This is a genomic window from Bacillus sp. lyk4-R2A-2 (assembly GCF_030209735.1).
Classification (GTDB): Bacteria; Bacillota; Bacilli; order Bacillales; family Bacillaceae; genus Bacillus; species Bacillus pumilus.
On the sequence record NZ_JARVRK010000007.1, the window covers coordinates 57,672 to 115,342 of the forward strand.

The window sequence follows — 57,671 nt, forward strand, 5'->3', positions numbered from 1 at the left end:
ATGCCTAAGCACCTCATTTTTTTATTCCACTAGATTATATAATTTTTTATATATAAATACAATATATAGATTTATTTATATATCATGATGCTCACAAGATCATAAATGTGAAAATCACCATATAAAAAAAGCAGCCATTGACTGCTTTTTGCTTGTGCTCCTTTCTAATTGATTTCTTTCTGGATTCCATACAAAATGACGTCAATTCCCCATCGGAACCGTTCCATTGATACGGTATCACCTGCAAACATTTCTTCTTTTACACTATGAATGAAAGGAAAACGCGTTTTGTCTGCATCATGAAATGATTTTTTAATGTCTGAAATCTGCGAAGAGTCATGTTTCTTCCAAGAGACCTTTTCGTAAGCTACCGAAGATACGTATAACAGCAATAGGTCTACTCCCCATGCAGCGGATGTAGATTTGATCCCGCCTTCATGCAATGCAGCGAGAATACGTTCGGTCAACTGAAGAAAGTTCGTTCCTTGTGGAATGGTGGAAAGAGAAATTTCAGCAAGACCAGGTTTTTCGAATAGCAGTAGGAAATAAGTATGCAATATGTCAAATAACTGTTCTTTCCATGTGCCATTCTCTGAATCTGGGTAAACCATTTGGCCGAGACCATAATTCAATACGTAAGCACTGAGTTCTTGAAAATTGTTCACGTAGACATACAAGGATGCAGGTCCCGTATCCAATGCTTTAGCCACCTTACGCATACTCATGCCCTCTATCCCTTGCTCCTTAAGAAGCTCATAGGCCGTTTTCACAATGAGCTCACGGCTTAAGGGCTCTTTAGCCGGCCGAGACCGGCGACTTATAATACGACGATTTGAATTGTTCATACTCTCTTTATAACATGTCAAAGTAAAATAGTAAATTGAGCATCAATCACCGTTTTCTTGAAAAGAATTCATCATATCTGCAAGCTTGACCGCAGCGTCTTTTGAAAAACACAGTTTTAAACTATTCTCCGATTCATGTGCCTTTTCCGATGAATATTCGTACATCATGTCTTCGTATTCCTCAATGGCCTTTTCAATATCATGAGGATGTCGGACAATAGCAAGTGCTAGCTCCCTTGCATCAAACATCGCCATGTTTACACCCTCGCCTGCGAATGGTGACATGACATGAGCTGCATCACCGATAAGCGTTACTCCTTTATGACGGTTCCATTTAAAACCGGTAGGAAGCGTATAAATCCGTCTTGGAATGATGGCATCTTCTGCATAACGAATATACTTTTTCAGCTGATCATCCCAATCACTAAATAACTCTAATAATTGTTCTTTTGCTTCTTTCGCTTGATGAAACGGTATACCACAAGTCTCGATCCAGCTGCGTTCTACCATAAGGCTTGCATACACTTTGATTCGTCCATCTCCGTTTAACTGCCCAATTATCCCTTTGTGATCAGCTAAAGCAAACATCTTACCACGTTTATTAAATTCAGCTAAATCAGGGTGGTTCGCCTCTACGCTTAGGACATTCAATTCCAGCATCGTGAGCCCAGAGTATTCAATCTCAATATCTGTTAACAGAGGACGCACACGAGAAAATGCACCATCAGCCCCAATCAAAAGATCAACTGTCTCGACAAACCCGTTTTCAAAATGAAGCTCCGTCATGCCGTTTTCTAATGAAACGCATCTTTCTAGTTTATATCCATATTTGATGTTTGCAGCATCAATTTGATCTAACAGCAGTTCGCACAACACACCACGATCAATTTCTGGACGAGTGCCTTTTTGATCTGATTTCGTTTCTTCATCTAAATAAATTCTTCCTGATTTATCAAGTAATCGGAAATCTTCTCCTTCATAACGGGCATTCCTTTGAAATTTCTCATAAACTCCTGCTTCTTTTAAGGCTTTTTGGCCTGTTTCTTCGTGAATATCCAGTGAGCCTCCTCGTTCAAGACTCTTGTCATGCATCTCCCGTTCGTAGATAGTTGTTTGTATACCGTAATTTTGCAGAATTAAGGCGAGTGTTAGCCCCCCAGGTCCTCCTCCAATAATAGCGATTTGCTTTTGGTTCTTAGATAATGCCGTCATCGTATGCATCTCCTCTTCTTTTATGGAAATCGTTTAAAACTACATCTCATTTATATTATAACGAACATTGTTCGTAAAGAACAGTGTTCGTTTAAAATCGTTTGGTTCAAGATTGTGTTTTAATGAAAAGAAACCACTCGCCTGCTATCATATGTTACACTCCATCTAGGAATGTTAAAGGTTTCCATTGTTCAAATTCTAAGTGTAAGAGGTGTTTCTATGAATAAATTATTGGCAATGTTGATATTAGGATTGGGCTTTAGTGGTGCCGCGCTCATTCTTTCTGTCCCTTTGTTATTCAAATCCAAACTAGAACAATCTGGGCTGATGTTTGCTGCTGGATCAGCAGGCGCTTTCGCAGTTTTTGCTATCTCATGCCTAGTTCTTCGAAAACGATTCAATCGCTAAAAAACCTAAACACAATCTATCATTGGAACAATGGAGATGTGTTTAGGTTTTTGTGACTCACCTTAATATGAACTTAAAGAATGTGGTATAAGCTGACTCATATCACAAAAGGTCCATTAAAAAACATAAAGATTAACACACGAAAAAAGAGAGGTTGTTGACTGCTCTTTTTGCTTATGAATTAAATAAGTTATTCAACTTTAAACTGACTCTTTAAAAGGCTGCTATCAGCAGCTTCCCCTATCTCACTTGTTACTGGTTTTCTTGATTAAGTCTACACCTTCATATGACAGGTTTTCCACACGTACAGCCTTTTGCAGGATATAATGATCAAAAAAGGTCTTCGTATAGTCCGTCACAAGATTTCGCATCTCTAATGCATCCCTTGTGCCTCTAAGTTCCTCATCTACGCCGGTAAACACGATGTCACAGTAATCTAAATGTGCAGCACGATCAACGGAGAAATAATAGGTTTCCATGCTGTTGTTAGCGCCAATGATCGCATTCATATAATAATTCGGTTCAGAAAACAGGAGCAAAAAGGGTTTATTGAGGTCGCTGTCGAGAAGGCCGAATGCACCACTATCTAAGCCAACCCCGCAGACAAACCGGTCGTCATCCCGGCAAACAATAGCCGCTGTAGGCCCGCCATAAGAATGCCCGGCGATACCCATGCCCGTGTCGAGTAGCAGTCTGTTACGAAAGATAGACTTCCATTCTCCAGAGTCTAGTTTGTGAAGATAATCGGCTACGTACCTTACATCTTCTGCCTGTCGTTCACTATATCTTGTTAACTCGTTAATGGTTGGCAAGGTAAGGACGTTACGGCACATCTCAATAGCCGTTTCATCGTCAGGCCGCATTTTCATCTTACTAGCCAGCGCCATCATCTCTGTATCTTCAGAAAACGTCATCATGACATCCGAAAAATCCTTTGAGACATTCACCAGCTTCCCATCTTTCCGTTTATACATGGTGCTATCCTGATGGCCGATACTGACGACAACATACCCTTGGCTTGCCATGTCTGTACAGATGGCTGTCCCCCATTCTGGTGAACCACCCCCGCCGCAAACATAGAATAACACTGGATAGCGCTTTTCCTTCCCGGAAAGAGCAAGATCGTCATAACAATGAGTCTTGATATCGGTAGAGAAGAAGTTTATTTCCTTCAAATATTCAGTGACAAGTGGCTGCTCATGAAGCATCTCGTAGACTTCAGGAAACATGTACGTTGATGCAGTCTTCCCTTCGCTGCTATCAGATGGATAGTATATAAACGCGGTCAATTCTCTTTTTGAGTGATCTGATGCCGTATACTCAAAATCCATCTGGATTCGGCCGGCTATATAGCTACCGATTGGTTCTGGGAATGTGTCATACCTTTTCATTCTTTTATGCCCCTTTCATCTTGAAAATGGATATCTGTTCTTTGCTGGGTGAGTATCGTTTTGTGATATAATCTTGAGTCAAATACAAGTGATAAGAAAAATGAAATGAACTTGCTGAATGGAAATCATGATTGTAAAAAATTCTGAAGAAATGATAGGGTGATAGCGATGAGAAGACTTGAGTCTGGTATATCAATAGACAACGAATCATTTTCTGATATTGCCAGGTATGAACACGAAACAATCAGCAGAACGACAATCATCAACTCAAATGTTCGTTCTCCTTTTTTTTGGAGCTGTCACCTGGATCATCTTGTATTTGATACGTGTGATCTCACGAATGCAAGATTTTTTGCCGGTAGTACGATTGATCATTGTACTTTTAGTCGTTCCGACTTGCGTTCTGTGGGCATTGGCAAAAACGAAGCTGTCTTCACCAATTGCGTATTTTCTTCTTGCGATATGAGGGGAATGACCTTGGAGAATGCTACGTTTATCGATTGCACTTTCTCTAAATGTAGATTCAATGACCGCGTTTTACAGGCAGCGAATATCGTCAATTGTACCTTTTCTGGTAAGCTAATAGATATAACGTTTGAGGGAAATGGCAAACAAAAGCTGATCGCCGATTTTGAAAACTGCACCCTTGACGGTGTTCGTTTTACAGGCTGTGACCTGTCGGCATGTATTCCGCCAACATCCAAAAACCATCTCTATGTTGAAAAGGTATCTGCACGAGTGAAAAAGGCTTTGGAGAAGGTAAATGATGACCCTGCTCTTTCTGACGATGAACGGAAAATACTAGTGCGCAGTCTGCGCAAGCTTGAGCATATGGAACAGTATATTTTTAACATGAATCATATGGAGAAAATATATGGGGTTGCTTTTGTTGAGCGATTTTTCAGTCATCTTGGATGCCGCAAGGATCACACTTAACGTTTGCTGCATCCCTTTTCCTACTTTATCTTTATGTGGTACATCAGCTTCGAGTATATTTGAGCGGAATGAGTTCTTCGATTTTCACCTTGACCAGCTCCCCAGCCATCTCGATGATGACAAAACATGCTGGTCCGAAGTCTGAAATGAGCTCTCGGCAGATGCCGCAAGGGCTTACTACCCTAATTTTTCTATCTTCTTCATCTGAATAGGGGTGTCTCACTGCAACAATTGTATCAAAATCCTTATGTCCATTCGATAAAGCACTGCCAATCGCAATGGCTTCTGCACAAACAGTTACCCGTCCGATATAGGCTTCTATATGGACAGCCGACATTATTTCTCCTGTTTTCATGCGGATCGCTGCCCCTACATGGTGTTTATCATCTTCATAAAGACTGATAATCTTCTTTTTTGCTTCGTCTATTAATTCAAGATCTTCTTGGGATAAATCAAAAGTTTCCAACGTGTTCTCCTTCCCCTTCCATGCTCGTATCTATTATACCAAACATTAGGTAATGAACTGTTTGCCCGAAGATGAGTGGAAACAAAAATAAAGCTTATGTTTGCAGGCATAAGCTTCTTTATGCTTTTTTATAGCGTTGAATCATAAATTGGATGATTTTTGTGATGAGAGAGGTACACATGCATAGAAAAGTCATTGCGACGACCCAATACATATTCGACAAATCGAACCCCGTATAGGCAAAGATAAAAACGGTTGAAGCTGCAAATGTGATCACTAGAACGACGTAGACCCGCTTAAAGATGAAATAGCCGACAATCCCCCATATCAAAGATAACAAAGGCAATGTAAACAAGATCAGAGCCATAGGTTGAAGAAAGGAAACAATCATCATTCACTCTCCTTTACTAGCCGTCATTTATTTAAATCCAATGAAGAAGCGAACAATCATTATATTAATGGGAAATACGATCGTTGTAAACAAAAATTGGAATTTAAAGAAGTTTAATCTGTAGTGAGTTGACATTCTGGATGTATTTCAAGTTGAATTGAAAAAGGCTGCTTTCATGAAAGCAGCCCATTCACTAAACTTTCGACTATTTCAATCAAATCATTCTATATTTCTTAACGATTGATCACCTGAATGATTTTCTCTTGAGCATCTTGTGCCTCAGGGATTGGCATGACAACAAATACATGAAGCATTTCGGGATAAACAAAGGTTTTGATGTCAATTCCTTGTTCTGTTAGTTTTTCATCGAGCTTTATGGCATCTGGATATAACATATCATGTGTTCCAATGAAATGAGTAATCTTCGCAAGTCCTTTGAAGTCACCGTAAATGGGACTGATCATTGGGTCAGTTACATGTTGATCAGCTATCCAAATCTTTGCAATGGCTTCCATTCCTTCATAACCTAGAATCGGGTCCTTTTTTGCATATTCAAACATGAGAGGATTGCTTAAGCTCATGTCGACACATGCAGATAATAAAATAATATCCTTCGGCTGTGGCAGATTCTCCTTCTTTAAAAGGTGCGCCAGACCAAGTGAGATGTTTCCACCAGCTGAATCTCCCATAATCGTCAATTGATTGGCACTTCCGGCAGTTTTCAGAAGGTCTTTATATAGGTTAAGAATTTTCGGATACGTATCCTGATAGCTATAATGAGGCACTTTTGGATAAATAGGAGCGACCACTTTCGCACCTAGTGATTGCGCCATTTTATCCATGAACCACCAGTGGACATTCAAAGGCTGATTTGTCCATGCACCGCCATGTAGATAGAGAATGACTTTTTGATTTTGTGATGCTTGTTCATTTAATGTGAAAACTTGCATGCCTTCGAATGTTTGCTCTTGTACCTCACTCATTAACTTCACATCATCTCCAATGGCATAAGGCTGCGTATTTTCAATTCCTTTTTGCTCAAGAAATTTTTTTGTGTGCTCGATACTAGAAAAACTCTCTTTATTACTTTGCGAAGCGAATAATGTTTCAAATTGAATACTTTCGTCAGAACGTTCACCTTGATAAATTTCTACACTCATTTTTTTCTCTCCTTTCACTCAATATGAGGATTGATCATCCTGGTTTGGTACACGAAATGATTCCAGGTAGACTTGTACTTTTTTTTCAGGAGTTTTTAATAAGTTAGATAAAAGGTCTTGAATGAGACGAAGGCTTTTGATTTTCCTTTCAATTTCTTCATGTTTAAGATGGACAATTTTTCTTAGCGTATCAAGTTCTATGTCTTGACTTAGCATGTCCATGATTTCAGCTATTTCCTTTAATGAATAACCCAATGTTTTCGCATCTTTGATCAATTGAATCTTCACAACATAGTCTTCTGTATAGAATCTGTAACCGTTTGAACGTCGTCTTGGAGCAGGTAATATGTTGTGCTCTTCATAGTAACGAATTGCGGCAGGACTTATTCCTGTTTTTTTGGCAAGTTCTCCTCTAGTCATCAACTCCATCGTTACTCCTTTGTCATTATTTTGTCTTACTATATATATATTATAAAGGTTGAACTATACTTCAAGGTCAAGGTGAAACATTTATTGGCTTGCTATGACATGATTTGGGTTTCTTTTCGGTAAACAAATAAAACACCATCGCACCCGGCAAATAAAGGCGGGCGCAATGATGTTTTCATCATTCAATCTGGATTATGATAAATCTTCTCCATTTGTTGCAATCACATTTTTGTACCAGTAGAAGGAATCTTTTCGGTAACGATTTAATGTACCATTCCCTCTGTCGTCTTGATCCACATAGATCAAACCATAGCGTTTACTCATTTGAGATGTTCCGCAGCTAATTAAGTCGATGCATCCCCAAGGCGTATACCCCATTAAGTCGACACCTTCTTTGACTGCTTCTTTCATTTGTTCAATATGTTTTTTCAAGTAATCAATTCGATAATCGTCGTGTATTTCTCCGTCTGGTGTCAATGTATCTCTTGCGCCAAGTCCATTTTCACATACAAATAAAGGCTTTTGGTATCTGTCATACAGCTTGATTAATGAAATGCGGAGTCCCATCGGATCAATTGGCCAATCCCATTGTGATAGCTCCAAATGCTCATTTTTGATTGGACTATCAAATGTACCCGCTAACTCAGCCGCATCTTCTCGCGCTTCTGCAACGTGGGACATATAGTAGCTGATTGCCACAAAATCAACAATGCCCTCTTTCAAAATTTGTTCATCCTGCTCTTTGATATCCAGCTTGATGTCGTTGTCTGCAAAGTATTTTACCATGTATGTTGGATATTCTCCTCTAGCTTGAACATCTGGATAGAACATATTCAATTGGTTCGATTTTACCGCTTGCAGCTGGTCCTCTGGCTTTGTTGTTTTTGCATAGGCTTCAATTTGGTTAATCATACAGCCAATTTGTGCATGAGGAATGATTTCTTTTGCAGCCTTCACTGTGAGAGCGCTGGCGATAAATTGATGATGTGACGCTTGATACGCAGCCTGTAATTTATGGTCTACTAGGTCCTCTAAAATTCCAGCACCGGTGTAAAGGCTGTTGAGGTTCATATTCATTTCATTGAATGTAATCCAATACTTCACTTTATCTTTATATCTTTCTAAAATGGCGCGGGCATATTTTTCAAACAACGGCACAAGCTCTCTACTCATCCATCCATTATATTTCTCTGTTAAAGTAATCGGCATTTCATAGTGAGACATCGTGACTAACGGTTCAATTCCATATTTCGCACATTCATCAAATACTTGATCATAAAAAGCCAATCCTTCTTCGTTCGGCTTTTCCTCTAAACCAGTTGGGAAGATTCTTGCCCATGATATAGACAAGCGAAACACTTTAAAGCCCATTTCTGCAAATAGTGCAATATCCTCTTCATATCGATGGTAAAAATCGATTCCGCGTCTTTTCGGGAAATCAAATTCATCAGGTTGTTCCTTGTATCTTTTTAATTCAGCTGAACTAACATCGAAAGTAAAGTTGTTCACTTTTCCTTTTTCATAAGGATCTTTATATGCAGCAAAGTCTGACGTCGATAAGCCCTTGCCACCTTCTAAGTACGCGCCTTCTATTTGATTGGCAGCAGTTGCGCCACCCCATAAAAAATCATCTGAAAATCCTTTTTTTACATTCTTCATTTCAATCATCCCTTCTCTTTATATTAGTGAATAAGCATTAAGAGCTTATTTTGACCTGCGGTGACATGAGCGTCACCTGTATGAATCACATCAAGGTATTGCGTTGAATTTGTGACGATAATAGGTGTCACTACATCTAAATGGTTTGATTGAATTCCTTCTATATCAAACGATAATAAATGATCCCCGGTCTTCATCTCATCGCCCTCTTTTACTAGTACATCAAAGAATTGGCCATTTAGGCTGACGGTATCAATCCCCACGTGGATCAATAATTCAATTCCATCATCTGAAACGAGTCCGATGGCATGTTTAGTAGGCGTAACAGTCACTACTTTTCCTGAGAACGGTGCTTGTACCACCCCCTTATCAGGCAAAATTGCGACTCCCTTCCCCATCATTTCACTTGAGAACACTGAATCATTCACTTCAGATAAAGGAATGACCTTTCCACTCATAGGTGCTTGAACTTCGAATGGGCTTGTTTGCTTAGACATTTGTTGATTCTCTGTACTCACAGTGTGATTTGGCTTTTCTGCTGCTTGCTCGTGAACGGCTGTGACAGACTCCTTAAATCCAAGGAAAATGGTGACGAGAAGTGACACGATGAAGCTCAAGGCGATTCCAATCAGAGCCAGCTGGAAATTATTCGTCCCTTTCATAATGTAAGTGGGCAGTGAGGTGATGCCTGGAATCGAAAAGGCTGTCGTTTTAACTGAAAATAAACCGTAAAAACATCCACCGACTGCGCCGCCAATTAATGAAGCATAAAAAGGTTTTTTTAGTCTAAGTGTGACTCCATAAATGGCTGGTTCTGTGATACCGAAGAAACTAGGAAGCAATGTTGAAAGTGCTAAAGACCTTGTTTCTACCCGCTTGGTGCGGATGATGACACCTAACACAGCGCCTGCTTGTGCCATATTCGCAATGAAATTCATCGGAAGCAGCATGATATCGTAACCCACTTTTTCAAAGCTGGCTAACGTGCTTGGGAAGAATGCGTAATGCATCCCAGTTAACACAATGAGTGGCATCAAGCCGCCCATTAATAAACCGGCAATCGGACCAGCGAAATTGAACAAAGAAGTGAAAAAGATTTCTAAATACTGCCCGGAAACGTTTCCAATAGGAGCTATAAAAGCCAGTGTAAGAGGAGCCGTGATCATCAGGCTCAGTACCGGTGTAAATACGATACTTAAGGATTTTGGGATCGCTTTTGTTATCCACTTATCGACAAAGCTTAGTAATAGCACACCTAAAATAATTGGTAATACGGAAGATGTGTAATTATTTAGTGGAATACTTAACCCTAAAAAGCTTAACGGGTCTGCTCCTTTTGCTGCACCTTCGATCATCGTTGGATATAGTAAAATTCCTGCTAATGCGAGCGCGAGAGATTCTCTTGTTTTAAACTTCTTCGCTGCCGAATAAGCAATGAGGAAAGGTAAAAAGTAAAAGACAGCATTTGAAAAGATTTGAAGCACTTGATAGGTAGCGCTTGTTTCCGTCAGCCAGCCTAAGCTAACAAGCAGTGCCATGATCCCTTTGATCAATCCACTCCCAACAATCGCTGGCAAAATAGGTGTGAAAATCCCGCTGATCACATCGAATACGACTTCAATTGGATTCATCTTTGACGTGTTTTTAACAGGAGCAGATTCATTGCTGCTATGACCAACCAGATGATCAATTTCCTCATAGACCTCTGCTACCTTTGCTCCAATAATGACTTGGAATTGTCCACTTTGAAATTGTGCACCTAAAACCCCATCTAATGTTTTCAGCTCATCTACTTTTACTTGGCTTTCATCGTTGAGATTAAATCTTAGTCTCGTGATACAATGCCAACTTTGAGATATATTTTCGGTTCCACCGATTAAATTCACAATTTCTTGAGCCAATTCTTTGTTTTCCATGCCTTCACCCCTTCATTTTCACAAAAAAAACCTAAACAAAATCCGCCATGAGAAAAGATCATTCTTCTTCATGGAGATTTGTTTAGGTTAATGCTTTTTCATAACACGCCTAAAAGAAATCAGTTATTTTTTTGGTGTTCCTTTGTGATTCTTTCAATATGGATGACTAAAAAAACAAGTTCGTCTTCTGTCACTTTCCAATTGAATTCTCGTTTTAACATTTCTTTGATAATCAATCCGCAGGCATAACTCTTCATATAACGATCCTGAATTAATTCTTTTAACGAGTCATCCATCTGCTGCGGTGGTTGATTGGTTTCCTGCCTCACAATAAAATATCTCAAGTGTGTGATAAACCTCGAATAATTAATGGATGATTTATCCAATATCATCTCGAAAATATTTTGAATAATTTTGACGATTTCCTTCGTGAGGTGAGTCATCTTAATGGTGTCTCCCATAGACTGACCATCTATTTGAGCGTTTACAAAATGCAGGGCAATGAGTGAAGCTTCAGTATCTTCAAAAGAAATGCCCATCATTTTTTGAATAATTGTCAGTGCTTTTTTCCCGATTTGATATTCTTGAAAATAGAGATGTGGAATTTCCCACACAATGGGGTTTTCATACGCCATTTTTTCTTCGTGCCTTTGAATAGCAAAGGTAAGATGATCCGATAGCGAAAAGAGCACGCTGGAACCTAACTTCTTATTCAACATCTCTTCGCCCACACGAATGATTTTTTCAGTTAATAAAAGGATATCAGTTGGGATAGCGGCAAGTTGAGATTCTAATGGAGACGTCTGATCAGAATAAAATGTCTTACTGACAGCGCTCTCATCAAGAGTATCACCTTTCTTCTTTTTAAAACCTATTCCTGTTCCAAAAACAACGACTTCATTTTGAGCATCTGTTAGAGCTAATACGATATTATTATTTAAAACTTTAACGACGGTGAACATCCTCATCCCACCTTACCTAAAATGCTAAAAAAAGCATAAAAAAACACCAAAATCTCAGCAAACAACGTACAAAATGTACAAACTGTTTACCTGACTTGGTGGTGCCTGATCATATCAGTGACACTCCTGCATCGGTTACGACTTTATTTTAAACAGAGGGATGACCAAAGTCAACTATTTTTTCTGAAAAAATAGATTGAAATACCTATAATCATTTTATCTTTCATTGATCATTTTACGGTTTAACATTTTTAAGGTTGCTGTAAGGTTCGGATTAATACAAGTTAAGGTTGAGGTTGTACAATGGGGTTGTAAGGAAGTGAGGGATGAGTCAAATGGTCCCCTCTTCTAAATCAATCATAGAGGTGAAAAGGTTTGAGAGAAAATAAAATTTTGTCTTCATTATGTTACTTCAGTATCTTTTTTGCACCGTTTCTGTTTCCAATTATCGTCTATTTCTTAGGAAAGGACGAAGTGAAATATCATGCGAAAAAATCGCTTTGGACGCATTTAATTCCTTATTTGATTTTTGGCATCGGTATTGCCGGTTCAGGGTTACTTGGCATGAACGATATCAGTCATGCTGGTCCGTTCTTAATTGCAACGTATGCTGTGACATTCCTTGTCGCGATCTACTTCTTCATTTGGAACATTGTGAAAGGCATTAAAGTGTTTTCAGAATAATAGTTGAAAAAAACGGTTCTGTGATTGAGCAGAACCGTTTTTTTGTATGTCCGTTCATGCGGGTAATTGGATATCAATCGTTGTTCCTTCCCCAATCATACTTTGTATCGTAATATCCCCGCCGTGTTTTTTGATAATATCCTTTGCAATCGCCATTCCAAGACCAGAGCCTGCATGTGTCCCTCCTGTATTTGTCCCTCTATAGTAGCGGTCAAACACTTTTTCTAGCTCTGCCTCTTCGATTCCTTTGCCGTTGTCTTGAATCGTAATGTGGGTGTTTTCTTTTTGTTCAAGCTGTACAATGATTTTCACATCAGCATCATTGTGAACAAGGGCATTTAAAATGAGATTGGTGACCGCTCTTCGTATGAGGATCGTATCAATATTCAGCATAAGCTTGTCTACATTCGTTTGCAGCTCAATGGTCTGATCTGCATATCTCGAATCGTTGAGGATATCAATTAACGTTTCACGCAGCAACGGTACAATGTTCACCAGCTCTTTATGCAGCATCACGTCGTTATTTTTCAGCCTTGTTGTTAAATTGAGATCCTCCATGACATCTTTGATGTACAGTGATTTATTCTCTATGATGCTGGCATAATGTTTGATGTCTTGATCTGAAAGAGGATAATTTGGATCTTTCATGATTTCTGCATAGCCTTGAATGGAGGATAATGGTGTTTTAATATCATGAGAAATATGGCTGATCCACTCTTCCCGCATTTGCTCTAATTTGTCTTTTTCTTTTTGGCTTGAAGCGAGCTGTTCTGATAAGTGATTGACATTATAGAAGACATCTTTATATATCCCCTTAGTTGGCAGCTTCGTCGTATAATCTCCGTTTGCGAGCCGCTGGATGCCATAAATGGCACGGCCGAGCGGTTTGATGAGCTGCCGGCTGAATAAGTATCCAATGACTAAGGCAATGATGGCATCAATCGATAATAAAATCATCGTCCCGATATTGAATTGCGATATTAAGTCTTTCGTATTGAACGAAAATAAATATTTTCCGATGGAAGGGTCCTTAAATCCGATAAAGTAGCTGTATTCCTTACCCTTTCCATTTTTCCCCCCAGCATAGATAGTCGACATCAATTGCTTATCTTTATATTTATGTAAGTTTACGATTTCTATAGGTGTGTATTTGCTCTTTAAGCCTTTAGGTGCTTGTGCATGATAAACATCTTGTCCATTTTCGTCTAATATTTGAATCCATGCATTTTGTTGTTTTAAGGCTTGCTGTCCTTCTTTGCTCACAGTGATATCTTGATTGGACAAGGTGATGTATTGTTCAAATGTTCTTGTGAAGGTTTCCGGCGTATTTTCTTCGTTTTGCTGGCTGCTTGCTTGTAGTACAAGCCAAATCATGAATCCAAATAAGTTAATAAAGACCGTGATAATGGTCACGATAATGACAGAGACCATATATCTGCCTGTTAATCGCCATTTCATCTTTACGCATCCTTTACAACGAATTTATAGCCAAGTCCTTTAACCGTTACGAGAAATTCTGGTGTAGATGGGGAATTTTCTATTTTCTCCCGAAGTCTTCGTATATGAACCATCACCGTATTATCAGAACCGAAGAAATCCTCTCCCCAAACCGTTTGATAAAGCGTTTCTTTACTGATCACGCGATTCGGGTGCTGCAAGAAATAGGTCATCAGCATAAGTTCTTTCGGAGTGAGCTCAATCGCCGCTCCGTTTTTCGTCAGTTCGGCTTGCTGCTCGTTTAACTCAAATGGCCCTTTTTTGATGATGGGTTCTGCTTGAGAAGGCTGTAAGTATGACGACCGTCTAAGCTGGGCTTTTACCCGGTAGGCGACTTCTTTTGGACTGAACGGCTTTGTAATATAATCATCACCGCCAATGGCAAGTCCTACAATTTTGTCTGATTCCTCTCCCTTTGCTGATAAAAAGATAATCGGAACATGCGAGACGTCTCTGATTTGTTTGCAAATATCGTAGCCTTCACCGTCTGGTAGCATAATATCCAGTATGACGAGATCGGGTTGTTCTTGATGGAATTGCGAGAGCCCATCACGGGCAGTTGAAGCTGTTATCACCCGGTCAATGCCTTCTCTTGTTAATACGGTATGGATTAATTCCAAGATTTCTTTTTCGTCATCTATAATCAATACTTTGCTTTGAAGCTTTGGCATTATGATCACTCTCCTGAAGTCATTGTTATTATTATACCCAAAGTGGAGACGTCGTGAAAAATCAACTTTCTATTTACACAGAAAAAGCCAATTTTCTTTGTTAATGAGAAAATTGGCTTTTGGTGTTTTTTAGCGTTTGACCACAAATGTTGTCACACTTTGAGCAGGGAGATGAGCCCAAAATTGATTTCCTGATATGTTTAAGTCAGTTCCAGGCTGAAGGTTACTGTTGCTGCTCGTGATCCATCTTGACGCTTGTGAAGCAGTTCCGTTTTGCATGACAAAGTGTTGATTGACTCCTGTATTGTTTTTGTTAATCGCGACAATGACGACCTGATTGTTTCCTTTATAGGCTGAGACGAAAACATTCGGTTCAGGGCTTTTCGTTGCATCAATTCTGACGTACCCTGGACGCACAAACTTGGAGAAATGCGCCATGTTGTATCCGCGCTTGCTAATCATTCCATCTTCTTTCATAGGACCGTATGATCTCCGGATGTACCACCACACATACGCCTGAAAGTCCCCTTCCACCATTGAATGGTGAATATGCTCTGATACCCCTAATGCCTCAGGCCAGCGGTCCGCTGAATTGTTATCACTATTCGGGTAGTAGACCTCTGTCATCCACAGCTCTTTTCCCCCTCCTTTTTGTTTGAAAAGAGGATACGGAAGCTGGCTGATTTGGGTTCCGTACAGATGGGCACCGAGAATGTCCATATTACTAAGCGCCTGCGGATCGTTTAAGATAGGATCTGAGATATTTTTAAGGTATTGAAAGGATTCTGGTGCAATCACACGTGCATTTATGGAGCCGGCATTTTCTCTCATGAATCGCAGGATTTCCTGAGGTGTCCACCATGTCCATTCATGTGCATAATCAGGCTCGTTTTGTACGGAAATGGCATAGAGATTGACGCCATTATTTTTCATGTATGTCACAAAATCATTCAAATGCTGAGCATATGCGGCGTATTGATTGTATCTCAGCCGCTTTGCAGACGCACCATTACGGTTGAAAGTCTCTACCATATGGCTTGGAGGATTCCAAGGCGAAGCGATCACCAAAGCGCCATGCTCTATCGCTCTTTTAGCGGTGGCGACTTCTCTGTGCCAATTATTTCTGTTCTCGTCTACATAAATCCGTAAAATGGAGAATCCTAACTGATTCTGTCCATTGCCAAAGGCGGTTTCCCTTTGAGGTCCGGTCAAATCACCAATCCAGGCCGGGTGGTTCATTCCGCCAAAGCCGCGGATCACTTGTCTTTCCGCGTTGACATTAATATTCGCATCTGCCGCTGACACCTCAGTTACCCCAGGCCCTAAAAACATGACAGACAACATAGTGAAGCAGACCAATAAAGTGCAAATTGGTTTTTTGATTATGGACATCAAATTTTCCCACTCTCCCATCAACCATTAATCGATGCCGTAGCATCAGATTTTGTTTACCTTTGAGTAAACTGCCAGGAATCAAATTGGAATAGGTTGGCACCATTTCCTTTGAAGACAAAAAATACGTTGTGTACTCCCGTTGCCCCGTTTACTGCCGCTTCTATTTCTCGCCAGTTTCCGCCTGTGGAAGGGACATTGAGTGTTCCAGCAATTCTACCGTCTGGACTGCCGAGACGTACTTCAATTTGTCCGCCTGAAGCGGCTGCTACATTGGCTTTAAAGGTTCTGGCACCTCTCGATCCGAAATCGACATTACTGACAGCCACCCAATCGCCGTTTTGAATGTTTGTGACGTGCTGGTTATTGGCTGGCCCACCAGGTGCTGAGGAGGCCTCTGTTAAAATGCGCCCATTCCAAGCGAATGTTTCAGCTTCTACCCGTTGATAAGGATTTAAGTTGGAAAGCTGTTTAACGCCTTCAAAATTGGCTGCGACCTCTCGAAGGGAGCCGTCAGCATTATGCACAAGCTTATTAATGTGGGGAGATCTGTAGCCTTTCCCTGCTCCGTATAAGGCAGAGCTCACCGTTTGTGTGTGATACACGACATACCACTCGTTTTTAAAATTGAACACAGCATGATGGTTGTTACCGCCGCCACCGAAAAATGCACCCGGATTTTTCAAGAAGTGTCCTTTATACGTAAAGGGACCCATAGGACTTGAGCTCGTCATATAGCCGATCTCGCCTGGTGGTTTATCTGCTGGGTGAGAGCCGCCAAAATTGATGCAATAGGAATAGTAATAGGTACCGTTATACTTATGCATCCCTGAATCTTCAAACATGAAAGGAGCATCAATGGTTGATGCACTACCGACCACACTTGTCATGTCAGGCCCTAGCTTCAGAACTCTTGCTGTTTTAGGATTGGCCCATTGTCCCTGCGTTGGATTTGAACCGCCTGGAACGCCTCCACCAGCATATAGATAACCGGTCCCGTCATCATCTACAAATACGGCTGGATCAAACAGCCATACAACACCTGACATCCCTGGTGTATTTGGCGTGACGAGCGCTTTTCCGATAGGATCTTTCCAGGGACCAATCGGGCTGTCCGCTGTCAGGACGCCAATCCCTCCACCGCTGTTAGCAAAATAAAGGAAAAATTTATCCTTCCCATTGATCTTCTTCACCGCAGCGGCTGGAGCCCAAGATGCGCCTGCCCATTTGGCAATCCCTTTCCCGCCATTGGCCCCATTGGCACCTGCTACTGGAATCGCTCCGTGATCTGTCCAGTTCACCATATCCGCCGAAGAGATGACAAAAACCCTATTCAAATTTGCAAAAGAATTGTCCTTAATCGTTCCATTGCTGTGATACTCATAGTCATCGCTCGACATATAAATGTACACTCTTCCGTTATAGGTGAGCGCAAACGGATCTGCCCCCAGGTGATGGTCTATGAGCGGATTTGCATTTCCTACTCGTTTTGCAATGGGGGTACTTGCTGCACTCGCATCATATACGGGTATACAGCTCAGTACCAAAGCAAGAATCAAAAAACCTACACCGCACTTCATCCTCTTTCTCATCGTGTCATTTTCCTCCTGTTTTCATCTTCCTAATCTTGGGGTTTACGCCCAATTTCAAATTATGTTGATAGACGCTGATGAAGAATGAATACAAAGGATGATTTCTTGGGAGAATCGCTGCTAAAACAACGATGAAAACCCTTACTTTTTGACTAGGAGACAACAAAAAAATGCAGTTCTCCTTTTGGAACTGCATTTTCTTAGCTTATTCATGATTGTTGATCACATATAACGCGCGGTCACCATTTTCTTTCTTGTGTAAAACTCTACTCCGTCTGTTCCATTCGCGTGCAAGTCCCCGTAGAAAGAATCCTTCCAGCCGGAAAACGGGAAAAATGCCATTGGTGCGGGAACACCGATATTGACGCCGAGCATCCCTGCGTCGATGTTTTCGCGAAATTCTCTGATGCTTGATGCACTGTCTGTGTACAGGCAGGCACCGTTCGCAAATTTTGATTGATTGGAAAGGTCGATTGCTTCTGTTAGTGAAGAGACACGAACAATGGATAAGACTGGGGCGAAAATCTCGTCCTGCCAAATTTTCATTTGATTTGTCACATGGTCAAAGATCGTTGGTCCAACGAAATACCCTTTTCCATTTGTTTCGTGATCTTTCCTGCCATCACGAATGAGACTTGCGCCTTCTTCAATCCCTGACTGGATGTATTGAAGCGTTCGTTCTTTATGTTCCTTTCGAATGACTGGACCAAGAAAGACCTCTTCATTTATTCCATTTCCAATGACGAGCTCGTTCGATTCATCAACTAATTTTTGAATGAGCTCATCTGCCACTTCTTCTTCCACTGCGACAACGGCCACAGCCATGCAGCGCTCTCCTGCTGATCCAAAGGCAGCACCAATGATTTGTTTCGTTGTCGCGTCTAAATCTGCATCTTTGAGAACAATGGAGTGATTTTTTGCTCCTGCAAGTGCTTGGACACGTTTGCCATGCTCTGTGCCTTTTTTATAGACGTATTCTGCGACTGGCTGAGAGCCGACAAATGAAATGGCTTTGACCTTTTGGTGTTCAAGCAGACCATTGACGACATCGTGAGCCCCATTGACAATGTTGAGAACACCTTTTGGAAGACCTGCTTCTTCAAATAGCTCGGCTAAACGCGCGGCAAGAATCGGCGTGCGCTCTGAAGGTTTTAAAACAAACGTATTTCCGCACGCAATGGCAAGCGGGAACATCCAGCAAGGGACCATCATCGGAAAGTTAAATGGTGTAATCCCCCCGATGACGCCTATTGGATAGCGGTACATGCCGGATTCGAGTCCAGATGCGATATCTGGTAATTGTTTTCCCATCATTAAGGTTGGTGCACCAGCGGCAAATTCGACACATTCAATCCCGCGCTGCACTTCTCCTTTTGCTTCTGTTATGCTTTTTCCGTTTTCAATCGTGACGAGTTCAGCCAGCTCATCCCATTTTTCAACGAGCAACTGCTGATATTTAAATAAAATGCGGGCACGGCGGGGAACGGGGGTTTTCGACCAAGTGATAAATGCTTGTTGTGCTGCCTGTACCGCACGTTCGACATCTTTTTTTGTTGATAGCGGCACTTCTGCGATGATCTCGCCAGTAGCTGGGTTATATACTGCCTCTGTTTGACTAGTTTCTGCCTCAATCCATTGTCCGCCAATATAATTTTTCAACATTTGTACATCTGTTTTGGTCATGTTCCCTCTCTCCTTTTTATGAAAAAATGTCATGCTTATAGGATGTGTTTGGTTGTCATTGTCTCATCTAATGGGCGCCCATCTGTATACACTCTTTGTCAAATATTATTGTCGTTTTGGTTTACGTTGTGATAAAAGCTTGCTCTAACGTGTGAAAGGTTGTCGCCCATTCATTTGTTTGTGAGAAATGATTCCGGAATGTGATTCATTCATGGTGTATTTTTGATTAACTGTTGGTTAACTTTAGAAAAATCATAATATTAAAAACGGTTTCAGTCAATCCTCTTTTTGCAGCATAAAAAAACCTGATGCGCGTAGCATCAGGTAGAGGCTGGTTTATTTCTGTAAGTTGGTTGATGCGGCATATTGATTCGGTTCTGCAAAATGCGGAAGCATCTCACCATGTGCTTCAATGAGTTCATCGCATAATTTGATGATGTCATCAATCGATAGTTCAGCGCTTGTGTGTGGATCAAGTAATGCCGCTTGATAAATGTGCTCTTTTTTGCCGCTGATTGCTGCTTCGATTGTCATGAGCTGTGAGTTGATATTGGTCCGGTTCAGTCCAGCCAATTGTTCAGGGATCTCTCCGACATAGCATGGCATGATACCGCTCCGATCTGCAACACACGGCACTTCGACACACGCTTTTTCAGGCAGGTTGTGAATGAGGCCTCCTGTGTTCAGCACATTCCCGCCAAATTTAAAGGGAATGTTCGTTTCGATCGCTTCAATGATACGGGGACCATATTCTTTTGAGCGAGTATGTGTGATCTGTGTATTGCCCACAAGGTCATGCTTCATGGTATTCCAGTTGTTGATTTGTTCCTCGCAGCGTCTCGGGTATTCATCGAGCGGAATGTTATATTGACCGATCAGTTCTGGATAGCGAGATTTGATAAAATAAGGGTGGTATTCGGCATTGTGCTCTGAGGATTCAGTGACATAGTACCCGAATTTATCCATCAGCTCAAAACGTACCATATCATGATGCCGCGATTGCTGCTTTTCTTTTGCTCTTTTTTTGATGTCTGGATACAAGTCTTTTCCGTCTCGTTTCACTTCTAATAACCATGCCATATGATTAATGCCGGCAATTTTTTCTTCAATGCCTTCATGATCCATTTCAAGTGATTCAAATAGATCCTTTGTACACACCTGCACACTATGACAAAGACCCACTGTTTGAACCTGTGTATAGCGCAGCATCGCACCTGTCAGTGTGGCCATTGGATTTGTGTAATTTAACAATAAAGCATTTGGGCAAACCTCTTCCATCTCCTTTGCAAAATCAAGCATCACAGGAATTGTTCGAAGGAAGCGGAAGATGCCGCCGATGCCAACCGTATCCGCAATCGTTTGTCTTAACCCATATTTTTTCGGAATCTCAAAATCAATCACCGTGCTTGGCCGGTAGCCTCCAACCTGGATGGCATTGATCACATATTTCGCATCCTTTAAGGCTTCTTTTCGGTTGTGATAGGACTTAATGGCCACATGTGCACCGTAGTTCTCTTTTAAATGGCGGAGCATCGTTTCGGATTCTTTCAGCCGGTTGTGGTCGATATCATATAAAGCGAATTCAAAACCGCTTAGTGCAGGGACGAACAAACAATCTCCTAATATATTTTTAGCAAACACGGTACTCCCTGCACCGATAAATGTAATTTTAGACATAGACGACTCTCCTTTTCGCATCCATATTGAACTACCCTTTGACAGAGCCTTGTGAAAGCCCTGCGATAAAATATTTTTGCAACAGTAAAAACATCGTCACCATCGGCAGCATTGCAATGAGCGCAGCAGCACCAACGAGCTGAAGCTGATGTTGATTTTGACCAAAAAAATGGGATAAGGCGACTGTGAGTGTATGCATCTCTTTATCTTGCAAAAAGAAGATGGCAAATTGATAGTCGTTCCAAATATACACACAGGCAATGATTAAAACAGAAGCGGTAATGGGTTTCAGAAGCGGAAAAACGACGGTGAAAAAAACTCTAAGTGTCCCCGCTCCATCAATACGGGCTGCTTCTTCAAGCTCCTTTGGAATGGTTGACCGGATAAAGCCTGCGTATAAGAAAATCGTTAGCGGCAAAAAAGCAGCGACATTATTTAAAATAGCGATTTGATAGGTGTTCATCATCCCGATTTGAACGACCATTTTATAGAGAGGGACAAGGGCTGTGAGTGGTGGAATGACCATAATGGCGATGAATAAAACATAAACTGCTTGATTTAGCTTTGTGCTTCTCCTTGCGAGCGGATAGGCTGCAAGGGAGCCAAGAAAGATGAGGCATACAGCAGAGCTGAACGTAATGATCACGGTATTCAAAAAGGATTGGCCAAGCTGAGCCTCTGTCCATGCCGTGCGAAAGTTTTCAAGATGAAGCGCTTTAGGAAACAGCCATTTTGAACTAAAATCTCCTATCCCCTTTAATGATGTCGTCACCAAGATATAAAATGGAATGAGATGAAGCAATGTCACCAAAAGGGCGAGGAAGGTGTACCATCTCTTCTTACGTTTAAAGGCATTTTCCATCACACCTCGGTCTCCTTTCGTTTGAAATACATCAACGCTGCGACACTAATGACAAGGATGATGACCGCCATGAAGACCCCTTGCGTTGCTGCATAGCCTGCATCCTGACGTTTGAAATACAGATCATACATAAAGGTCGACATTGATTGTGAGGAATCTCCTGGTCCGCCGCCAGTAAGCGCCACAATGACATCAAAGAGCTTGAGCCCGCCAATGACATTTAGCACAACATTAATGGTGATAGACGGTATAAGGAGAGGCAATGTAATTCGCCTGAATTGCTGGAGGCTGGATGCACCGTCTAATTGTGCGGCTTCATAATAATCCTTAGGAATGCTTTGCAGTCCTGCTAAATAAATGATCATCGCGATCCCGACGAATTGATAGGTGTTGACGAGCACAATGATCCATGTGTTTAGTTGCGGATTGCCAAGCGCATTCATTTGATCAAATCCAAAAAGCGTCACCACATCGTTTAAGGCACCGCCTTGGTAAGCAAACACAAAATACCAAATATAGCCCATCGCAATCGGACTAATCATGACAGGTAAATAGACAACTGTTCTTGCGATCGCTCTCATTTTTAAGCTTTGATTTAATAAAAGAGCATATCCAAGTCCGATGATATTTTGTAAGATGGTGCTCCCGATGCCGTATAGAAGTGTATTTTTAACAACAAGCCATGTCGTTGGGTCCTGAAGCAGACGCTTATATTGATCCAGCCCAATCCATTCATAAGTTTGTGAGAACCCATTCCAATTCGTAAAAGATAGCTGAATTCCGTTCAAAAAAGGATAAATGATAAAGGTACTGACAACGAGAACAGCTGGCAAGTACATCCACCAAAGGGATGAATTCTGGCTTTTTTTCATTTTCTGTTTTGGTAAAGAGGTGAATGCGGCTGGCTGCTGTGCTTTTGTGATGTCATTCATTGGCTTCACTCCTGTTTCAGCATGAGCCTGCTATTGTTTTTTCAGACGCTTATATTCTTCTTCCATCTTCTTCGATAATTGTTCTGGTGTAATGGAGCCTGCTAATAATTCTTGACCCGATGTTGCCATGACAGCCCACATGCCGCTTGGTAAGTATTTTCGATCGAAATACGGTTCAATCTTCACCTGTTCGTATTGATCGTAAAACGTAGAGTAATAGTTTTTCGCTTTCACTTGCGTTAAGGCTGCTTCAGAGGATGTGCCTTCTGCGATCTTTTTCGCATTTTCAGGCTTTGCGAGAAAATCAATGAATTGTTTTGCTTCTTTTAGATGCTTGGAGTCTTTCCATGCAGCGACCGTAAACCGTTCTCCTCCAATCCAGCTTTGCTTATCTCCTTCATGAATAGATGGAACTGGCATCGTCCCTACTTTGACCGATGGATTGAGTTCAGATGCTTCAGGTCCTAATGAGCCTCCGACAAAGGTGAAGGCTATTTTGTTTTGTGCCATCAGTTCAGGTGCTTGAGATAGTTTTGCTGTGAGGACATCTTTGTTTAAAAGATCTTGATCCTTCAGCTCCTTCATGAACTGTGCAAGCGGTGTATAGAGAGACCAATCAAATGATCCGTTTTCAAGGTCTTTTCCGTATCGGTGGTTTGGACTGGTGATCAATAAAGGTGTGGCGAGTTCATCAAAGACTTGGGCGATATTTGAGTTGTCTCCTCCTGGTATCCAGAGCGGCACAACCTCTCCTTTGCTCTTTTCCTTCACTGTCAGCAAAGCGGATTTTAGCTCATCAAGTGTTCTAGGGATTTCAATGTCATAGTCCTTTAGTAGATTGGCATTAAAGCTAAGCCCGTCTTTTGCTTGATTCAGCGGATACGCGTATACTTTGCCATCTTGGTCCTTTAAAATTTGATCGAGTGAAGGATCAAGCTGTTTCACCCAATCCATTTCTTTTAAATCAGCCACATACTCGCTGTAGCGCAGTTTTGCCCAGCCATGTGTGTCAAACAGATCCGGCATATCGTTTGCCCCCATTTTGACACGAATCGTATCTTCATAGCTGTTGCCTGGGAAGTTGGCATCGATTCGAAGATGTGGATGCTCTTTTTCAAACTCACGAATCACTTCTTCAAACGCTTTTCTTTCCCCGCTGTTGCTCATCGTCGAAAAGAGAGTTAAGGTGACCTTTCCGTTTGCTTCAGACGTACCGTTATTGCTGCAAGCAGACAAAAAAATGGTCAAGACAAAGGCCGCAGTGAGCAGCATGATTTTTTTATTCATGGTTTCCTCCTTTTGATCACTGAAAATTCAGACGATAATCGGTAGAATTCATGCAGTTGCGGAAACAAAAGAAGTCTATTATACTGGAATTCTATTCTTTTCAAAGAGATAAGAGAGCATCCAGGTAGGCTGCCTTGTTCTTCGCATGATCTGGCCATCATGCGAAGCAGCTTGCTTTCTGCTTTTTTGTCTCTTTTTTGTTTGCTGAAATCTCGGGTTCACCCCCTTTCATGGATGAGGCATGTGCTGCCTCTTTCGATGAGTTTTGTTGGCACGACGACTTTTAGAGGAAGCTTTCTGCCGTTTATTCTCTCAAGCAAAAGCTTCAAACCAACTTCCCCCATTTCTTCTGTATATACTTTGACGGTTGTAAGTGGCGGGCTTGAAAATGAAGCTGCTTCAATGTCATTAAACCCAACAATGGATACATCTAAAGGAACACGTAGACCTGCTTCATTGAGCGCGCGCATTGCACCGATCGCCATTGAATCACTTCCGATAAAAAAGGCTTGTGGCAGGTTTCCATTTGTTATGGCTTGCTTCATGAGCGAATAGCCTTCTTGCATGGAGTATTCCCCAATATGGATGTCATCCAGATGAAGACCACCTGCTTCTTGCATTCTCTTCATAAACGTCGTTTGTCTTTCGTCCTCAATCACAGCATTCCCTTCGAAATAATGCTCACGCTCCTTTCCACCAATATAGCCTAGATGTGTATAGCCAAGCGATTGCAAATGGTGAATTGCTCGATCTGCCGCTCTGACAAAATCAACATGTACACAATCATACAAATCCTCATCCGCATAATGATTGATAAAAACAATGTGTTCCATTCGATTAGTCATTTTTTCAACCGTATCAGGACTGATTCGTCCAATGACGATCAAACCGTCAATATCTTTTAGCATCGCACCTTTATCCATGCTTCTCAGGCGAAAGGTATGAAGGGTAGACAGCCCTTGTTTGGCATATTCTTTTTCAATTCCTTTTCGAATCGATGAAAAAAAGGGATCATTTAATTCTTCGTCAATGGATTGAGCGACTACGATACCGATGACTGGGGATTCAGATGGGCTTTTTTCCTCTGCTTGATCGGCTTTTCTTGCTCTCACGGGGGTATAGTTTAGCTTCTTTGCAATGTCGAGGATGTTTTGTCTTGTTGCGTGAGAAACGGCAAGGGTTTGATCGCCATTTAACACACGGGATACAGTAGAAACGGACACTTTTGCATCATGAGCAATATCTTTGAGTGTGGTCATAGGCAAACTCCTCTTGGTTTTTGACTAAATATTTACTAAAGATATTTGAAGAATACCACGTTGGTAAAGCGCTTTCAAGTGTGGATTTGTGATTTTTTATTTTATTTTTGAGTATGTTTTGGTTGGATACAAAAGTTTAGTAAAATTGCGTAAAAAAAGAGGATTGTTTCATCCTCTTTTACTCACGTGATTCAATTGAGGCTGTTTCTTTTGAAAACAATTGCTTCATTGTCTCCCAAGCCGTGTCGAGTTGCTGGTGAAGGCCGAATAAACCTGAGTTTCCGATAATATAGATCTCGTTTCCCGCCTCAGCAAGCTGCCGGAACGTGTGCTCATTACAAGAGCCGTCTACTTCAATTGAAAATGAGTATCCTCTCTTCTCTTTTACCGCTTTCACCTGTTTAATTTTCTGAAGCATTTCTTTAATAAAAGGCTGACCTGCAAAGCCTGTATCAATCGTCATGATCGTCACTCGGTCTATTAAATGTAGATAGGAATCTAATGCTTCAATTGGTGTGGCCGGATTTAAGACAAATCCGACCTCACAGTCTCTTTGATGAATCTGCCGAATGATCCTAAAAACGTCTCTTTGCACGACCTCTGGGTGTAAGCAGATCATGCTTGCCCCTGCATCAATGCAGGCATCGATTAAAAATTCTTGGGGGGATTCTGCCATAAGATGCACATCAATGGGTCGATCTGTTAGTTTTCGAAGCTGTTCTATGAAAAAGGGTGATAAGGTGATATTTTTCACGTAATGACCATCCATGACATCGACATGATATCGATCTGCCCTTGGGTTGAGAATATGAATTTGTTCGCGGAAGTGCGTTAAATCCATGCACATCAGTGAAGGTGAAAAAATGGCTGTCATTCCCAGGTCCCTCCTTTTTACAGTTGAAATAAAAGCTTGATCAATCCAATCAAGATTCCGATGATACCAAAGTCTGTATCTCCAAAAGTTGTCCCTTCAAAACCAAGGGTTCCTAACACAGGTAATAAACAAGCAGGTAAAAAAGAAAGAAGCAATCCATTTGCAAATGCCCCAGCGACAGCCCCTCTCACGCCTCCTGTTGCATTGCCATACACTCCTGCTGTAGCGCCGCAAAAAAAGTGCGGGACAAGACCAGGAACGATGACAGTTAAACCAAACAAAGGTAAAAGAAAAATGGATACAATGCCTCCTGCAAAGCTGCATAAAAAACCGATAATGACTGCATTTGGAGCAAATGGAAAAACGGTTGGTGCGTCAAGTGCCGGTTTTGCCCCTTTCACAAAACGATCGGCAATCCCTTTGAAAGCAGGCACGATTTCACCGATTGCCATCCGAACCCCGGCTAAAATAATGTACACACCAGCAGCAAAGGTTATCGCCTGGATGAGAATGAAGACGGCGAAGTTCGTGCCCCCACTCATTTGTTCTATAAAGGGAATCCCAGCAAACGGTGCAATCGCAAAGAAGAGCAAAGCCATCGTGATTGAAATGGCCACAGATGTATCTCGTAGAAAGCCGAGTGATTTAGGCACTTGAATGGTTTCTGTTGATCTCTCTGGACGACCGATCCATTTTCCGATCATTCCCGCTGTAAAATAACCGAAGGTACTGAAGTGTCCAAGCGCAAGATCATCGCTTCCAGTGACTTTCCTTGTGAATGGCTGAAGAATAGCGGGTGCAATGACCATAGCGGTCCCTAATATAATTGAACCGATAGTGACAAGAAGCGCTCCTTGCATTCCTGCTGTCGAAAGAACGACTGCGAGCATTGCAGCCATATACAAGGTATGGTGTCCTGTTAAAAAGACGTATTTAAAGGGGGTGAATTTTGCCAATAATAAATTGACCAGCATGCCAAAAATCATAATGAGAGCCGTCTGTGTCCCGAATTCCTTTTGGGCAATGGCCGCCATGGCATCTGTATTTGGGACAACCCCTTGAATGTGAAATGCTGCTTCAAACATTTTCCGAAAAACGCCAAGTGAATCAGATACGACTGTGGCGCCCGCTCCTAATATTAAAAAACCCATCGTTGTTTTTAAGGTGCCTGACACGGTATCGGCAGCTGATTTTTTCTGCAAAAGTAAACCAGCTAGTGCAAACAAACCGATGAGAATGGCTGGTGTGCCCAATATATCATTCATGATCAGTTCTATCATGATGTGAATCCCCCTTTTTCGTGGCTTAAATGTGTTTACGAAGGATGTCTTTAATAGCTTCCTGGTCTAACAAGTTATTTAATCCAGCGACCTTTCTTGTGCCGTCATCCAGCTGATCGATAATGTCTGTTGCTCCGATATATAGATCAGCCAGTTCATTTTTACTTGTGCTGAGATCGGTATGGTCCACTTCAGCTACAAGCCCTAACTCTTCTAATGCTTTTTTGACATTCATTTCTACGATAAAGCTGCTTCCTAATCCGTTTCCGCACACAACAAGAATTTTTTTCATTCTCTTTTTCCTCCTTTATCGTTGTGAAAATTGATCAACTAGTTTTTGCACCGATGCTAATTCATTTGCTTCAATCAGTTGTTTCCTCCGTTTTTCATCACTTAACAGCATGGTCAGCTGTTTGAGCGCTTTCAGGTGGGTCATACTGTCAATGGCTGCTAGCACAATGATGAGACGAACCTGTTTTTTTTCATCCTGAGAGAAAAAAACGGGCCGTTCGAATGACATGAGTGACATGCTTAATTCGTTCACGCCGTCCTCTGGTCTAGCATGCGGAATGGCTACTTGTGGCGCGATCACAATATAAGGTCCATTTTGATGAACGGACTGAATCATGGCCTCCACATAACCTTTCTGAATGGCATTTTGATCGAGTAAAGGCTGCGCTGCTTTTGTGATGGCCTCTTGCCATGTTTCTGCTGTTTGCTGGAGATGAATGGTTTTTTCTGTTAATAAATCGTTTAACACTGGTTTCCACCCTTTCTGATGGGATACATATGCGGGATGCAGTAGCGCTTTAAGATCACGAAGCAGTGCATTTTCATTTTGTACGATGGTATGTTGTTGAATGATGTTGAATAAAGCGTTCACATTTTTCTCATCAAACCTAGTTTCTGCACCTTCTCCATATTGAAGTAAGGTTTTTTTCTCATAGGCAGTAAGGATGGGATGAACGAGATGAACTGGCTTTCCTTTAAACGAAATAGGTGTTGTTGACACAACAAAGTCGACATCAATCGATGACAGCTGTTCATATGAGCGCTTTGATAATAGATCACGTACATCGATATAACCGATTAATTCGATAAGCTGTGTTTTCAGCATATGACTTGTGCCAATTCCTTCGCCGCAAACAATGTATACAGAACGCCGCACAATTGGCGAAATCCCTTCTCTTCTCATCCAACCACCAAAATGCATCGCCACGTAAGCAATTTCATGATCACTTATCTTGGAGCAGGTCGCCTTTTCTAAATGGCATACGACCTTTTGAGTGATGTCAAACACCTCTGGCTGTGTTTTTTTAATAGATTCTGTTAATTCATTGTTGATATCGATGTGATAGATGAGTCTGTAATAGGCAGGGATGAGATGCATGGTTAAGTTTTGCTCCAAGGCTTCGTAATCTTGAAAGGAGATACATGCATACCGCTGAAAATCAACAATCATTTGTCTGGCAATGGTGCGAATGAGATGCTCTTCTGGCTTTTGACTTGATGGAAGCTTTTGTTTCTTGGCGCTGAGCCATAGAGTGCTAAGAAAATAGATTTCATCATCATGAACTTGAAGGCCGGTTTCTCTTTGAATTCGTGCCATGAAACGAATAGCCGCCAAGCATTCATCTGTTTCCTGCAATGTACGCTTTTCTTCGTTTGAAAGGTGTAAAGCACGTCCTAGCTTCATCCGCTTAAAGTAGAAAAAGAGATCCAAAGAGAGCTGATCCAGCATGTCATCTGCAAACTCGAGCTTAAGCTCTTGTTCTGACTGCTCGAGGAGATGCTTTAACCTGTTATATGAAATGGGCCCCTTTAACCAAAAAGATGGAAACGCTTTTTCGTTTTTTATCATGGTGCGAATGGAATGAATATAAGGTTTCAGCGCCAATCGAATCATTCTTTCTTCTCCTGAAATCAAATAGCCGCAGGCTGCCTGATAGTGAAGCGTGAGCTGCTGCTTTGAAAGTGCTTCTTTTAGCTGTTTCATATCTTCAAGCAATGTATTTCGGCTCACTTTGGTCAGCTTCATAAAATCATCAATTTTTAGACGTTTCTCACTGCATGCAATGGATAAGAGCAGGATCGCCCTTCTTTCCTTTACACATGGTTCATAATCAGAACCAACGAGAATGGTGTTCGCTTTTTGAATAATGACTTCTTTTTCATGTGTGAGTAAGTAGTAGCCAAGTTGATCTTTTCGCTGAACGCCACTAAGCTCATGAGTTTTCAGCCAGCTATTCATTCGTTTGATTTCAGAGTAGACGGTTCGAGTAGAGACATTCAGTCGGTTCTGTAAATCTTCAATTGATAAATAAGATGTCGTGTGAATCAGCATCGATAATAAAGTCGTACCCCTTTTGGTTAAGTGCAGTTCGAATTCCTCCCTTCTTCCCTTTGGTTATAAGTCTAATCAACTCCCCTGCGTCAAAGAAGTCCAAATGTCTTCAGCAAATGCTGTGCAGCTTTTTGGGTGTTCTTTTGCTATAAGAAAAAGCACACCCGCTTGAGTGTGCTTTGAGACTTGTATACAAAGGCTAAATTTATCCTTTGGTCTTCTTTTATGTAATAGAAAACCTTTGTAATGAGGTTAGGAATCTTCTGAAAAATTTTGAGCCTTTTATTACTTCATTTTCACTTTTTCTTTCATTTTCTCTATTATTTTATTAAGCCACTGTAGCGGGTATAATGAGATCTCTGGAAAATTGATTTCTACATTATTAACGATAAAGCTTTCTTTTTCCTGTAAATTTAAAGTACTATTCAAAAAATCCTGACAATCCTTTATAGTAGACAGCAGACATTCTTCGCTAGCTAAATGAATAAACTCATTTAACGCTTCTTCTGGTGAATGAATATTCTGATGAAATGTCCCACCTAAAAAATCTTCTAACTCCTCTAAATAACTGTAGCTTTCATTCATTGAATCACCTCTACAATGTATTATAATTAAAATCACCAATTATATTAGACAAGTGAAACCTTGATTCCATTAAAATCAAAGTAGTGGTGATGGTTATTCTATTTATTGTTAACTCAGTTGCCACAATAGAAACTCGACTTTTTCTATTAATTCGCCTTTTTGGTTCGTTTCAAATGATGTGACTGGATTTTCCCAATTAAAGTCTTCTACTACATCCAAACCATAAACCCCTTCCGGATCAGCTTCCGGATACCATCCAACATCTAGCAGTATATTTTTCTTAATATTCTTGATTTGCAATAAATCTTCTGTGGAATTTAACCATTTATCTTGTTCATCTTTATTTAGTAATGCCGGATCTAACTCTGTTAAAGAATTGTAACTAATTTCCCAGCCTGAAGGTATTCTAATTGGCTGAAGTTTATATTTAGGAAGTTTTTTCTCAATTTTCATTTTAAATACTTACGCTCCTGATGATCTTGGTTTAGCTATTTTTAAATACTCTTGTAATCGATTACCTGCTATTGGATGACCATGAAAAACCCCACTTGAAGTTAGTTCCGCTCTAACCCAAGACGTTTTTTAAGAAACTCACTTTTCTCTGATCAAATAGAAGCTGTTTTTGTATCTATATTCCTATTTAAGACTAATATGTTATACCCTTTCTTCTTAAACTAACGCACCTGTTAGCATAACAGAAAATTATTATTTTATTTTTTTTAGCATTTTAAAATTAGCCAACTTAACCCCCTTTTTTTCCACAGTTTGTGAACAAACAATTTTGTAACCTAGATGTTCAAAAAATGGTTTAGCTGTAATACTTGCTTCGGTATCAATTTCTAAAAGATTTACTTTCTTTGCCTCAGTTTCGAGCATATCAACTAAAGCTGAGGCTATACCTTGTCCTTGATAATCTTTATGAACGAATAGTCTATCTAAGTACCCGGTATGCGTTAAATCGCTAAAACCAACAACTTTATCATTAACTTTAGCAACAAATGTTATATTTTGACCCAATGATTCCTTCCAAGAATTAATTTTAAATTCTTTTTCATCTCTTGGTGCCCAAGCATCCAATTGTACTTGGGAATAATCTTTTGAATTTACGGAATGAACTGTTTCATAAAACAATGAAACAATCTCTTTTGTATCAGTTTCCTTAAACTTTATAATCTCCACTTTCTGTTATACCTCCCCTTATTAGGATAAGCATCCTATGTTGTTATTCTCAATGAGAACTTCTTGCACCCTCATAACACATCTCTCTTATATTAACGCTCGTTCTAAAGACCTCACTACGCCTCCCGCTGTGGGCTACGTCCTCCACCAAAAACAAACTTATGTTCCAATGTGTTGTATACATACTATACAATATTTTCAACATCTAATTAACGAATATAATATGCATAAGAAAAGAAGATATATGCTCAGATATTGAACATAGTAACCTCTTATTAGTTTAGTCTATTTAACGCAACAGTGTGCTCTCTTACGATTTAGACTTAAGCAATTGCAACTCTTGATCCATAATATCTGCTGCTTCGGTAATAAATTGAATGATTAAGTCTAATTCTTCTCGTTTGTATTCGTTTGTGAGCAGTTTTGTTGATGCCGATAAGGATTGGAAGAGTTCTTTTACCTGTGATTTCCCTGCTGTTAATGGAACGATGATGACTCTTCGTTTGTCTTTTGGGTCCTTTTCTCTTTTGGCGTAGCCCGCTTTTTCAAGGCGGTCAATCAGAGCTGTGACCGCACCTGAGCTAAGACCTGTTTTTTCACTTAATTCTCCTGCTGTGAGAGGACCGAGTTCGTTTAATAAATCGGCTGATTTGAGGTCTGTTGGGAAAAGGCCAAGCGATTGTGCGGCCGCTTGGTGGAATAAAACCGTTCGTGTGGCGAGGCGCCTCATTGTATGGATGATCAGGTCTGCTCTGTCTTCTGCGTCGTTCTTTATTGACAACTTGTTCTCCTCCCTTTAAAATCAATTTATCTTGATCATCAAGATAAATGTTCTCTTACTTTATATTTAAGTTGATCATAGCAAAAATAAGGAGAGAACGTAAGCAGGAGGTAAATGAAATGAATCATGTGGATAAAGGCAAGGCATCCACTCGCTTAGTTGTCATCGGTTTGCTGTTAGGAATTTTTATGGCGGCGATGGACAATACCATTGTTGCAACAGCAATGGGAAGCATCGTAGCAGATTTGGGCAGTTTTGATAAATTTGCTTGGGTGACGGCTTCTTATATGGTGGCAGTAATGGCTGGAATGCCGATTTACGGAAAGCTTTCTGATATGTATGGTCGAAAGCGTTTTTTTCTGTTTGGACTTATTTTCTTTTTAATTGGATCTGCGCTGTGCGGTATCGCACAAACGATGGATCAGCTCATTATTTACCGAGCCATTCAAGGGCTTGGAGGCGGTGCCCTTCTTCCGATCGCGTTTACGATCATCTTTGATATCTTCCCGCCTGAAAAACGCGGGAAAATGTCCGGTATGTTTGGTGCAGTGTTTGGTTTATCGAGTGTACTAGGACCACTATTAGGAGCTATTATCACAGATTCAATCGGCTGGCATTGGGTTTTCTATATTAACGTGCCAATTGGTATTGTTAGTGTGTTCTTGATCGCCAGATACTATCATGAATCCCTAGAACATCGCAAGCAGAAAATTGACTGGTCAGGTGCTATTACACTTGTCGTGGCGGTTGTCAGCTTGATGTTCGCTCTTGAGCTTGGCGGTAAATCCTATGCATGGGATTCAGTGCAAATCCTCACACTTTTTGCCGTGTTTGTTGTGTTTGGTACCATCTTCTTTATTGTTGAGCGTAAAGCGGAGGAACCGATTATTTCATTTTGGATGTTTAAAAATCGTTTATTTGCGACATCTCAAATTTTGGCGTTTTTATATGGCGGAACATTTATTATTCTTGCCGTCTTCATTCCTATTTTCGTCCAGGCGGTGTACGGTGAATCAGCGACAAGTGCAGGATTCATTTTAACACCGATGATGATAGGGTCTGTCATTGGCAGTATGATTGGCGGAACGATGCAGACGAAAGTGCCTTTCAGACGTCTTATGGCGATCTCTGTCATTTCATTTTTCGCGGGGATGCTGCTGCTTGCCAATATGTCACCAGATACAGCTAGACTGTGGCTCACAATCTTTATGATGATATCAGGTTTTGGTGTCGGCTTCAGCTTCTCCCTTCTGCCGTCAGCTTCAATGAATGATCTTGCCCCTCGTTACCGAGGCAGTGCAAACTCGACCAATTCATTTATGAGATCACTTGGGATGACACTTGGTGTCACGATTTTTGGGACGATTCAAACCAATGTCCTATCGAATCGCTTAGCAGATGCCTTTAGCGGAATGAAAGGAGCCCCTTCTCAAATAGGCGATCCACAGGCCATTTTCCAAGAAGGTGCCCGTTCACAAATTCCGCCTGATATTTTAAATAAAGTCATCGATGCGATGTCACAAAGTATCACGTACGTATTTTTGATTGCGTTATTTCCTATTGCCCTTGCAGCGATTACGGTCCTGTTTATGGGAAATGCACGGGTGCGCACATCAAATGAAATGAAAGAAAGCGAATAATGTGAAAAAGCAGAGCTTAAGCGGCTCTGCTTTTTTGTTTCACTGATATAGAGGATGGGCTTTGCCCTCACTGCCAACGATCCGTATTTTCGATGTGACCATATCTTTTGCTGCTTGTTTAGCTTTTTGTAAATACATCCGTGGATCTAAGCTTTCCGGTTCGTTTGAGAAATGATCACGAATGGCTTCAGAGTACGCATTTTTTAATTCAGTTGAGACATTGACCTTTGCCATACCAAGTGCCACACATCGTCTGACGTCTTCATCCGGTACAGCGGAACCCCCGTGCAGCACAAGGGGAACATCGACCAGTGATGCAATTTGTTCAATGCGGTCAAAATCAATATCCGGAACCCCTTTATAAATGCCATGTGCGGTACCAATTGCAGGTGCTAAAGTTGGTACCCCAGTTTCTTCTACAAATTGACGGCATTCTGATGGAATGGCTTTTTCAGCATCCTTTTCATCGACAACGATATCATCCTCTACGCCGCCCACCTTGCCTAGTTCAGCTTCAACGTTCACCCCTACTTTTAATGCGAGGTCCACCACTTCTTTTGTGCGGCGAACATTTTCTTCATATGAATGCATCGATGCATCGATCATGACGGATGTATATCCCGCACGAATACAGGTGAGAATCACATCAAAGTCCGTACAGTGATCGAGGTGCAGGCCGATCGGGATTTGATATTGATCAGCCGCCGCTTTGACTGTATCTGCAATCGCTTTTGCTCCAAGAGATTGAACGGTTCCAACCGTTGTTTGCAAAATGACAGGTGACTTTAATTCTGCGGCCGTTTCGAGCACCCAATAAATACTGTCAAAGGAATGTACATTGAATGCAACGATTCCGTATTTTTCTTTTTTCGCAGTCTCAAGCATCGGTGTTGTGGATAGTAAAGGCATGATCAAACATCCTCTCTCGTTAAAATATCTGTTTCTAATACAGTTAGCATCTCTTCATTTGTTCTTGTTTCCAGTAGCTTTTGTCGTTTCGCTTCATCCATTAATCCTCGTGAAAGGGCAGAAAGAGCCTTTAGATGAGTGGTCCCTGCTTCACTTTTGGGGATCAGTAAGGATAAGAAGAAAAAGCATGGCTTCCCATCAAAAGCGTCCCATTCAATGCCTGTTTCCGTGCGGACGATCACGAGTGCTGGTTTTGTGATGGCGTCTGTTTGTGTATGCGGAATCGCAAATCCATCTTGAAATCCAGTTGTGCTCAGTGCTTCTCTTTCCGCTAAGCCTTTTTTAACATCCTCTGGTGATGTACAAATACCTGCTTTGTAGGCAATATCAGCAATGGCTGCGAAAACGCCAGCCTGTGACGACGCGGTTTCATGAAGATTCATATAAATATGTTCCATCATTTCTCTTCCTCCCTATTAAACTGCGGGTTTGTCTATTTTTTTACGATAAAGTCCGTATAGAATGGCACCTACAAATGATCCGATCAGTATGGATAGTACCCACTGGAATGCGCCTGTGACGACTGGAAGGACAAGGAACCCGCCATGCGGAGCTGGAACCTGTACGCCAAATAGATATGTCAAGATAGCAGAGATGGCGGAGCCAAACATGATAATTGGCAGGACAACGATCGGGTTCTTTGCCGCAAATGGGATGGCCCCTTCTGTTATATGTGTCGCTCCTAGAATATAGTTGATGGCCCCTGCATTTCGTTCCTGCGGTGTGAAATGTTTTCGGAAAATCGTTGTGGCAATCGCAATGATAAGCGGTGGTGTGATACATGCTGCTGACACACCTGCCATGAAGTAAAGGTTACCTTCTGCAAGTAAAGCCGTTCCTGTGACATAGGCTGCTTTGTTAAAAGGTCCTCCCATGTCAAATCCACACATCGCTCCAACAATTAAACCTAAGAGCAGCGGATTCGTGGATTGAACAGCTGAGAGAAAATCCATTAATGAATTATTTAGCCCCGTGATTGGAACTAATAGAGGTGTCATCACAGCCCCAATTAAGAAAATACCAATGACAGGATAGATGAAGATTGATTTTAATCCGTCAAGTGATGCAGGTAATTTTTGAAGCAGGAATTGAAGGAGTACGATGATATACCCTGCTGCAAAACCTGCGATAATACCACCTAAGAATCCAGCGCCTCCATCGTTTGCAAGCAGTCCGCCGATAAATCCGACAACCATCCCTGGGCGTCTGGCGATTGAATCAGCGATAAATGCTGCTAAAATAGGCACCATTAAGCTAAAGCCGAGTCCACCAATGCTTTTCAAGTAGGCAGCAAACGGATGATACGTTTCATGCTGAGGATCAGCTGAGTAAATACCGAATAGAAAAGATAAAGCAATTAAGACCCCGCCTCCAACAACAAATGGAAGCATGTGTGATACACCGTTCATTAAATGTTTGTAGATGGTGTGTATCCACTTATTCGCCGACTTTTGTTGAGCTGGTGAAGAAGAAGCAGATGTTTTTTCTGTTCCAGTAGCTCTTCCTTTCACTTGATGAACGGGAGCTTCTCCATTGATAATGCCTTGGATCAGTTCATTTGGCGTGCGGATACCCTTCGCTACAGGCACTTCAATCAGTGGTTTGCCGTGAAAACGATCTGTATTCACATCTTTGTCAGCTGCGACAATGACCCCATCGGCCTCCAGAATGTCTTGATCGGTTAAAGCGTTTTCAATTCCTACTTGACCGTGCGTTTCAACTTTGATGTCGACCCCTAGTTGCTCAGCAGCTATTTTTAATGCCTCAGCTGCCATAAATGTGTGTGCAATGCCTGTTGGACAGCCAGTTGCAGCGACAATTTTTTTACGGCTCATGTCTATTCCCCCTTATATCTTGTCAATGTGTACTTGATCAATTAATGAATGAATGTCATGTAAATCACTTAAGCCTTTAGAAAATGCAGTAGATGCGCCTGTTGCAATGCCGTAACGTAAGCACTCTTCAGGTGAATGACCCTCAAGCTGTTTACTAAGAAAGGCTGCGAGCATCGCATCTCCAGAGCAAGCTGTATTTACTACAGTGCCTGTCGGTGCGTTTCCTTTTAAGACGGCGTCTTTTGTAATGAACAAAGCCCCTTCTCCCCCGCGGGAAATAAGCACTTGCTCTGCACCCATCTCAATGAGCTTTTCTCCTGATTGAATGAGTTCTTTTTCTGACATAGGATGTGTTTTGCCGAAAAAAGCAGCGATTTCTTCTTCATTCGGTTTTAATAAATACGGCTTGTATTGAAGCGTCTCAAGAACTGCTGCGGAGCTTGTGTCTAAAATAAACTTGACGTTGTTCTGATGACAAATAGCTGCTACTTCTGAAAAAATGCTGGCTGGTACGCCCTTTGGCAGGCTGCCTGACATGATCAGGATGTCCCCCTGCGGGATGGCCGCTATTTTTTCACGAAAGGCGTGAAGTGCTTTTTCTTCAATCGCAGGTCCCTGGTTCACGAGCTTATATTCTTCTGTCGTATTAATAAAAACATTAATGCGTGTAATTCCTTCAACTGAGATAAAATCGGTTTGAATGGAAAGGTCCTTTAAGGATTGTTCAATATAAGAGCCTGAAAACCCAGCAATAAATCCTAATGCAGTGCTGGTGAATCCATATTTCTTTAGCATAATGGAGACATTGACTCCCTTGCCGTTCGGCTGATAATCTTCATCTTCCGTGCGGTTGACTGCATTTGCCTTCATTTCTTTTAATGCAATATATAGGTCAATAGCAGGATTTAAGGTGCAGGTATAAATCAATTGGTTTCACCTTCTTTCTTTTCTCTAAAGAAAGTATCTCATACGCAGGAGTGAAAATGTTTTCAGATTGTGTAAAGGTTTTCATGATAAAAAGCCTTCTAGATCAAAGTCTCGAAGGCTTCTTTATCGGTTATTTCATTCGAATCACGTAGGCATCTAGTAAAATGCGGGCAATGACATGAAGAGACAGGCGCGATCTGACCTCATAATCTGGGAAGAAAGATTGTTCGCCTTTATATCCGACTAGAGTCATATCTGATATTTTACTTAATGTAGAATCTATTCTTGTGGTGACGGTAATGGTCGTGACTTGCTTCATGCTAAGGTTTTGACACGCTTCAACGAGCTCCGCTGTTTCGCCATTTAATGAAACAAAGATCGCAAGTTCGTTTTTACTGATGTCTCTCGATTTCAGCCGAATGATATTCGGATCGTCATGTACTTCGCATGTTTTTCCGATGAGCTGTAATTTGATGGTCATTTCTTTGGCAATCATCTCTGAGAAGCCTCTGCCGAAAATATAAATTTTGTCCGCATTATGTATTTTTTGAACGGCATCTTCAATTTGCCCAATACTTTGCAGCTGGATCGTCTTTAAAACCTCTTCTTCATTTTTCCGAATCGCTAGTTTAATGTCTTCATCAATGTTTTTGAGCTGATCACTTGCATCGGTCATTTTCTTTTCTTGTTTCAATCGATATTTAAAGGATGTATAGCCGTTGTAGCCAATTTTTTTCATCAGTCTGACAATTGTGGCTGTCGACACATTCGCTCTTTCACTCAATGTGACGATGGATAAGGTGGAGATATCCTCTAAATGCTGGTGAATATAATGGAGTAAATAACGTTCTGTTTCACTTAGCGTTTGATACACTTCGCTTGGAATGTTAAATAGTGGTTCATTCAATTCAATTCCCCCTTACTAAATTCATACTATAATTAAATGCCCAATAAAAACAAGTTGATTCTTTTGTCATGTATTTTGTTAAAAAGCCAAAATGAGTGAAATTTCATTTTTGACATACACTAAGGAAAAGTTGTGTCTGTGTGAAAGGAGCTGATCATGATGCTTCATCTTTTGTTTTATCTCATCCTTCTTTATGTCGTCTATGTATTTTTGACCGCATTTGTTTTGTTTTATTTACCTGTTCGAAAAACATGCAAAGAACATTGCATTTATAAAGCCTCTTCTATCTCAGGAGACGATCAGGGGACAAATCAAGTCATGCTTCTTGACGCCGGCTTTGAATCTGGTCAGGTGAGGATCCAAATGATTCGTGAGGCAAAGAAGATGATCCGTCTCAGTTACTATTCCATTCAAAAGGGAAAAACAGCCGAATGGATACTAGGTGCTTTAATTGAAGCAGCTGATCGAGGTGTGAAAGTGCAGCTGTTGTTAGATGGCATCTGTCACAGTTTGCGCGGTCCGCTAAAGCATTTGCGCTATGCGGTAGCAAATCATCCGAACATGTCGATTCGTTTTTATGAGCCCTTTCGTTTGTTCAAGCCTTGGACGTGGCATAATCGGCTACACGATAAGCTGCTACTAGCAGATGGCCGAGTGGCTGTGATGGGCGGAAGAAATATCGGTGATAAATACTTTGCAGACCAGCCGCCGAAAGACTTTGCTTTTGACCGTGATGTGCTGCTCTATAACCCCAAAAAGGGAAAAGTATTAGATGAAATGGAGCAATATTTCGTTTATCTGTGGAATCATGATTTCACAAAAAGAACAAAAGCTGTGTTCTCTAAGCCAAAAGCGAAAAAAGGATTAAAGCTAAGAAAACAGCTGCTCAGATCTTATCATGATGCAGTGCGCACGAAAGAACCTTTTGTGATGTCCTCATTTGATTGGGCAGCAGATTCCACTTCTGTGAAACAGGTTGCCTTTTTCACAAATCCTGTGGAACGCTTTAATAAGCGGCCACTTGTGCTGAAAAAACTGAACGATCTTGCGCACCGGGCAAAGCGTTCTGTGCTTATACAGACGCCTTATGTCATTCCAACACGCCCAATGAAATCCGGACTCACCCCCTTACCTAGTGAGATTCAGACGACAGTGGTGACGAATTCTCTTACGGCGACGCCAAATCCATTAGCCTTTGCTGGATATTTAAGTACAAAAAAGGAATTGATGAAAACAGGCGTTCATTTGTATGAATACGAAGGTCCATATTCGATTCATGCGAAATCAATGGTGATTGATGATTACCTGAGTATTATTGGGACATATAACTTAGATGCGAGGTCTAGTTTTTTAAACACAGAGTCCATTTTGGTCATTGACAGTGCCCCGTTTGCGTTATCACTTACGCAAGCAATTGAACGAAAAATCGCCTATAGTTATCTCGTTGCTAAAGATCGAACTGTCTACCAGACGAGCGCTTATGGACAGAAAAAAAAGCCTTTGATGAAAAGGCTCCTTTTAAATGGATTATCCGCGATAACAGTTTTATGGCGTCGATTGATATAAAGTAGGGCAGCTACTCTTGTGGCAGCCCTTTTTCTTGCGTTTGATCTTTTTCTGCAGACTCCAATTTGGTCAATTTAAACACCAAGATCCCTGCCACAATCACAATAACACCTAAAAGTTTTGTCAAAGAGAATTCTACTTTTTCTAAGCCAAGCCAGCCAAGCGAATCAAACAAAAGAGCGCAGCCAAGCTGTGACGTGAGGACAATCGAAATGCCATAAGTCGGTCCAAGCCGTTTGATACCTTGAACAAGACAAATGACCACTCCTACCCCAATAGCCCCGCTGATCCAGTACCACGCTTCCATATGTCTTAATCGAAACATGCCAGTTCCCTCTAGTAAGAGCCCCATCAGGAGTGAAGCAATAAAGCCCATTCCAAGAACGAGGGTGGTAGTTGACCAAGAGCCTGTCTGCTCATTGACCTTACTGTTAAAAATGGTTTGTAAGCTGACGAGTGCGCCAGCCGTGATGGCTAATACTATTCCTATGATCATATATAAATCCCTTCATTTCCTCTATTCATAAATGTTGTGCTCTGCTATTTCTAGGAGCCCTTTGCGGTCACAAATCGTAATCTTTCCTCTCTGCCTTTCTATCAGTCCTTTTTCACAGAATTGCTGAATGACTCGGTTAATATGACGGTAGCTTGTACCGATTAAGCTTGCCGCATCAGTGAGACGAAGGGCGCTCGCGCTGTTGTCATCTGTGACAACAGACAATAAGTAGCTTGCAAGCCTGACCTCCACAGGATATAACAGGTGGAAACTCAAATCGTTTGATTTTGTATAAAATTTGTTTGTGATCCCTTTTAGCAGAAAGGTTAGCATGCGCGGGTCATCCTTCGCATGGCGCATGAGCGCTTGATGAGAAACCCTTAACATATGTACTTCTGTGACTGCTTCGACTGTATTGACCATATCCGTCTGCTGAACGTATTCGATATCTCCAATCGCTTCAAGGGGATGTTTAAAGCTAAGAATAAAGGTTTTCCCTTCCTTTGTGGTCGTGAAAATCTTTAATTTTCCTTTCACTAACAAGTACAGGTACTCCCTCTTATCCCCTTTTGAACAAACGAGCTCCCCTTGCTCATAGCGCCACAAACTCACGTGTGATATGAGCTTTTGATGAAAGACACTTTCTAATTGATGTGCCTTCATATATGAGGCAAAAAGAGATTCATCATGAAACTCCTCCATCTGATGCCCTCCTTTATAGTTTTAAAATGATCACCCCTGTGACCATCAATAAAATTCCTGCGTAATGAGGCCATTTCATTTTCTTTTTCTGAACACCAAACCATCCTTTTGCATCGATTGCAAAGGTAAAAGCAAGCTGTGCAATCAGTAATGCTGCGATAGTGAGTGTCACACCGATGATTTGAATCGCGGTGACTTCATTAAAAATAATAATCGCTGCAAATGTGCCGCCAATTAAATAAAGCGGCTGCACCTTTCGATATTCCCTGAAGTGTCCGTCTCGTACGACGAGTAAAATGACGAGCGAGATGATAAAGCCGGTCAGCTGCGTGATGGTGGCTGCCTGCCATGTGCCAATATCCTGGCTAATTCTTGCATTGGCTACGCCTTGTAGTGTAATACAAGCGCCTCCTAATAAAGCGAAAATAACACCTTTCATTCGTTCAAAAGCTCCTTCTTTTTTCAGTCTAGTTCCATTAAATGATACATGTCTGCCGGTTGAAAAGGACATATGTCCCACTTTGCGTATTATATCAGAAACTTTTTCTTTTGCAGTTTGTTCGTTTTAGATTTTTCACAGTGGGTACAGTTTTATATAAGCTGAAAACAGAATATTGAATGAATCATATACAAAAAGGAGTCATGTCAGAATGAGAAATCAAGAGAAACATTTTATTAACGGAGAATGGATTGCATCAACAGGAAACGAAACGACGGAGGTCATCAACCCTGCGACCGAGGAAGTCATTGGCACCATTAGCTTAGGAACAAAAGAAGATTTAGATAAGGCAGTGAAAGCAGCTCGTGCCGCCTTCCCTTCTTTCTCCAAAACATCTCGAAATGACCGAGTGAAGATGCTGGAAAACATTGTGCGCGGCTACGAAAAACGCAAAGATGAACTTGTAGAAGTGATGACACAAGAGCTCGGTGCACCGCTAAAAGTATCCGAAGAAGTTCATTACAAAATGGGCTATGAACATTTTTCTAAAGCAGCGGAAGCACTTAAATCTTATACATTTACAGAGGACCGCGGCGGACATACCATTATAAAAGAAGCGATTGGCGTCAGCGGATTGATTACACCGTGGAACTTCCCAACGAATCAGACATCTCTTAAAATCGCAGGTGCCATTGCGGCAGGCTCACCAGTTGTCTTAAAGCCAGCGGAAATTACACCATTTGCAGCGATGATTCTTGCAGAAATTATGGATGAAGCTGGTGTACCGAAAGGAGTCTTCAACTTAGTAAACGGAACGGGTGACGTGATTGGTGACGGCATTAGCTCACATCCTGATATTGACTTTGTTTCATTTACCGGATCAGGTGCCGTTGGCTCTAAAATTATGGAAAACGCGGCGGACAATGTGAAGAAAGTGGCTCTTGAGCTTGGCGGGAAATCCCCTCTTATCGTCTTAGATGATGCAGATGTGGATGTAGCAGCAGAAACCGCTGTTCATCATATTGCGATGAATACAGGTCAAGTGTGTTCTGCAGCTACGCGTGTGCTTATTCCAGAATCAATGAAAGACAAGTTTGAAAAAGCGCTGCTGAACGCCCTGCCGAAGTTTACAGTGGGTGATCCGAGAGAAGATCACGCTACAGGCCCGCTTGTATCTAAGAAGCAATGGGATACCGTGCAATCTTATATTGAAAAAGGAATCGAAGAAGGTGCTACCCTTCTTGCAGGGGGAACTGGAAAGCCGGACGGAATCCATAAAGGATATTTCGCCAAGCATACCATTTTCACCAATGTGAAAAATGATATGACCATTGCGCAAGAAGAAATCTTTGGACCAGTCATGAGTGTTATCACGTATCAGGACCTGGATCATGCCCTTGAGATCGCCAATGATACAGTGTATGGCCTTGCTGGGTATGTTGTTGGAAAAGATGATAAAACATTAAAATATGTCGCTGAACATATTCGTGCTGGCCAAATCACCATTAACAATGCCGAAACAGATTACTTTGCCCCATTTGGCGGCTTCAAGCAATCAGGTATCGGAAGAGAATGGGGAGACTTCGGCATCGAGGAATATTTAGAAGTGAAAGCTGTGATGGGGTTACCAACTGCATAAATCGAGAAGGGGGGAAAACTCTAGGGTTTTTCTCCCCTTTTTATTTAGTAAGAACCCATTTCGAATTTTAAGAACTGCTTACTACTCTCTTATTTATTCTTATCCATAATGATTTTGTATTTTTCGACGGTTGCTTTTGGAGGAAACGATTCTTGTAACTCATCAAACCAAATCTCAATCGTTTGCCCCTGTGACAGCTCTTTAGAATCTACTTTCGTTAAATCGATAATGATGAGATCATCTTTATACTTATCAATAAGTAGATGAGTATTCAACGAATCATCGCTTTTTAGAGGCGTTTTATTGTTTATAAGAAGTAAACTCGTCTCCTCTTTACATAGCAGTATGCCTTTTTTTGAAAAAGGTGCTGTTGTTTTATTCTGATTGTATGAATCCTTTATATTTCCCTTCGGAGAATTGCACGCTACTAATAAAATGAGAAAAATCAAGATGACAAGCCGAAAACATTTTATTTTTTTAAACTTTAGCTGTATCAAATTTCATTCACCCCTTTTCAATTCTTTGCATCGCTTCTTCATGCTAGCATTCTTAGAACAAAACGACCCATTTTTCTTAAGATGCTTTATACAGTTAAACTGATTCACCTTCAAGTTCATTCATCTTATAAAGGTATTAGAAATCTTAATCATGACAATCAATATTATATATTTTACTTAATGGCAAACTTTCGGTAAAGTTCAAATTGAACCTATATATATAATTCCTATCGAATTAATCTATGTTTATATTCCTTGTGAGGTGGATATCGTTGCAACTTCATGTATTGAACAGTCCGTTTAGTCAGCAGCAGGCAGACTTGCTTAATCAGCTGCTTCCGACTTTAACAGATCAACAAAAAATTTGGCTTACCGGTTATTTATCAGCACAGGCAGCTCTAACCGGATCAGAAACAGCTACTCTAGCCCCTTCTCCTTCTGCCGCAGTACCTGCGCAGCCTGTCAGTAAAGATGTTACCGTCATTTATGGCTCACAAACAGGTAATTCTGAAGGATTAGCGAAAAAGACAGCGCAGCATCTTGAGGAGAAAGGTTTTCAAGTGACGCTCTCTTCTATGTCAGATTTTAAACCAAATAATCTGAAAAAAATACACAATTTACTGATGATCGTCAGCACACATGGCGAGGGAGATCCGCCTGATAATGCCCTTTCTTTCCATGAATATGTCCACGGCAGACGTGCGCCAAAGCTTGATCATTTAAGCTTTTCTGTTTTATCGCTAGGCGACAGCTCCTACGAATTCTTCTGTCAGACTGGAAAAGAATTTGATGAGCGCTTCAAAGAGCTTGGCGGAACGCGCCTGACAGATCGAGTGGATTGTGACCTTGATTATGATGAGCCGTTTTCGGAATGGCTTCAAGGGGTGACATCGTCACTTAGCGAAGGTGAAGCCGCAGCCTTCCCGCAAGAATCAGCAGGAGAGAGCAACCAAACAGCAGCTACTGAATACTCAAGAACGAATCCTTTTTATGCGGAAGTTCTTGAAAATATCAATCTAAATGGTCGCGGCTCTAACAAAGAGACCCGCCATTTGGAGCTTTCACTAGAAGGATCAGGACTTGTGTATGAACCGGGTGACAGCCTTGGAATTTATCCAACAAATGATCCTGCGCTTGTTGATGAACTGATCACGACATGTGGATGGAATGCAGACGAAGCCGTAACTGTTCATAAAAACGGTGACACTCTTCCTTTAAAAGAAGCACTTACCTCACATTTTGAAATAACAGTATTAACAAAACCTCTTCTTCAAAAGTTGGCGGACTTGACGAAAAGTGAAGCCCTCCATGCCCTTTTAGAAGAAGGAAATGAAGAAAAGTTAAAAGCGTATTTAGCAGGAAGAGATTTAGTCGATGCTGCGCGCGACTTCGGTCCTTTTGAAGGAACAGCCGCAGACTTTACTGCGATTTTAAGAAAAATTCCTGCCCGCCTTTATTCGATTGCAAGCAGCCTGAAAGCGAATGAAGAAGAGGTTCATTTGACGATCGGTGCTGTGAGATATGATGCGCACGGGAGAGAACGTCAAGGTGTCTGCTCCATTCTATGTGCAGAGCGCTTAGAGCCAGGTGATACGCTGCCTGTTTATATTCAGCACAATCAAAACTTTAAGCTTCCTGAAAACCCTGATGCACCGATCATTATGGTGGGACCAGGCACAGGTATCGCCCCTTTCCGTTCGTTTATGCAGGAACGAGAAGAAATCGGTGCAAGCGGAAAGTCGTGGTTATTCTTCGGCGATCAGCACTTTGTGACGGACTTCTTATATCAAACCGAATGGCAAAAGTGGTTAAAAGATGGCGTCTTAACGAAAATGGATGTGGCTTTTTCAAGAGATTCAGAGGAAAAAGTATATGTTCAGCATCAAATGAGGAAACAAAGTAAAGAATTATTCGAATGGCTGGAGCAAGGTGCGTATGTATATGTTTGCGGAGATGAAAAGCATATGGCGCATGATGTGCATCGTACCCTTCTATCGATTATCCAAGAAGAAGGAGCGATGAGCAAAGAGAAAGCAGAAAGCTATCTAGCTAACTTGCAGCAGCAAAAACGCTATCAGCGCGACGTATATTAATGGACTTGATGCTTGAAAGAAAGGAGCTTTTACTTACATGGTGAAGACAGCATTAACAGCGCCGGATGGACCTCCGAGCGACGTAGAAGAAATCAAAGAAAAAAGTGATTATTTACGGGGTACGTTAAAAGAAGTAATGCTTGATCCGATTTCAGCGGGAATTCCTGATGATGACAACCGCCTGATGAAGCATCACGGCAGTTATTTACAGGATGATCGGGACCTCAGAAATGAACGGCAGAAACAAAAACTTGAGCCTGCCTATCAATTTATGCTGCGCGTACGCCTGCCTGGCGGAATCGCCACATCTAAGCAGTGGCTAGTGATGGATGAGCTTGCTCACACATACGGAAACGGTACGTTAAAGCTGACTACTCGTGAAACCTTTCAGCTTCACGGTATTTTAAAATGGAATATGAAAAAAACCATTCAAGACATTCATTCTACTATGCTTGATACAATTGCTGCTTGCGGCGACGTGAACCGGAATGTCATGTGTACATCAAACCCCTATCAATCAGAAGTGCACCATGATGTATACGAGCTGGCGAAAAAATTAAGTGATGACCTGCTTCCGCAAACAAGAGCGTATCACGAAATTTGGCTTGATGAGGAAAAGGTTGCGGCAACGCCAGATACAGAAGTTGAACCGATGTATGGCCCGCTTTATTTACCAAGGAAATTCAAAATTGGTGTGGCGGTCCCTCCTGCTAATGATATTGATGTCTTTTCGCAGGATTTAGGCTTCATTGCGATCATCGAAAATGAGCAATTAATCGGCTTTAATGTCGCAATTGGCGGCGGAATGGGTATGACTCATGGTGATACAGCGACCTATCCTCAGCTTGCAAAAGTAATTGGCTTTTGTACACCGGAACAAGTTGTAGAGATTGCGAAACAAGTGATTACTATTCAGCGTGACTACGGAAACCGTTCCGTGCGAAAAAATGCCCGCTTTAAATATACAGTGGACCGCCTTGGTCTTGAGAATGTAAAAGAAGAGCTGGAGCGCCGCCTCGGGTTTGCCCTTTTAGGCGCAAGAGATTATCACTTTGATCATAATGGGGACCGCTATGGCTGGGTAAAAGGCATCAATGGCAGATGGCATTATACGATGTTTGTAGAAGGCGGACGTATCACAGATTATGATGATTATCCGCTGATGACGGGCATTCGTGAAATCGCAAAAATTCATACGGGTGACTTCCGCTTAACAGCGAATCAAAATTTGATCATTGGAAATGTCACTTCTCATAAAAAGAAACAAATCGAGCAGCTCATACAGGAGTTCGGTTTATCAGCTGGTCAGCAGCACTCTGCACTCCGCCGCAGTTCAATGGCCTGTGTTTCTCTTCCAACATGCGGCTTAGCAATGGCAGAAGCAGAACGCTACCTCCCGCGCTTGATTGACAAAATTGAAGAGATTGTTGAAGAAAACGGCTTAAGTGATAAAGAAATCACGATTCGTATGACTGGTTGTCCAAATGGCTGTGCCCGCCATGCGCTAGGTGAAATTGGTTTTATCGGCAAATCACCTGGCAAATACAACATGTATCTTGGCGCTGCGTTTGATGGTAGCAGATTAAGTAAGCTGTACCGTGAAAATGTTGGTGAGGAAGAGATTTTAAACGAGCTTGGCGCTCTTCTCCCCCGCTATGCAAAAGAACGAGAAGACCAAGAACATTTCGGTGATTTTGTTGTTCGGGCAGGGATTGTCAAAGAAACAACAGATGGCACGAATTTTCATGTGCAATAGAAAAAGACAGGACACTCTCCTGTCTTTTTTCATCCCTAGGAAGGAAGAACGAGTACCGGCACGCAGACCTCAACACCGATGCGATGGCTCTTGTTTACACGCTGTTCTGTTTCCGTTTCAAGTACTCGCAAATGCTTTTGTACACATGAGGATTGTCTAAAGAAGAAAGATCTGGTGGAGGCTGCTGTTCATAAGCTCCTTTTAATAAACGCCGGACGATTTTTCCGTTTCTTGTTTTCGGTAAAGCTGAAATAAGATGAATTTCCTTTGGCGTGAGCGCTTTTCCCGCAAATGAACCAACATGAGTTTTGAGCTCTTGAATCAGTTTTGATTCGTCACAAGACTGCGGGCTGCTCACGATGAAGCACACGAGTGCCTCCCCCTTCACCTCATCCTTTACCCCAATCACAGCGGCCTCGTGTACAGCTGGGTGTCCGACAAGAATGGATTCAATTTCTGCTGGACCGACACGTTTTCCTGCTGTATTAATGACATCATCCGACCTGCCAGTGATATGAAACGTTCCATCCTCTGATTGCACCACCCAATCCCCATGTGTCCACACCCCATCAAATCGTTTGAAATACGTGTCTTCATAACGCTTAGGATCTTTCCAAAACCCACATGTCATGCCAACCCATGGCTTTTTCACAACGAGCTCTCCTACTTCATTTATGACGCTCTGACCTGCTTCATTATATACATCAGCTGCCATTCCTAAAATCGCCGCATTAAAAAGGACTGGTTTAATTGGGCGAAGCAACGTACTTCCTACTATTCCGCCTGAGACTTCTGTTCCTCCCGAATAGTTTAGAATTGGAATATGCTTTCGACCAATTTTATCAAAAAGCCATTGCCATGGTGCTTCATTCCATGGCTCACCTGTAGATATGATGGCTTTGACATGGGGCAGCTTTATACTTGCAAGATCTTGCTGCATTGCGGATCGAACAAACGTAGGTGAAAGACCAAAGTGGGTGATCTTTTGCTTGTGAATGAATGACCAGAGGTGCTGTTCATCTGGATAATCGGGTGCGCCGTCATATAAAACAATCGCAGCTCCATTGATCAAGCCGCCAAAGACGAGAAATGGCCCCATCATCCAGCCCATGTCTGTGAGCCAAAACAAGCGGTCTCCTTTTGCAACGTCCATACAAAGACCGGCATCAAAAGCTGCTTTTACAGGGAATCCTGCGTGTGTATGAACCGCTCCTTTTGGCGTACCAGTCGTTCCAGAAGTGTATAAGATCATGAGAGGCTCTTCATTTGTGAGATAGGTCGGTTCACTTATCGGGTCTTCTTTTAACAAATCGTTTAACCTAATATCTCCTTCATATTCAGTGTCAGAGGAGGTGTGTACAATAACGGTTTTGACGGTCGTGGTTTTGCCTATGGCTTCTGCTGCACATTCCCGCATATTGATCTTCTTCCCGCGGCGCGTCATGCTTGAGCCTGTGACGACAATGGCTGCACCTGACGCACGAATACGTACGGCAAGAGGCTCGCTTCCATATCCAGAGAAGACGGGGCTAAAGATAACGCCAATTTTTGCAAAGGCTAGCATGACAGCGACCGTTTCAGGAAGCATCGGCATATAAATGACTGCCACATCTCCTTTTTGAAGCCCATTCTTCAAAAAGCCAGCAGCGAGGCGATTCACCTTTTCCTGAAGATCGAGATACGTCCATCTCCTCTCTTCGCCCATCTCGTTTTTCCAAATCACGGCTGGCTGATGCTGCGCTTCTTCGTTCTCTGCCCATTTGTCCACGGCCGTTTCGGTTATGTTGAGTTGGCCGCCTTTATACCAGTTTGGCCACATGAGTGAATCTTGACCTAATGCGGATTCATACGGCATCTTCCATTTGATACCGACCGCCTTTTCAGCTTCTCTCCAAAACCAATCAGTACGCTCGATACTAGCTTTGTAGAATGCATCATAAGTAGAAAAACCAAGTGAGTGCATCCATTGGTAAAGACGTGTCTGTTTGATCATCTGCTCTTCCGGTTTCCATACTGGTTTCAGGTTCATCATGAGGCTGCCCCCCCTTAGACCGGATAGACCGGATGTTTTCGGCTTGTAAATGTCATCTCTTTTGAGGAATAGGCTTGTAATCGATGACAAAGCTCATCTCGCAGGTGGTCGAACGGGATGACGCCGTCGACAATCATTTCAGATGCAAGCTCATATATATTCATATCTTCTTGATATTCCTTGCGTTTCTCTTGGATAAATGCAGCTCTCTCTTCAGCAGGCAATTCGGCAATCTTATTTGCATAGACAGCATTTACAGCCGCTTCTGGCCCCATGACAGCAATTTGCGCTGATGGAAGAGCAAGACAGCAGTCTGGTTCAAACGCTGGTCCTGCCATTGCATATAAACCTGCACCGTATGCTTTACGCACAATGACCGATATTTTCGGAACGGTTGCCTCTGACATAGCGGAGATCATTTTCGCCCCGTGCCTAATAATGCCAGCTTGTTCCACTTTTGTTCCGATCATAAATCCCGGTATATCCGCAAGGAAAAGGAGCGGGATATGAAAGGCGTCACATAGCTGAATAAACTTGGCAGCTTTGTCAGCTGAGTCATGGAACAGCACCCCGCCTTTTATCCTCGGCTGGTTGGCAATAAGACCGACAGGCTGCCCGTTCATGCGGCCAAAGCCTGTGATCAGCTCTGCGGCAAACAGTTTTTTGATTTCAAAAAATGATCCTTCATCAATGAGTAAATCAATGAGCTGATACATATCAAAAGGGGTATTCTGCCCTTTAGGAATAAGGTCTTGGATGGTCCTCTCAGATGCTTTAGGTGCTTTTGCGGCTGCCAGTTTTGGTTTTTCTGTATAGTTGGCAGGCATGTAGGTTAAATAGTCGCGAGCGATTTGAATGGCTTCTTCCTCGGTTTTGGCTAAAATATCACCACATCCTGATATGCTGCAGTGCATGTTTGCCCCGCCCATTTCTTCAAGTGTTACTTTTTCTCCAATCACCATTTCGGCCATTCTCGGAGAGCCTAAATACATCGAGGCATTCCCTTCGACCATCACAACGATGTCACAAAAAGCAGGAATGTAAGCACCTCCTGCCGCAGAAGGACCAAATAGTAAACAAACTTGCGGGATACGTCCAGACAGCTTCACTTGGTTATAAAAAATGCGTCCCGCTCCTCTTCTGCCTGGAAACATCGCAATTTGATCGGTGATTCTAGCACCCGCAGAGTCGACTAAATACAGCATTGGGCAGTTGAGCTTTTCTGCTGTTTCTTGGATTCTGATGATTTTTTCGACCGTTTTGACGCCCCATGATCCAGCTTTGACAGTAGAATCATTGGCCATAACGCATACGGTTTGCCCATTCATCCGCCCCGTCCCTGTAACAACACCATCTGCTGGTAAATGCTCATCTTTACACTCGGCAAACATCGCATCCTCAATGAACGAACCCTGATCTAATAGCAACTGGAGCCGGTCACGGACGAACAATTTTCCTTTTTCTTTGTTTTTTTGATGGTATCGTTCAGCTCCTCCTTTGACAATCCGCTGTTTTTTCACTTCATATTCTTCAATCATACCCATTCCCCTTTCTTGCTAGTTGCCTCTGTATTGAGGCGTTCGTTTTTCTTGGAAAGCTTGAAGACCCTCCATTCGATCTTCTGTATCAATGAGCCGTACATAGGCTTCGTATTCCTTCATCAAACCTGTACGCAGATCGTGATCAAGACTCATTTGAATCGCTCGTTTCGCTTCTTTTAAAGCAATTGGGCCGTTTTTGGCGATTTGTTTTGCGAGAGAAATGGCGTCATTCATAAGGGAATCTGCTAAAGAGAGGTGCTCAATTAGTCCAATTTGAATGGCTTCTTCAGCTTGTAATGAAGCACCTGTGAAAATGAGTTCTTTTGCTTTACCGAGTCCAATGAGACGAGGAAGCCGCTGCGTCCCTCCTGCCCCTGGTATGATAGCTAGTCCTGTTTCTGGCAGACCGAGTCTTGCTCCGGCTCGTGCGATGCGAATATCACAAGCCAGTGCGAGCTCAAGTCCTCCGCCAAGTGCGTGTCCATTCATGACGGCAATGACAGGTACAGGAAGGGATTCAAGTTCTGTAAAGGTTTGCTGAATTGACAGAACTGCCGCTTTTGCTTCTTCTTCTGTCATCAATCGTCGCTCTTTTAAATCAGCACCTGCGCAAAAAACGTTAGAACCAGCTCCTGTCATGAGCAGGCAGCGGATGCTTTCATCATGTTTGATTTCTTGAATGAGTTGATTGATCTCCTCAAGCATCGCAGCAGATAGGGAATTTGCTTGTGCTGGTCTGTTTAAGGTCATGATTCCAATCTGTTCATCTTGTATCGTAAAATTGACCAATGATGTCATGTCACATTCATCCTTTATGAAGTAGTATGAGAGTGAAAAGCGCGTAAACAATGACTAGGCAGGGTTCGATTTACTTTTGATTCGATCCATTCTGCCGCTTTTATCAATGCTGGAAAATCGATATTGGTTTCAATTCCTAGTTTTTGAAGCATATGCACGACATCTTCTGTCGCGACATTTCCACTAGAGCCAGGCGCATATGGACAGCCGCCTAGCCCGCCGCTAGAGGCGTCAAATGTGGTGATTCCAGCTTTTAATGCCGTATAAATATTGGCAAGACCCATCCCTTTCGTATCATGAAAATGAAGAGCGATTTTATCAGCAGGAAAACGTTCAAGTAAAATGTCTAAGCGTCTTTCTACTTGAAGCGGATGGGCTTCTCCAATGGTGTCGCCGAGTGATATTTCATCAATGCCATAAGAAAGCAGCATATCCGTTAACCGCAACACTTGATCCATCGGCACTTGATGTTCATAAGGGCAGCCAAACACGGTGGAAATATATGCGCGTGTCTGTTTTCCTGCTACTTTTAAATCAGCTGTCATTTGTTTGATGACAGGAAGTGTTTCGTGGATGGATTGATTCATATTCTTTTTGTTATGTGTTTCACTCGAGGAGATAAACATAGCGCCTGTGTCAAGATTTGCTTCAAAAAAGTGAGCTAAGCCTTTTTCGTTAGGAATGAGTGCTGCATAGGTGATGTCGCCTCTTTTGTGTAAGGATTGGGCTAACTCTTTGGCGTCTTTTAAGGCTGGGACCCATTTAGGATGAACAAATGAGGTGACTTCAATATAAGGAAGCCGGGCTGTTGTGAGCAGTTCAATCCATCTTTGTTTCTCACTTGTGTCCAGCCAAGTGGATTCATTTTGCAATCCGTCCCGCGGGCCAACCTCCCTAATAAGTACACGCTTTGGTAATGCCATCTCGCTTCCCCCTATTCTGTCAGCTCTAGAAGAACCTCCCCTTCATCGACAAATTCTCCCTCTCTTTTATACACTTTGCTGATGACACCTGCCTCTTCTGCCACTATTGGAATCTCCATTTTCATTGATTCCAAGATAGCGACCTCCTGCCCTTGTTGCACTTCATCGCCTTGTTTCACAAGAAGCTTCCATAAGTTTCCCGCCATTTGTATCGTGACCGTTTTCATGAACGGTTCCCCTCCCTTTTTTTCATGAGAAAATCGGTTGTGATGCTGCCATGTAAGAAAGCAGATGATTCAGCCATTTCCCTCAAAAGCGGTAAGTTGGTTTTGATCCCTTCTATTTCATATGCTTGTAACGCCTGTTTTAATCGTTCTATTGCAAGTTTTCGTGTATCACCGTAAACGACCATCTTCGCAATCATTGGATCGTAATATGGGGTAATGACGCTCCCGCTTGTCACACTTGATTCATGGCGTATATAGGGAGCTTCTGGTATAGATAGTCGAGTGATTGTTCCTGGTGACGGATAAAAGGTGACGGGATCCTCCGCATAGATTCTGACCTCGATGGCATGCCCGATTTGATGAATGTCCCCCTGATTGAAGGAAAGCGGCTCTGATGCAGCGATTTTCAGTTGCTCCTCGACAAGATCAATACCTGTAATTTCTTCTGTGACAGGGTGCTCTACTTGTAATCTCGTGTTCATCTCTAAAAAGTAAAATTGTTGGTTTTGATCGACTAAACATTCAATTGTCCCTGCATTTTCATAGCCAATGGCTTTGGCTGCTTTCACCGCCACCCATCCCATCTCTTGTCTTACGGATTCATCGAGACAGGCAGCTGGTGCTTCTTCGATGATTTTCTGGTGTCTTCTCTGGAGTGAACAGTCGCGCTCAAATAAGTGAACCCCGTGGCCGAATGAATCAAAGAGGACCTGGATTTCAATGTGCCGCGCGTCTTCAATGACCTTTTCCATATAAAGCGTCCCGTCGTTAAAAAAACTTTGCGCTCTTTTTTGATTTCCCTCAAAAGCTTTACGCAGCTCCTCATCATTTCGGACAAGCTGCATGCCTATACCTCCGCCTCCGCTTGATGCCTTGAGCATGATCGGATAACCGAGTGCCTGCGCTTTACTGACTCCTTCTTCTGCGTCATGGAGAGGTGCTGAAACGCCAGGTACAATGGGGATTCCCGCATGATCCATCGTTTTTCTCGCTTCAATTTTATTCCCCATGCGCTGAATGACCTGTGCAGATGGACCAATAAAAGCGATTCCTTCGCTGCGGCAGCGTTCTGCAAAGGCGGCATTTTCTGATAAAAGGCCATACCCAGGGTGGATGGCGTCTGTATTTGTCTGCTTGGCTACCTCGATGATCACTTCCATGTTTAAATAGCTTTCAGATACTTTTGCACCTCCAATAAGATAGGCGCTGTCTGCTTCTTGCACATGAAGTGCATGCTGATCTGCCTCTGAATAAACAGCCACGGTGTTGATCCCGAGCCTTTTACAAGTCCGAATAATTCGACGAGCAATTTCGCCTCGATTGGCGATCAATACTTTTTTGAACATCGCTGCCCTCACTCCTTTATTAGATCAAGTGCCTGTTTTTTCAGACGAAATTTTTGAATCTTCCCTGAGGCGGTCATCGGATACTCGTCTGTGATGAAAAAATATTTCGGAATTTTGTAGCGTGCCATTTGTGACTGACAGTAGCTGGTTAATGTCTCAATCGTCACCGTGCGACCTTGTTTGAGCCGAATGAATGCGGCGGCTTCTTCTCCGTAAGTCTCGTCAGGAATACCGACGACCTGTGCATCAAGAATGGCTGGATGCGTGTAAAGAACGTCTTCAATCTCTTTTGGATAAACATTTTCCCCGCCTCTAATGATCATATCTTTCAGCCGTCCTGTGATTTTCACATAGCCATCCTCATCCATCTCCGCTAAATCTCCTGTATGAAGCCACCCGTCCTCATCAATGACTTCATTTGTGGCTTCTTCATTTTTATAGTAGCCTTTCATCACGTGATAGCCTTTCGTGCACAGCTCGCCTTGTTCTCCTCTTGGTACTTCATATGGGGTACCTGGGGCGGTGATTTTTACCTCGATGTGAGGAAGCGCCCGTCCGACTGTTTGAACCCGCCTTTCAAATGAATCATCCGTTCTTGTTTGGGTAATGACAGGTGAGCTTTCAGTCTGGCCGTAGGCAATCGTGAGCTCCTTCAGACCCATTTGTTCAATGACGGCTTTCATCACATGGGATGGGCAGAGAGATCCTGCCATAATGCCGGTGCGTAATGTGGACAGATTGTACTTGTGAAAATTCGGATGATCAAGCTCTGCGATGAACATTGTCGGGACGCCGTGAAGAACCGTGCACTTCTCTTTTTCCACTGTTTGAAGGACTCGCTCTGGGTGGAAAGATTCAATTGGAATAATCGTGCCACCTTTTGCGAGACAAGCAAGTACGCCAAGAACAGACCCAAAGCAATGAAAAAACGGCACGGGGATACACATGCGGTCTTCACGGGTGAGCTTCATGCAATCTGCGATTTGACTGGCATTGCAGACGATGTTTGTATGGCTGAGCATGACACCTTTTGGGTAGCCGGTTGTCCCTGACGTATATTGCATATTAATGACGTCATCAGGCGTCAGCTCCTCCATTCGTTTCTCCCATTCATCATCCTCCGTTCTTTTGGCAGCAGCTTGAATACTGTCCCAGCTGCGCATGCCCTTTGGCGTGTGCTCGCCAATATAAACGACACTTTTTAAATATGGAAATGCTGTTGAAGTGATCTCGCCCTGATGAGCTGTTTGGACCTCTGGGATGAGGTCTTCAAGCATTCTGACATAGGATGTCTCTTTAAACCCGTCTACGATAAACAGCATGCTGCTATCAGAGTGCTTTAGTAAGTAAGCGAGTTCTTGTGATTGAAAGTTCGTATTCACGGTGACAAGAACGGCTCCAATAGAAGCGCAGGCGAATTGCAGCATGAGCCATTCAGGTACATTGGGTGCCATAATGGCGATATGATCTCCTTTTTGAACGCCTAATGCCATAAGACCTTTCCCTGTTTCCTTGACCTCTTTAAAAAACGCTTCGTATGAATAACGTAATGAACGTTCTGGATACACAATGGCTTCATGTGCTGGGTGCTGCTCCTTTTTCTCTTTTAATAGGGAGCCAATCGTTTGTGGATGAATCGACATCATGAATTCCTCCTCCACCAATAGTAAGCGTTTTCATAACAGAATTAAGCTAACAATTGTCTTGCGATGACTAAACGCTGAATTTCAGAGGTGCCTTCTCCAATTTCCATGAGCTTGGCATCTCTCACAAGCCGTTCTACCCCGCACTCTTTCATATAGCCTGTTCCTCCGTGAATTTGGACAGCATCAAGACTTGCTTTTGTCGCCATTTCTGAAGCGAAAAGCTTGGCATAGGCAGCTTCTTTTGTAAATGGCTTGCCATGATCTTTCAGCCAGGCGGCTTTCCACACCATTTGTCTAGCGAGTTCTATTTGCATCGCCATATCTGCCAGCTTAAACTGAATGGCTTGGAAGGAAGAAAGGGTCTGCCCAAATTGCTTTCTTTCCTTAGCATAGGATAGTGAGGCATCAAGTGCAGCCTGCGCGATGCCAACTGATAAGGCAGCAATCGAAATTCGCCCCCCGTCTAAAGTGTATAAAAATTGCTTGAAGCCTTTGTTTGGATCTCCTAATATATGATGTGCTGGTACACGTACGTTGTCTAAAATGATTTCAGCCGTATCTGAACCGCGCACCCCCATTTTGTCATATGGATTTGTAATGGTCAGCCCTTTTTGCCCTTTTTCTACAATGAAGGCGGAGATGATTGGGCGTCCGTGCTCATCATGATCCGTGACCGCTGTGACGATAATGGTTCTGGCAAAATTGGCGTTTGTGATCCAGCACTTCTCCCCGCTGATCACATATTCTTGTCCGTCTTTGACCGCTTTTGTTTTCGTCCCTTTAGCATCTGATCCTGCATTTGGCTCTGTTAAACCGAAGGAACCGAGTGCTGTTCCAGAGGCCAGCGGGACGAGGTGATCCATTTTTTGTTCCTCTGTACCGAAGTAATACAGCGGGCTTGCGCCTAAGGAAACGGCCGCGGCATAGCTAAGACCTGTACTGGCACACTGTTTTCCGATTTCTTCTACAGCGAGTGCATATGAGATTGTATCTCCACCTGAGCCTCCGTATTTCTCTGGAAAAGGAATACCCATCAAGCCGAGCTCCCCCATTTTTTGAAAAGTTTGGGCTGGGAATACAGCCTGTTCATCAATGGTTTGAGCGAGTGGTGCAATTTCTTCCTTGGCGAATTCTTTGACCATCTGCCGGATCATTTGCTGTTCTTTCGTTAATTCAAAATCCATCATGTTTCCCCCTTTGGCTCTTTTCTATCATATTTATTAATCAAGTGGCTGCTTCATGCCAAGCTTGGCTGAATTCAGAAAATTAAAACAAAAATAATAGAAAAAAGCATGAACGAAGAAAATCCTCATTCATGCTTTTTCGTTATCTCACTCT

The 57,671-nt window shown here is 42.1% G+C and carries 54 protein-coding genes and 1 pseudogene (2 of these 55 cut by a window edge); 8 read left to right on the forward strand and 47 right to left on the reverse strand.

From position 1 onward, the window contains the following. The 3 genes from QRN39_RS15665 to QRN39_RS15675 form a co-directional block, all read right to left on the reverse strand. Positions 1-2 carry a 2-nt sliver of a helix-turn-helix transcriptional regulator gene (locus QRN39_RS15665; RefSeq protein ID WP_284907605.1) on the reverse strand. It extends 649 nt beyond the left edge of the window, so just 2 of its 651 coding nucleotides fall inside the window; its start codon straddles the left edge of the window (only 2 of its three bases are visible, at positions 1-2); the stop codon falls past the left edge of the window. Between the two features lie 162 nt (positions 3-164). Continuing rightward, entirely contained in the window at positions 165-845 is a 681-nt protein-coding gene (locus QRN39_RS15670) for a TetR/AcrR family transcriptional regulator (RefSeq protein ID WP_284907606.1), read from the reverse strand. A gap of 42 nt (positions 846-887) precedes the next feature. After that, positions 888-2,057, reverse strand: a complete 1,170-nt coding sequence (locus QRN39_RS15675) for an FAD-dependent oxidoreductase (RefSeq protein WP_284907607.1) — start codon at positions 2,055-2,057, stop codon at positions 888-890. A gap of 219 nt (positions 2,058-2,276) precedes the next feature. Here QRN39_RS15675 and QRN39_RS15680 point away from each other — a divergent pair, with 219 nt between their 5' ends. Continuing rightward, entirely contained in the window at positions 2,277-2,465 is a 189-nt protein-coding gene (locus tag QRN39_RS15680; protein ID WP_253622570.1) for a hypothetical protein, read from the forward strand. Positions 2,466-2,710: 245 nt separating this feature from the next. On the opposite strand, the gene QRN39_RS15685 is transcribed toward QRN39_RS15680, so the two are convergent. Next, on the reverse strand, positions 2,711-3,856 hold the full coding sequence (locus tag QRN39_RS15685; RefSeq protein WP_284907608.1) for an alpha/beta hydrolase: 1,146 nt from the start codon (positions 3,854-3,856) through the stop codon (positions 2,711-2,713). 168 nt (positions 3,857-4,024) lie between these two features. Here QRN39_RS15685 and QRN39_RS15690 point away from each other — a divergent pair, with 168 nt between their 5' ends. After that, positions 4,025-4,792: a pentapeptide repeat-containing protein gene (locus QRN39_RS15690; protein WP_268458543.1), complete on the forward strand. Its 768-nt coding sequence runs from the start codon at positions 4,025-4,027 to the stop codon at positions 4,790-4,792. Between the two features lie 43 nt (positions 4,793-4,835). Here QRN39_RS15690 and QRN39_RS15695 read toward each other — a convergent pair whose 3' ends face one another. The 7 genes from QRN39_RS15695 to QRN39_RS15725 form a co-directional block, all read right to left on the reverse strand. Further along, entirely contained in the window at positions 4,836-5,258 is a 423-nt protein-coding gene (locus tag QRN39_RS15695; RefSeq protein ID WP_003211471.1) for a cytidine deaminase, read from the reverse strand. A 118-nt stretch (positions 5,259-5,376) separates the two neighbouring features. Next, a complete protein-coding gene (locus QRN39_RS15700) occupies positions 5,377-5,649 on the reverse strand; it encodes a DUF2651 family protein (RefSeq protein ID WP_050944871.1) in 273 nt (90 codons plus the stop codon). 233 nt (positions 5,650-5,882) lie between these two features. Further along, positions 5,883-6,809: an alpha/beta hydrolase fold domain-containing protein gene (locus QRN39_RS15705; protein WP_253622566.1), complete on the reverse strand. Its 927-nt coding sequence runs from the start codon at positions 6,807-6,809 to the stop codon at positions 5,883-5,885. Between the two features lie 18 nt (positions 6,810-6,827). Continuing rightward, a complete protein-coding gene (locus tag QRN39_RS15710; RefSeq protein WP_106028872.1) occupies positions 6,828-7,238 on the reverse strand; it encodes a MerR family transcriptional regulator in 411 nt (136 codons plus the stop codon). 192 nt (positions 7,239-7,430) lie between these two features. Beyond that, a complete protein-coding gene (locus QRN39_RS15715; protein WP_277552142.1) occupies positions 7,431-8,906 on the reverse strand; it encodes a glycoside hydrolase family 1 protein in 1,476 nt (491 codons plus the stop codon). A 14-nt stretch (positions 8,907-8,920) separates the two neighbouring features. After that, positions 8,921-10,813, reverse strand: a complete 1,893-nt coding sequence (locus QRN39_RS15720; RefSeq protein WP_284907609.1) for a beta-glucoside-specific PTS transporter subunit IIABC — start codon at positions 10,811-10,813, stop codon at positions 8,921-8,923. Positions 10,814-10,932: 119 nt separating this feature from the next. Then, complete coding sequence (locus tag QRN39_RS15725; RefSeq protein WP_268458534.1) at positions 10,933-11,775, reverse strand: PRD domain-containing protein; 843 nt, start codon at positions 11,773-11,775, stop codon at positions 10,933-10,935. A 375-nt stretch (positions 11,776-12,150) separates the two neighbouring features. On the opposite strand from QRN39_RS15725, the gene QRN39_RS15730 reads away from it, so the two are divergent. Then, positions 12,151-12,459, forward strand: coding sequence for a magnetosome magnetite crystal formation protein family (locus QRN39_RS15730; protein ID WP_050944865.1), 309 nt, complete (start codon positions 12,151-12,153; stop codon positions 12,457-12,459). A gap of 54 nt (positions 12,460-12,513) precedes the next feature. Here QRN39_RS15730 and QRN39_RS15735 read toward each other — a convergent pair whose 3' ends face one another. The 18 genes from QRN39_RS15735 to QRN39_RS15820 all read right to left on the reverse strand — a co-directional run bounded on the left by QRN39_RS15735 (position 12,514) and on the right by QRN39_RS15820 (position 32,303). Next, the gene (locus QRN39_RS15735) at positions 12,514-13,917 is read right to left on the reverse strand and encodes a sensor histidine kinase (protein ID WP_137054533.1); all 1,404 of its coding nucleotides are present in this window, start codon (positions 13,915-13,917) and stop codon (positions 12,514-12,516) included. 2 nt (positions 13,918-13,919) lie between these two features. After that, positions 13,920-14,627, reverse strand: a complete 708-nt coding sequence (locus tag QRN39_RS15740) for a response regulator transcription factor (protein ID WP_050944863.1) — start codon at positions 14,625-14,627, stop codon at positions 13,920-13,922. A gap of 129 nt (positions 14,628-14,756) precedes the next feature. Beyond that, on the reverse strand, positions 14,757-16,022 hold the full coding sequence (xynC, locus tag QRN39_RS15745; protein WP_284907610.1) for a glucuronoarabinoxylan endo-1,4-beta-xylanase XynC: 1,266 nt from the start codon (positions 16,020-16,022) through the stop codon (positions 14,757-14,759). Between the two features lie 53 nt (positions 16,023-16,075). Then, positions 16,076-17,611: a glycoside hydrolase family 43 protein gene (locus QRN39_RS15750; RefSeq protein ID WP_374726264.1), complete on the reverse strand. Its 1,536-nt coding sequence runs from the start codon at positions 17,609-17,611 to the stop codon at positions 16,076-16,078. 222 nt (positions 17,612-17,833) lie between these two features. Continuing rightward, a complete protein-coding gene (locus tag QRN39_RS15755) occupies positions 17,834-19,294 on the reverse strand; it encodes a CoA-acylating methylmalonate-semialdehyde dehydrogenase (protein ID WP_284907611.1) in 1,461 nt (486 codons plus the stop codon). Positions 19,295-19,630: 336 nt separating this feature from the next. Beyond that, positions 19,631-20,971: an alpha-glucosidase/alpha-galactosidase gene (melA, locus tag QRN39_RS15760; RefSeq protein WP_284907612.1), complete on the reverse strand. Its 1,341-nt coding sequence runs from the start codon at positions 20,969-20,971 to the stop codon at positions 19,631-19,633. A gap of 31 nt (positions 20,972-21,002) precedes the next feature. Further along, a complete protein-coding gene (locus tag QRN39_RS15765; protein ID WP_106028864.1) occupies positions 21,003-21,833 on the reverse strand; it encodes a carbohydrate ABC transporter permease in 831 nt (276 codons plus the stop codon). Then, the gene (locus tag QRN39_RS15770) at positions 21,833-22,765 is read right to left on the reverse strand and encodes a carbohydrate ABC transporter permease (protein ID WP_226805260.1); all 933 of its coding nucleotides are present in this window, start codon (positions 22,763-22,765) and stop codon (positions 21,833-21,835) included. The genes QRN39_RS15765 and QRN39_RS15770 overlap by 1 nt, the downstream gene beginning before the upstream one ends. Before the next feature lie 30 nt (positions 22,766-22,795). Continuing rightward, positions 22,796-24,052 (reverse strand): ABC transporter substrate-binding protein, encoded by a 1,257-nt coding sequence (locus tag QRN39_RS15775; RefSeq protein WP_284907613.1) that lies wholly within the window; start codon positions 24,050-24,052, stop codon positions 22,796-22,798. Between the two features lie 218 nt (positions 24,053-24,270). Then, complete coding sequence (locus QRN39_RS15780) at positions 24,271-25,311, reverse strand: LacI family DNA-binding transcriptional regulator (RefSeq protein ID WP_284907614.1); 1,041 nt, start codon at positions 25,309-25,311, stop codon at positions 24,271-24,273. A 178-nt stretch (positions 25,312-25,489) separates the two neighbouring features. After that, positions 25,490-26,185, reverse strand: a complete 696-nt coding sequence (gene alsE, locus QRN39_RS15785; protein WP_284907615.1) for a D-allulose 6-phosphate 3-epimerase — start codon at positions 26,183-26,185, stop codon at positions 25,490-25,492. Between the two features lie 17 nt (positions 26,186-26,202). After that, positions 26,203-27,465, reverse strand: a complete 1,263-nt coding sequence (locus QRN39_RS15790; RefSeq protein ID WP_106028859.1) for a PTS ascorbate transporter subunit IIC — start codon at positions 27,463-27,465, stop codon at positions 26,203-26,205. Positions 27,466-27,490: 25 nt separating this feature from the next. Next, positions 27,491-27,757 carry a PTS sugar transporter subunit IIB gene (locus tag QRN39_RS15795; RefSeq protein WP_137054524.1) on the reverse strand — a complete coding sequence of 89 codons (267 nt, stop codon included), beginning with the start codon at positions 27,755-27,757 and terminating at the stop codon, positions 27,491-27,493. Between the two features lie 15 nt (positions 27,758-27,772). Beyond that, positions 27,773-29,845, reverse strand: a complete 2,073-nt coding sequence (locus QRN39_RS15800) for a BglG family transcription antiterminator (RefSeq protein WP_284907646.1) — start codon at positions 29,843-29,845, stop codon at positions 27,773-27,775. A 249-nt stretch (positions 29,846-30,094) separates the two neighbouring features. Continuing rightward, entirely contained in the window at positions 30,095-30,394 is a 300-nt protein-coding gene (locus tag QRN39_RS15805; RefSeq protein ID WP_284907616.1) for a contact-dependent growth inhibition system immunity protein, read from the reverse strand. Between the two features lie 108 nt (positions 30,395-30,502). Beyond that, the gene (locus QRN39_RS15810) at positions 30,503-30,847 is read right to left on the reverse strand and encodes a hypothetical protein (RefSeq protein WP_284907617.1); all 345 of its coding nucleotides are present in this window, start codon (positions 30,845-30,847) and stop codon (positions 30,503-30,505) included. Positions 30,848-31,099: 252 nt separating this feature from the next. Beyond that, on the reverse strand, positions 31,100-31,573 hold the full coding sequence (locus tag QRN39_RS15815; RefSeq protein ID WP_105925348.1) for a GNAT family N-acetyltransferase: 474 nt from the start codon (positions 31,571-31,573) through the stop codon (positions 31,100-31,102). A gap of 310 nt (positions 31,574-31,883) precedes the next feature. Further along, positions 31,884-32,303, reverse strand: a complete 420-nt coding sequence (locus QRN39_RS15820) for a MarR family winged helix-turn-helix transcriptional regulator (protein WP_249118389.1) — start codon at positions 32,301-32,303, stop codon at positions 31,884-31,886. A 170-nt stretch (positions 32,304-32,473) separates the two neighbouring features. On the opposite strand from QRN39_RS15820, the pseudogene QRN39_RS15825 reads away from it, so the two are divergent. Then, positions 32,474-34,040 (forward strand): annotated as a pseudogene (locus QRN39_RS15825) (MDR family MFS transporter). On the opposite strand, the gene QRN39_RS15830 reads toward QRN39_RS15825, so the two are convergent. The 5 genes from QRN39_RS15830 to QRN39_RS15850 form a co-directional block, all read right to left on the reverse strand. Then, the gene (locus QRN39_RS15830; RefSeq protein WP_003210866.1) at positions 34,034-34,903 is read right to left on the reverse strand and encodes a class II fructose-bisphosphate aldolase; all 870 of its coding nucleotides are present in this window, start codon (positions 34,901-34,903) and stop codon (positions 34,034-34,036) included. The pseudogene QRN39_RS15825 and the gene QRN39_RS15830 overlap by 7 nt on opposite strands. A gap of 2 nt (positions 34,904-34,905) precedes the next feature. Continuing rightward, positions 34,906-35,364, reverse strand: coding sequence for a PTS sugar transporter subunit IIA (locus tag QRN39_RS15835; protein WP_003211874.1), 459 nt, complete (start codon positions 35,362-35,364; stop codon positions 34,906-34,908). A gap of 15 nt (positions 35,365-35,379) precedes the next feature. After that, complete coding sequence (locus QRN39_RS15840; RefSeq protein ID WP_268460070.1) at positions 35,380-36,798, reverse strand: PTS fructose transporter subunit IIC; 1,419 nt, start codon at positions 36,796-36,798, stop codon at positions 35,380-35,382. Positions 36,799-36,810: 12 nt separating this feature from the next. Continuing rightward, positions 36,811-37,725, reverse strand: coding sequence for a 1-phosphofructokinase (gene pfkB, locus QRN39_RS15845; RefSeq protein WP_058015607.1), 915 nt, complete (start codon positions 37,723-37,725; stop codon positions 36,811-36,813). Positions 37,726-37,855: 130 nt separating this feature from the next. Further along, complete coding sequence (locus QRN39_RS15850; RefSeq protein ID WP_003211946.1) at positions 37,856-38,632, reverse strand: MurR/RpiR family transcriptional regulator; 777 nt, start codon at positions 38,630-38,632, stop codon at positions 37,856-37,858. Between the two features lie 159 nt (positions 38,633-38,791). Here QRN39_RS15850 and QRN39_RS15855 point away from each other — a divergent pair, with 159 nt between their 5' ends. After that, positions 38,792-40,198, forward strand: a complete 1,407-nt coding sequence (locus tag QRN39_RS15855; RefSeq protein ID WP_284907618.1) for a phospholipase D-like domain-containing protein — start codon at positions 38,792-38,794, stop codon at positions 40,196-40,198. A gap of 10 nt (positions 40,199-40,208) precedes the next feature. Here the strand turns inward: QRN39_RS15855 and QRN39_RS15860 are convergent, their stop codons facing one another. From QRN39_RS15860 to QRN39_RS15870, 3 genes are read right to left on the reverse strand one after another with little or no spacing between them, the layout of a single operon-like run. After that, a complete protein-coding gene (locus QRN39_RS15860; RefSeq protein ID WP_284907619.1) occupies positions 40,209-40,694 on the reverse strand; it encodes a DMT family transporter in 486 nt (161 codons plus the stop codon). 21 nt (positions 40,695-40,715) lie between these two features. Continuing rightward, complete coding sequence (locus tag QRN39_RS15865; protein ID WP_284907621.1) at positions 40,716-41,396, reverse strand: Crp/Fnr family transcriptional regulator; 681 nt, start codon at positions 41,394-41,396, stop codon at positions 40,716-40,718. Positions 41,397-41,409: 13 nt separating this feature from the next. Further along, entirely contained in the window at positions 41,410-41,835 is a 426-nt protein-coding gene (locus QRN39_RS15870; protein ID WP_284907622.1) for a DMT family transporter, read from the reverse strand. A gap of 211 nt (positions 41,836-42,046) precedes the next feature. Between QRN39_RS15870 and QRN39_RS15875 the strand changes: the two genes are divergently transcribed. Continuing rightward, positions 42,047-43,474 carry an aldehyde dehydrogenase family protein gene (locus QRN39_RS15875; protein WP_284907624.1) on the forward strand — a complete coding sequence of 476 codons (1,428 nt, stop codon included), beginning with the start codon at positions 42,047-42,049 and terminating at the stop codon, positions 43,472-43,474. A gap of 89 nt (positions 43,475-43,563) precedes the next feature. Here QRN39_RS15875 and QRN39_RS15880 read toward each other — a convergent pair whose 3' ends face one another. Further along, the gene (locus tag QRN39_RS15880; protein WP_050944841.1) at positions 43,564-43,971 is read right to left on the reverse strand and encodes a DUF3221 domain-containing protein; all 408 of its coding nucleotides are present in this window, start codon (positions 43,969-43,971) and stop codon (positions 43,564-43,566) included. 272 nt (positions 43,972-44,243) lie between these two features. Here QRN39_RS15880 and QRN39_RS15885 point away from each other — a divergent pair, with 272 nt between their 5' ends. Together QRN39_RS15885 and cysI are read left to right on the forward strand one after the other, a co-directional pair. Next, on the forward strand, positions 44,244-46,064 hold the full coding sequence (locus QRN39_RS15885) for an assimilatory sulfite reductase (NADPH) flavoprotein subunit (protein WP_284907625.1): 1,821 nt from the start codon (positions 44,244-44,246) through the stop codon (positions 46,062-46,064). Between the two features lie 37 nt (positions 46,065-46,101). Beyond that, positions 46,102-47,820, forward strand: coding sequence for an assimilatory sulfite reductase (NADPH) hemoprotein subunit (gene cysI, locus QRN39_RS15890; protein WP_284907626.1), 1,719 nt, complete (start codon positions 46,102-46,104; stop codon positions 47,818-47,820). A 94-nt stretch (positions 47,821-47,914) separates the two neighbouring features. Here the strand turns inward: cysI and QRN39_RS15895 are convergent, their stop codons facing one another. The 9 genes from QRN39_RS15895 to QRN39_RS15935 all read right to left on the reverse strand — a co-directional run. Continuing rightward, positions 47,915-49,852, reverse strand: a complete 1,938-nt coding sequence (locus tag QRN39_RS15895) for an AMP-binding protein (RefSeq protein ID WP_284907628.1) — start codon at positions 49,850-49,852, stop codon at positions 47,915-47,917. A 14-nt stretch (positions 49,853-49,866) separates the two neighbouring features. Then, a complete protein-coding gene (locus QRN39_RS15900) occupies positions 49,867-51,390 on the reverse strand; it encodes an acyl-CoA carboxylase subunit beta (protein WP_284907630.1) in 1,524 nt (507 codons plus the stop codon). Between the two features lie 18 nt (positions 51,391-51,408). After that, on the reverse strand, positions 51,409-52,191 hold the full coding sequence (locus QRN39_RS15905) for an enoyl-CoA hydratase (RefSeq protein WP_137055664.1): 783 nt from the start codon (positions 52,189-52,191) through the stop codon (positions 51,409-51,411). A 14-nt stretch (positions 52,192-52,205) separates the two neighbouring features. Continuing rightward, the gene (locus QRN39_RS15910; protein ID WP_212046639.1) at positions 52,206-53,114 is read right to left on the reverse strand and encodes a hydroxymethylglutaryl-CoA lyase; all 909 of its coding nucleotides are present in this window, start codon (positions 53,112-53,114) and stop codon (positions 52,206-52,208) included. Positions 53,115-53,125: 11 nt separating this feature from the next. Further along, positions 53,126-53,341 (reverse strand): acetyl-CoA carboxylase biotin carboxyl carrier protein subunit, encoded by a 216-nt coding sequence (locus QRN39_RS15915; RefSeq protein WP_253622532.1) that lies wholly within the window; start codon positions 53,339-53,341, stop codon positions 53,126-53,128. Next, positions 53,338-54,687, reverse strand: coding sequence for an acetyl-CoA carboxylase biotin carboxylase subunit (locus tag QRN39_RS15920; protein WP_284907632.1), 1,350 nt, complete (start codon positions 54,685-54,687; stop codon positions 53,338-53,340). The genes QRN39_RS15915 and QRN39_RS15920 overlap by 4 nt, the downstream gene beginning before the upstream one ends. An 8-nt stretch (positions 54,688-54,695) precedes the next feature. Continuing rightward, positions 54,696-56,333 carry an AMP-binding protein gene (locus tag QRN39_RS15925; RefSeq protein WP_284907635.1) on the reverse strand — a complete coding sequence of 546 codons (1,638 nt, stop codon included), beginning with the start codon at positions 56,331-56,333 and terminating at the stop codon, positions 54,696-54,698. A 41-nt stretch (positions 56,334-56,374) separates the two neighbouring features. After that, positions 56,375-57,517: an acyl-CoA dehydrogenase family protein gene (locus tag QRN39_RS15930; RefSeq protein ID WP_268460093.1), complete on the reverse strand. Its 1,143-nt coding sequence runs from the start codon at positions 57,515-57,517 to the stop codon at positions 56,375-56,377. A gap of 142 nt (positions 57,518-57,659) precedes the next feature. Beyond that, on the reverse strand, positions 57,660-57,671 hold the end of the coding sequence (locus QRN39_RS15935; RefSeq protein WP_268460095.1) for a glycoside hydrolase family 10-like protein. Its footprint extends 1,527 nt past the window's final position; the window shows 12 of its 1,539 coding nt (coding positions 1,528-1,539); the start codon falls outside the window, past its right edge; the stop codon is at positions 57,660-57,662.

Bases quoted from the DNA above. Each gene is read 5' to 3' on its own strand.
- QRN39_RS15670 (WP_284907606.1), bottom strand. From the start codon at position 845: ATGAACAATTCAAATCGTCGTATTATAAGTCGCCGGTCTCGGCCGGCT.
- QRN39_RS15675 (WP_284907607.1), bottom strand. From the start codon at position 2,057: ATGACGGCATTATCTAAGAACCAAAAGCAAATCGCTATTATTGGAGGA.
- QRN39_RS15680 (WP_253622570.1), top strand. From the start codon at position 2,277: ATGAATAAATTATTGGCAATGTTGATATTAGGATTGGGCTTTAGTGGT.
- QRN39_RS15685 (WP_284907608.1), bottom strand. From the start codon at position 3,856: ATGAAAAGGTATGACACATTCCCAGAACCAATCGGTAGCTATATAGCC.
- QRN39_RS15690 (WP_268458543.1), top strand. From the start codon at position 4,025: ATGAGAAGACTTGAGTCTGGTATATCAATAGACAACGAATCATTTTCT.
- QRN39_RS15700 (WP_050944871.1), bottom strand. From the start codon at position 5,649: ATGATTGTTTCCTTTCTTCAACCTATGGCTCTGATCTTGTTTACATTG.
- QRN39_RS15705 (WP_253622566.1), bottom strand. From the start codon at position 6,809: ATGAGTGTAGAAATTTATCAAGGTGAACGTTCTGACGAAAGTATTCAA.
- QRN39_RS15710 (WP_106028872.1), bottom strand. From the start codon at position 7,238: ATGGAGTTGATGACTAGAGGAGAACTTGCCAAAAAAACAGGAATAAGT.
- QRN39_RS15715 (WP_277552142.1), bottom strand. From the start codon at position 8,906: ATGATTGAAATGAAGAATGTAAAAAAAGGATTTTCAGATGATTTTTTA.
- QRN39_RS15720 (WP_284907609.1), bottom strand. From the start codon at position 10,813: ATGGAAAACAAAGAATTGGCTCAAGAAATTGTGAATTTAATCGGTGGA.
- QRN39_RS15725 (WP_268458534.1), bottom strand. From the start codon at position 11,775: ATGTTCACCGTCGTTAAAGTTTTAAATAATAATATCGTATTAGCTCTA.
- QRN39_RS15735 (WP_137054533.1), bottom strand. From the start codon at position 13,917: ATGAAATGGCGATTAACAGGCAGATATATGGTCTCTGTCATTATCGTG.
- QRN39_RS15740 (WP_050944863.1), bottom strand. From the start codon at position 14,627: ATGCCAAAGCTTCAAAGCAAAGTATTGATTATAGATGACGAAAAAGAA.
- QRN39_RS15750 (WP_374726264.1), bottom strand. From the start codon at position 17,611: ATGAGAAAGAGGATGAAGTGCGGTGTAGGTTTTTTGATTCTTGCTTTG.
- QRN39_RS15755 (WP_284907611.1), bottom strand. From the start codon at position 19,294: ATGACCAAAACAGATGTACAAATGTTGAAAAATTATATTGGCGGACAA.
- melA (WP_284907612.1), bottom strand. From the start codon at position 20,971: ATGTCTAAAATTACATTTATCGGTGCAGGGAGTACCGTGTTTGCTAAA.
- QRN39_RS15765 (WP_106028864.1), bottom strand. From the start codon at position 21,833: ATGGAAAATGCCTTTAAACGTAAGAAGAGATGGTACACCTTCCTCGCC.
- QRN39_RS15770 (WP_226805260.1), bottom strand. From the start codon at position 22,765: ATGAATGACATCACAAAAGCACAGCAGCCAGCCGCATTCACCTCTTTA.
- QRN39_RS15775 (WP_284907613.1), bottom strand. From the start codon at position 24,052: ATGAATAAAAAAATCATGCTGCTCACTGCGGCCTTTGTCTTGACCATT.
- QRN39_RS15780 (WP_284907614.1), bottom strand. From the start codon at position 25,311: ATGACCACACTCAAAGATATTGCTCATGATGCAAAAGTGTCCGTTTCT.
- alsE (WP_284907615.1), bottom strand. From the start codon at position 26,185: ATGACAGCCATTTTTTCACCTTCACTGATGTGCATGGATTTAACGCAC.
- QRN39_RS15790 (WP_106028859.1), bottom strand. From the start codon at position 27,465: ATGATAGAACTGATCATGAATGATATATTGGGCACACCAGCCATTCTC.
- QRN39_RS15795 (WP_137054524.1), bottom strand. From the start codon at position 27,757: ATGAAAAAAATTCTTGTTGTGTGCGGAAACGGATTAGGAAGCAGCTTT.
- QRN39_RS15805 (WP_284907616.1), bottom strand. From the start codon at position 30,394: ATGAATGAAAGCTACAGTTATTTAGAGGAGTTAGAAGATTTTTTAGGT.
- QRN39_RS15810 (WP_284907617.1), bottom strand. From the start codon at position 30,847: ATGAAAATTGAGAAAAAACTTCCTAAATATAAACTTCAGCCAATTAGA.
- QRN39_RS15820 (WP_249118389.1), bottom strand. From the start codon at position 32,303: ATGAGGCGCCTCGCCACACGAACGGTTTTATTCCACCAAGCGGCCGCA.
- QRN39_RS15830 (WP_003210866.1), bottom strand. From the start codon at position 34,903: ATGCCTTTACTATCCACAACACCGATGCTTGAGACTGCGAAAAAAGAA.
- QRN39_RS15835 (WP_003211874.1), bottom strand. From the start codon at position 35,364: ATGATGGAACATATTTATATGAATCTTCATGAAACCGCGTCGTCACAG.
- QRN39_RS15840 (WP_268460070.1), bottom strand. From the start codon at position 36,798: ATGAGCCGTAAAAAAATTGTCGCTGCAACTGGCTGTCCAACAGGCATT.
- QRN39_RS15855 (WP_284907618.1), top strand. From the start codon at position 38,792: ATGCTTCATCTTTTGTTTTATCTCATCCTTCTTTATGTCGTCTATGTA.
- QRN39_RS15860 (WP_284907619.1), bottom strand. From the start codon at position 40,694: ATGATCATAGGAATAGTATTAGCCATCACGGCTGGCGCACTCGTCAGC.
- QRN39_RS15865 (WP_284907621.1), bottom strand. From the start codon at position 41,396: ATGGAGGAGTTTCATGATGAATCTCTTTTTGCCTCATATATGAAGGCA.
- QRN39_RS15870 (WP_284907622.1), bottom strand. From the start codon at position 41,835: ATGAAAGGTGTTATTTTCGCTTTATTAGGAGGCGCTTGTATTACACTA.
- QRN39_RS15875 (WP_284907624.1), top strand. From the start codon at position 42,047: ATGAGAAATCAAGAGAAACATTTTATTAACGGAGAATGGATTGCATCA.
- cysI (WP_284907626.1), top strand. From the start codon at position 46,102: ATGGTGAAGACAGCATTAACAGCGCCGGATGGACCTCCGAGCGACGTA.
- QRN39_RS15895 (WP_284907628.1), bottom strand. From the start codon at position 49,852: ATGATGAACCTGAAACCAGTATGGAAACCGGAAGAGCAGATGATCAAA.
- QRN39_RS15900 (WP_284907630.1), bottom strand. From the start codon at position 51,390: ATGATTGAAGAATATGAAGTGAAAAAACAGCGGATTGTCAAAGGAGGA.
- QRN39_RS15905 (WP_137055664.1), bottom strand. From the start codon at position 52,191: ATGACATCATTGGTCAATTTTACGATACAAGATGAACAGATTGGAATC.
- QRN39_RS15910 (WP_212046639.1), bottom strand. From the start codon at position 53,114: ATGGCATTACCAAAGCGTGTACTTATTAGGGAGGTTGGCCCGCGGGAC.
- QRN39_RS15915 (WP_253622532.1), bottom strand. From the start codon at position 53,341: ATGAAAACGGTCACGATACAAATGGCGGGAAACTTATGGAAGCTTCTT.
- QRN39_RS15920 (WP_284907632.1), bottom strand. From the start codon at position 54,687: ATGTTCAAAAAAGTATTGATCGCCAATCGAGGCGAAATTGCTCGTCGA.
- QRN39_RS15925 (WP_284907635.1), bottom strand. From the start codon at position 56,333: ATGATGTCGATTCATCCACAAACGATTGGCTCCCTATTAAAAGAGAAA.
- QRN39_RS15930 (WP_268460093.1), bottom strand. From the start codon at position 57,517: ATGGATTTTGAATTAACGAAAGAACAGCAAATGATCCGGCAGATGGTC.